Below are 57,671 nucleotides of genomic sequence, written 5' to 3'. Positions count from 1 at the left end.
CATCATATCCAGATAGTGGTGCGATGTCATTGTTATGATCATTAAAAACTTCCCACTTTCCAGAATTGTTCTTTGCAGCCCATAATCCACTTGCAATGCTATGCTTTAATGAAGAATATCCTGTTCTGACTGTTGTCCCGCTATTGTTGATGAATGACCATGTGCTGCCATTAACAGGTGCAACTTCGCCGATAAAATCTCCATGAGTCCAGAATTTGATGTCATCGAACTTTGTGTCGAATTTGGCTGCTTCAAATCCTTTACCAGTGCTTAGATTGTGATAACCGCATATTGTTTGTTTCTTTGTAACATTATAGTATCTTACCATACCACTCTGTGGTTGCATAACAAAGTAGTACAAACCTGGTTTTAAGATTTCTTTTCCTTTACTATCAATGATGCCGGCATTATAAATCCCAAGGTTATTCCCGCTGAATCCCAAATAAGTACAATCAGTAACTAAGGTGTCTGCTGTGCAATGGTAGCTGAACAAAAGACGTTTCCCCTCGTAGTATTTTACTTCATTTGCTCCATCATATGCAAATTCATATAGTCCTTTGTATTTTGGTTCTACTAATATGTCTCCATTTGCATTGATAATACCATACTTTGCTTTTGCCATGTATGTCTTTTTGTCGGAGGGTGTAGCTTTACCACCTAATGCAATTATTGCTTTACCATAGCAATTTGGACGCGAAATGAATGAGTACTTAGCTGGTAGCATTTCTTTGCCTTCATGGTTCGCAAGTCCCATTAATTTTCCTGATTTGATAAGGTAAAGGTTCTTGTTCCATGGGAATATCTGAGTGTATTTCAATGGAAGCAAAACAGTTCCTTTAGTGTCGATTATGCCTGACTTTCCACCCTTCGTAACAATTGCAATACCGTCATTAAAAGGTTGGGCAGATTCATATTGACATTTGATGACTTCATTACCATCTTGGTCAACATAACCAATTTTACCTTTCTTGTCAACATGAATCTTTAATTGTTGAGCTTGCACATTCATAGGTTGAGCTTGCACATTCATAGATAGTACAAGACCTGCTAAACATAGAAGTTGTTTTAGGTTCATAATTTTTGTCTACCAGTCTATAGTCCCAGATTCGACTGCTTTAAAATCGTTACTATTGACTATTTTCGACATAAAAAGAAAGCGTGGGAACTCTGCATGTCGCTCGTCCCACGTGTAGAGGCCTTCGCATTGCCCGGAATTGTTGAACGAGCAACGCTGAAGCCCACGCCGATATGAATATAATCCTCCCCTTCTCAATCACCTCAATTTACTTGAGACGAAAGAAAATAGGGGATTCCTATATACAATCCCGAGGACATCTGCTGTTGCTGTGTTCTGACAATTCCAGAAAGTTGCGAAGTTTCTACACGTCAAAACAAAGCGCTTTGCAAACGCCTTTTTTAATATGTCGTGACTATCTCGTACCACACCTGCTACGTTCCATTTGGGGATGCAGGCCTCTCTTGGCTTGGTGTGGTTTGTCTTTTGCGATGTGATTTGCTGAATACGTTCGGCTATATCATTTGGCGTCAGACAACAAGTAGTCAACTGCAAATATACGTAATTTTCTCATAATATCAATTTATTTCTTGGAAAACTACTAATTTTTTGGATTATTTAATAACTAATGTTAAAATGAATGGCGTATAATTGATTTGGCTTAAGTCTGACAAACAGTTTTTCTTCTGTATTATTCCCAGGTTGGGAATGTTTCGTTCCCAACCTGGGAAGCAAATGTTCCCAACTTGGGAACATTTTTCGCACCCTTGTTGGTTGACTTTTCCTGATTTCACTAGACATTTTTTCTCTTTATTAACTGAAAAAGTAGACGATAATTCTGTTGTCGTACTGAATCGATAGACACAAGCGAAAAAACTCTCATCTCTCAATAATTTTATGTAAGTGCTTTATACATAGTCGTTTACCGGACTGAGAGATTCTCCGCATCCCTCCCTTATCTCTCCCTAATCTCTCATGTGGTCTCCACTTCACAATGATTCAGATGGTACTAATTGGAGGGATGAAGGGAGGGATAAAGAGAATCTCTCAAAGCTAGTATCGATCTCTCTAAGTGGGAGGGACATCGTAATCGTGCTATCATTGAGGTGCTCTTTTCGTGTGGACTTCGTGTTAGTGAACTTGTAAACTTGAAGTTGTCCGATTTATATCTCGACGAGGAGTATGTCCGTGTATTGGGTAAAGGCTCTAAGGAACGTTTAGTACCCATCTCGCCAAAGGCCATTCAAGAACTGGGTTACTGGTTTGATGATCGCCAACTGATGAATATCAAACCAGGCGAGGAGGATTATGTGTTTCTGAATCGCCGTGGGGCTCATCTTACGCGTACTATGATTCTGATTATGATTAAAGCTCAGGCTAAGGAGGCTGGCATACAGAAGACTATCTCGCCTCACACACTTCGCCACTCTTTTGCTACTGCTCTGCTTGAGGGTGGTGCCGACTTGCGTTTTATTCAAGCCCTTTTAGGACATGAGAATATTGGCACCACAGAAATCTATACCCATATAGATACCTCAACCCTGCGCCAAGAAATCTTGGAGCACCACCCTAGAAACATGAAGCATCAGCAAGACTGAGGTTTAGTTGAAAACCACTTTCTTCGTTTCTCCGTTTTTGTATTTGATGATATATAGGCCCGACTTTACTTCGCTAGCGTTGATTCGTCGGCCATATAGATCGTAGATAGCTTCTGGTTTGTCTGATTGTGGCGTCGTGGTACTGATGCCCGTTGGTGTGCTGTCCATGAAATGGAAACTTGCCAGTCCGTTCACTACACGCATCTTGGTAATAGGTTTCGACATCAGTAGTGAGTTGTCGGTGTTTGGATGGATTAGTTCTGCTGCGGGCACCGACAGGTTTGTTAGCGAGTCGTTGGCTACATAAGGGTACGCCCATCCACTTTGTCCTGATACATTACTATTGTTGTTGGCTGGGATAATCGTGTAGCGCAGATAATTTGCATTTATGTTTGCTAAATTATCCCAGAGTGTCTTATCATAATCGATGTGGAATATGACGAGGCCGCTTCCTGGCAGATTTGCATCCCAACCTTTCTTTTGGCGGTTTTCTATGATATAGAATTCATTAGAGTAACCGTCATTGCGCACGAGATAGGCCTTGGGTTCATCAGACAAGGCTGGTATGTTATTGATCTCTTCAGCGGTCGTCAGCTCTTGAATATCTATCCATCCCATAAGCATTCGTTCGAAAGCAGAGTAGTTGCATGGCTTGAATCCGTCGGCATTATAGTTGCCAGCATCCATCAGGTCCCAATATTCTATGATGCTCTTGCCTGCATATATATCTGGCAAATTGAAACAGTGGCTGTATTCATGACATATTGTGCCAAAGGAACCGTAGCTATTCGTGTTTTTTCTTTCCTGAATACAGCAGTATCTGTTTATTATGTAGTCTTTCCCACCGCTGGTTACGTTTTTTGTGTGACCTCCAGTGTGCCAAGTCAGGAAACTATGGTGCGGCCAGATGGTATTCGTGCCACCACCATCATTCTGTCCTTTGCCAGCATAGATGATGATAATCTGGTCGATATTTCCATCATCATCCCAGTCGTATGTTGACCAGTCTATATTCCCTCTGTTGGTTAGAGAATCCACAATGTCGTAAACAAGATATTGTGAATTATCATCGTTTTTAGCTGTACTGGCATATTTCGCACACTTGCTGTTTAACCTCACATATTGCAGGTCGAACTGTAAATTTAACTTTCCGTAGCTCTGATCGTAGAAATAATCGTGTACAGAACCTATAAATTGGTCCTCAGCAAATCCCTCTTCATTAAAGATCCTGCCCCAAAGCTGTAGTGGATTCGGGTCTACAAAACTTACGTCAGCAAAAGCTGCCAGAACTACCAGTTGTCTTTTATGGCCAATATATGAGACGCTTCTGTTTTGCTTTACACTACGTGTTAAGGCGCGTTGTGTGTTATTGCGGATGTTGCAACTGCGCAATCTGATACTGTCATCAGCAGCAGCGCTGACAACCAGTAGCAGTAAGAGTATGGTTTGGATAACTCGTTTCATCTTCGTCTATCCTAGTGTGATGTTCTCTACCTCTACGGGCTCGTGGAGGAATATCTGGGCTTGTTCCTGGAACTTCTGTGGGTTCTCTGTTGTCAGGTAATGAACGCTTGCATGCTTTGAGCAATGCTGCTCCATGTTGGGGTGGCGTTCGAGATAGTTTTTCAGACTCTCAGCCACATATTCACCCTGCGGAACAACCCGTACGCCTGCTGGCAGATACTTCAGTATCTTAGGCATGAGTAGGGGATAGTGGGTGCAGCCCAGGATAATGGTGTCGATGGCTGGGTCCTTGCGCATGATTTCATCGATGCGTTTTTTTACGAAGTAGTCGGCACCAGGCGAATCGGCCTCGTTGTACTCTACCAGCGGTACCCAGAACGGACAGGCCACACCCGATACCTGAATGTCAGGACTGAGCTTGCGTATCTCCAGGTCGTAGCTCTCGCTCTTGATAGTACCTTCGGTGGCTAATACGCCCACATGGCGTGAGGTGGTGAGCGAACCGATAATTTCGGCAGTAGGACGGATGACGCCCAGCACACGGCGCTCAGGGTCTATCTGTGGCAGGTCGTTCTGCTGTATGGTGCGCAATGCTTTGGCTGAGGCTGTATTACAGCCCAGAATGACGAGGTGGCAACCCATCTCGAAGAGTTTGACTACAGCCTGTCGTGTAAACTCATAGACCACATCAAACGAACGTGGTCCATAAGGTGCACGGGCATTGTCGCCCAAATAAAGATAATCGTATTCGGGTAGCAGCTGACGGATTCCATGTAGGATGGTGAGTCCGCCGTAACCACTGTCGAAGATTCCAATTGGTCCGGGATTACTTGAGAGCATCCTTTACGATATCATTGATGTCTTCGCCCATGTCGGGGTTGATAAAAGGTAAGGCCTTTACATCGGTGTCGAGAATGAATGCATAGCCCCTATCTTGTCCGATTGCAGCAAGTACGGCATTAAGCTTGGCATAGAGTGGTGAAAAAGCCTCTGTTTCGGCTTCGGCCAGCTGTTGGCGACTGCTGTTCTTAAAGTTGATGTTCTTCTCCATCAGTTCCTGCAGTTCACTCTGACGTTTCTGCAGAATACTCTTTGGGAAGTCGCGCTGTCCATCAAGAAACTCCTCGTACTTCCTGTTGAATTCGTCTTCTACGCGCTTGGCTTCAGCCTGATACTGATTCTTCAAGTCGGTCAGTCTTTGCTGTACCAAGTTGTAATCAGCCATCGACTGGATGGCAGCCTGATAGCTAAGGTAGCCAAACTTAACAGATGGTGTGGCATCGTCCTGTGCAAAAGCGTGGAGCGATACGAATGCCACAAGAAGTACGAGGAATCGTTTCATGGTGGTGTGATTTTGTTATTATACTATTCGTTTGATTACTTCAGACCGAGTTTGGTCTTAACCTGAGCAGTTACATCAGTAGAGAGGGTAGTGCTGATGTAAGGCAGCGAGTTGTTCTCCATAATGTAAACATACTGACCAGTCTGACCTACAGCCTTGATGGCATCGAGAATCTTGGTCTGGATGGCCTGCATCTTCTCAGCTGAAGCTTTCTGCAGTGCCTGCTGGTTGTCCTGATAGCTCTGCTGAATCTTCTGATACATGTCCTGGAGCTCCTGCTGGCGGCGCTGCTTGATGTTCTCGGGCAGAGAAGCCTGCTCTTTCTCGAAAGCCTCACCCTTTTTCTGCAGCTCGTCCTGCATGCTCTTCAGGTCGGCCTCATACTGGTCCTGCAGGGCTTTGATCTCGTTCTGGGCTTTGGTGAACTCAGGCATGGCCTGCATGATCTCCTGGGTGTTCACATGGCCGAACTTGCCCTGTGCATTAGCGGTGCTGATACCGCAAAGTGCGCAAATTGCGCAGATGATAAATTTCTTCATATTATTATAAGTTTTTAAATTATCAATTGTCAATTATCAATTATCAATTTGTGTATCCCAGTTTGCGGAGCACCTCAGATGAGATGTCGATCTTGGGTGAGCTGAAGATGATGCCAGCCTCACTGGTACGATCGAGTACAAGCTGATAACCACGCAGATCGGCAATGTCTTTTACGGCATTGTAAACCTCTTCCTGGATAGGGGTCATCAAGGCTGTGCGCTTCTTGAAGAGTTCACCTTCTGGACCGAAGTAGTGCTTCTTCAGTTCGGCAGCCTGCTTCTCCTTGTTGACGATAGCATCCTGCTTAGTCTTCTTCTGCTCTTTTGAGAGGAATACCACTTCGTTCTGATAGTTCTTGTAGAGGGTTTGAGCCTCGGCATTCAAGGCGTCCACCTCTGCCTGCCACTGCTTAGATACCTGACCTAACTGTTCGTTAGCACGCTCGTAGGCTGGTATATTCTTCAGGATATACTCCATGTCGATCACAGCCACCTTCTGGGCGCTGATGCTTGTGAAACCGCAGATGGCACAAAGTGCACAAATAATCAATTTCTTCATAACTATCTACACTTTTAATTACACTTAGAATTCCTGTCCGAGAATGAAGTGGAAGTTGCTTCCGCCTCGCTTCTGAGCGCCATACTGGCTGGTATATACATTGTCGAAACCGTATGCCCAGTCGATACCCATCAAACCTACCATTGGCAGGAAGATACGTACACCGATACCTGCAGAACGCTTCATCTTGAATGGGTTGAAGTCTTTAGCGCTGGCCCATGCATTACCACCCTCCAGGAATCCAAGACCATAGATGGTGGTGTTACCCAGCATGAAGGGGTAGCGCAGTTCCAGGGTGAATCGGTCGTAGGCGTATGAGTTGTAAGATGAGATGGTGCCGCCCTTCATCATGGTCTCGTAGGCCGAAGAGTAAGAGAGCGAACCATTTTCGTAACCACGCAGACCGATGGTCTCCTCAGAATAGCCGTATGAATAGCCACTCATACCATCACCACCCACATAGAAGGTCTCGAATGGTGAGCGCTTATCCTTGTTGTAGCTGCCCAGCAGTCCCATCTCTACACGAGTCATCAGCACGAAGCACTTCTGACCGTTTGTGAGGGCTGTAAAGGTGCGGCTCTTGAACTTCCATTTGTGATACTCAATCCAGCGGTAAACATCCTGCAACTCGTCCTCGTAGGTAGATGAGTTAGAGTTCTTGGCCAGATTCTTATAGTCCTTATTGTCGAACAGCGACCAAGGTGGTGTAACGGTTACCGATGCCATGAACTCTGAACCACGGCGTGGGAAGAGCTGGTTGTCGGTAGAAGTACGGCTCAGAGTGAGACCGATGTTGATGTTGTTACAGTTACCGTTGTGGATATAGAAGTAGCTCCAATCGCGCAGCATATAGCGTGAGAAACCGAGCTGTGCCGACAACTGGAAGTAGTCATCTGGCCAGCGCAGACGCTTACCCCAACCAAGTGATGCTCCGAACACGGTCATGGTCTTGTCATCATCAAGCATTGACTCATAGTTCATGTAGTAGGGGTTGTAGCTTCCCATACCATAGGTGTACATCGAATAGTTGTTGTAGAACGCGTTGTTACGATAATAACTAGAGATATCGCTCTGCTTAGAGTAGAACACACCTACATTGAGGCTGTTAGGACGCTTTCCGCCAAACCAGTTGGTACCATAGTTTGCACTCAGCGAGCTGTAGTACGAACCGTTGGTCTGGAAACTGAAGCCGAGCTGCTCGCCATCACCATAAGGCAGGATACCACGGTGCAGCTTGTTCTTACCAAACAGGTTGCGGATAGAGAAGTTGTTGAACTTGATACCAATCTTACCGATGATACCTGTCTGTCCCCATCCGAGTGAGAACTCCAGCTGGTCGTTGCTCTTCTGCTCCAGGCGCCAATTCACGTCAACCGAACCATCCTCAACGTTTGGCTTGATATCGGGTACCACCTTCTCAGGATCGAAGAATCCCATAGAGGCGATATCACGAACCGAACGTGTCAGAGCTTCCTTATTGAACAGGTCGCCTGGCTTGGTGCGCAGCTCACGGCGTACAACCTCTTCGTAAAGACGGTCGTTACCGTAGATGCGAACGTGGTTGAGGTGAGCCTGAGGACCCTCGGTAACGCGCATCTCAATGTCGATAGAGTCGCCGTCGATGTTCACTTCGACGGGGTCGATATTCGAGAATACATAACCATTGTTGTAGTAATAGTTGCCTGCGGCATCCTCATCCTCCTTCAAACGTTTGTCGATATGCTTCTGGTTATATACATCACCCTTCTTCATACCAAGAACGGCATTCAGATAGTCGGTAGTAACCACGGTGTTTCCTACCCATGTGATATTGCGTACAAAGTATTTTTCTCCTTCGTCAATCTTCACAAACACGTTCACGTGCTTGTCGTCGAATGCGTAAACCGAATCTTCGATGATGGTAGCGTCGCGGAAACCTAACTCGTTATATTTCTCGATAAGAGCCTGTTTGGCCTCCTTGTAACGTTCGTCGGTAAACTTCTTGGCTTTGAAGAAGTTGGTGAGCTTGCCTGCTTCATGAATCTTACCGAAAGCACCCTTGCCAAACAGCGAGCCTTTAATCTTGCTCGTCTTCAACTTATCGTTGCCTTCGAAAATCAGGTTGCGCACCTTCATCTTGTCCTTTTTGTCGATATTTACATCCAGTGTTACCTGTCCTGAGGCATCCTCATGCTGCACAATATCGATCTCAGCATTCTTGTATCCCTTGTCGTCGAAGTATTTCTTAGCCAGAATCTTAGCACGGTCGATGATATTACGAGTGAGACTCATGCCTTTTACCATACCCAGCTTAGCCTCCATATCCTCGCGCTCGGCCTTCTTGATTCCGTTGTATTTGATGTCCTTGATACGTGGACGCAAGCCCAGGTGGATGCACAGATACACCTTGCTTCCTACGATAGAGTCGGCTGTAATCTGAACCTTTGAGAACAATCCATTACGCCAGTAGCGCTTTACGGCTTCGGTTATCTGTGAGCCTGGCAACTCAATCTCCTGACCTACCGTCAGTCCCGAGAGACCTGCCAATACATAGTCCTCATATCCTTCTACACCCTCTACTGCGATACCACCGATTTCACAGGTACGTGGCGTACCGGCATACGAGATATCTGGGTTTACAATCTTATCCTGAGCAGAAGCCATTAAGGGGAAAAAGATAAGAAGGTAAAAAGATAACACTCCCCTTACCATTCTTTTCACCTTATTAATAATATATATACAAGCCACTTCCTTCTTCTATTTTTTTTACTTTCTATTTTCTTATCTTTTTACTCTTTCTCTTCGGCCTCTACCTGTGCCTCGGTCTTACCAAATCTGCGCTGACGGTTCTGATAGCTGTAGATGGCTTTATGCAGGTCGTCCTCCATAAAGTCGGGCCAGTATGTGTCGCAGAAGTAAAGTTCCGAGTAAGCAATCTGCCACAGCAGATAGTTAGATATACGAACCTCGCCACCAGTGCGTATCAATAGGTCGGGATCGGGCATGAAGTTGGTCCACAAACGCTCGGTGATTGTGTCCTCGGTGATGCTGTTCACATCCAGTTTACCTTCTTTCACCTCCTGAGCAATCTGCTTGGCAGCAGTGGTCATCTCTAATTTCGATGAGTAGCTCAAAGCCACAACCATGGTCATGCTGTCATTCTTGGCTGTATGCTCCTCTGTCTCGGCCAGCTTCTTGTTTACTGCTTCTGGGATGCGTGAGCGATCACCAATCACACGGAAACGTACGTTGTTCTTCATGAAAATCTCATCCTCAAGCGATGTGAGTACCAGTCCCATCAGGGCTGCCACTTCATCAGCTGGACGATTCCAGTTCTCAGTAGAGAAGGTGTATAGTGTTAAGAACTTCACTCCCAGTCGGGTACACTCAGAGGTGATGCGGCGTACAGCGTCAACACCAGCCTGATGACCAAAACTACGGTCTTTACCACGCTCCATAGCCCAACGTCCATTGCCATCCATGATAATAGCAATATGCTGGGGAATCCTGTTCATGTCTAAAAGCTCCTTCATATTCTTAATATCTATCGTTGTTACACGTTTTGCATTTCTCCCAGAGGTCGTAGGTTAGTGCTATTTGTAGCACGCTGTAGCCATCGGTGTTCTTAAACAGGCCGCTGCTCTTAATGCCTAAGGGATCTTTTCTGCCGTCCAGCTTGTCGCTCAGCGTAAAGCGCATAGCCCATTCTGCTGTCAGGTTCAGACGATTACCTATTTTGTATTTAATGCCTGCGCCTATTGGCAGGTTCATTGTAGCGCCATCTTCTGGTCCGCCATAGAGGGTGGTTCCCAAGCCCAGAGTGATGAAAGGCGTAAAGCGCTGTGCGCCGCGATATTCCAGTCCAGTGCCGTATGGCCAAAAGTTGTACTCTAACCGTACATCAGCTTCTGTCATCTGGTGACTGAACTGATATTCTTCATTGGCTGCTTCCCCCTTCAGTTTAGCTGTACCTAAGTCGAATGCTAAAGCCACACGTGGATCAAGGCGGTATTTGGCCACAAGTGCCAACCAGGGTTGCATGCCTTTTAGTGGGTTGCTGTTGTAGTCACCTACATAGCTTGCCAATCCAGCTCCTGCACCTATCTCCATCTTGTACTCAGGCTCAGCCTGAGCATTGGCGACCATCGTTATGGTCATGGCGAAGATGACTGTCAGAAGCTTTCTCACTGTTACTCAATGATAAGGCCTCGCCAAACTTCACCGGTATCTTTGCCTATCAGCCAGAGATAACCGTTTTCGTCGGTTGTGGCGCTGAGATTATTGGTGCCCAATGCTTCGGGTAATGTATATTTCGTAGTCGTTTTCCAGGTGATACCCTGATCGCGACTTACGTAAATCTTCTTGTCGTTGCCGATGGCCATCACCTGGTTGTTGAAACGCACCAGATTCAGATTCTCCATCTTGGGCAGGTAGTAACCTTGTTGTGACTCAAAAGGAATAAGTATCCACTTCGATGGCAAACTGTTCTTGGCGTATTCTGCAATCTTGCGCCATACAACACAAGCTTTGTCGCTCTTGTCGTTGGTGCCAATCAGCAGTTGATAGTCGGTAGAGTCGTTGGCAGTAAATGGCCATGAGGCAAATGCGATATTGTCTGCGGGCAGCCATGAGGCATCCTCGTCGATATCGTCGGCAGCCCATGTTTCTCCATTGTCTTTGCTTGTCATCAGCATGCCGTCGGTAGCAAGGGCATAGCCTTCAGCCGAGCCATAGCCTATCCACTGCTTCATGCCTGCAGATGCAGCTTTTTCTTCCCAAAGCGCTCTCTTGGCATCGGTAGGCACATCGGCTATCGTCTTCTGCTCCCAGATCATCTTACCGGTTTCTGCCTGGTGTACGTTGATCTTTACGTCATAGCTACGATAGGAAGCACCCGACTGTGCGTACACACGCAAGTCTCTCATTTTGGTGAAGTCTATCGAGTCGCTGCTATTATAGTAGAGCAATGAGTCGTTGCCATTCTTATCAGGGTAGTTAACCACTATAGTACCAGCATTAATACTGCTGATAGTGGCCAAGATACGTGTCAGGTCGCAATCAGAGGGCAGCGAGTCGGTATTATAAATCTTGTGCTGCGCCTGGTCGATTGTGAACACTACAGGGTCTGTTAATGCCTTCTTATAAACAGAGTCTGCACCTTTGGATGTTGTGGTATGTACATAACGATTTACACACGACAACTTGAATGCAGTAATAGCCGTGTTCTCGTAATACTGGGTGGTGTCTTCTTCTTTATCCTTCAAGCATGAAGTCATCAGCAAAGCGCCCGCCAGCATCATACAGAGCGTAGAAATATATCTTTTCATTGAGTCAATAATCTCTATTTAATCCAATTTGGCTGCAAATTTACGCACATTTCTGCAAAAATGAGCACATTTCGGCTTAAATTAATGAAAAAATGCTATAATTTGACCGATTTTAAGTTAGTTTAGGTTTTTGATACCAAAAAGAGCGCGGTATGAATCACTCACCCCGCACTCATTTCAACGAATGTTGGTATGCATGAGCGTATAGATGCTCAGGCCGGCAGACAATGCAACCGTTACCAACATAACAGTTGTTTGAAAATCTAATAACATAATCTTTATACCTTAAAATAATACCTAATGAAAAAGAAGTAATCTCGCGATTACAACTGCAAAGGTACTAATATTAATCGATAATCAAAAATGGGTGGTTGATAATTTGGGGGGCTTTTTATTGCTTATTGATTTAAATCAAAAAAAATTGGCCACGCCTTTCGGCGCAGCCAATTCGCTATATCTAATTGTCAATTATCAATTGTCAATTGTCAATTTCTTAAAGCTTTGGTCCAGCAGCTACAAGTGCCTTACCAGCCTCGTTGCCCTCGTACTTCTTGAAGTTCTTGATGAAGCGGGCAGCCAGATCCTTAGCCTTCTCCTCCCACTCAGCAGCAGTAGCGTAAGTGTCGCGAGGATCAAGGATAGCAGGATTTACGTTAGGCAGCTCTGTTGGAACCTCGAAGTCGAAGAAAGGAACCTTCTTTGTAGGAGCCTTCAGGATGCTTCCGTCCAGGATAGCGTCGATGATACCACGTGTATCGGGGATAGAGATACGCTTGCCGGTACCGTTCCAACCAGTGTTAACGAGGTAAGCCTTAGCACCGCTCTTCTCCATCTTTTTAACCAGCTCCTCAGCATACTTTGTTGGGTGCAGCTCGAGGAATGCCTGACCGAAGCAAGCAGAGAAAGTAGGAGTAGGCTCAGTGATACCACGCTCTGTACCAGCCAGCTTAGCTGTGAAACCAGACAGGAAGTAGTACTTGGTCTGCTCAGGAGTCAGGATAGATACTGGAGGCAGTACGCCGAAAGCATCAGCTGACAGGAAGATTACGTTCTTAGCGTCAGGACCTGCGCTCTTACCGTTAACCTTCTGAGCGATCTTCTCGATGTGGTCGATAGGATAAGATACACGAGTGTTCTCTGTAACAGTCTTATCAGCGAAGTCGATCTTACCATCCTCGGCAACAGTTACGTTCTCCAGAAGAGCGTTACGCTTGATAGCGCCGTAGATGTCAGGCTCGTTCTCCTTGCTCAGGTTGATAACCTTAGCGTAGCAACCGCCCTCGAGGTTGAATACACCCTCATCGTCCCATCCGTGCTCGTCGTCACCAATCAGCAGACGCTTTGGATCGGTTGACAGAGTGGTCTTACCTGTACCAGACAGACCGAAGAAGATAGCGGTGTTCTTACCCTCCATGTCGGTGTTAGCAGAGCAGTGCATTGAAGCGATACCCTGCAGAGGCAGATAGTAGTTCTGCATTGAGAACATACCCTTCTTCATCTCACCACCGTACCATGTGTTAATGATAACCTGCTCGCGGCTTGTTGTGTTGAAGGCAACACAAGTCTCTGAGTTCAGACCCAGCTCCTTGTAGTTCTCAACCTTGGCCTTAGAAGCGTTGTAGATGACGAAGTTAGGCTCGAACTTCTCCAGCTCCTCAGCTGTTGGCTGAATGAACATGTTTGTAACGAAGTGTGCCTGCCAAGCTACCTCAACGATGAAGCGAACAGCAAGACGAGTAGCCTCGTTAGCACCGCAGAATGCGTCAACAACATAGAGGTTCTTGTTGCAAAGCTCCTTAACGGCGATATCCTTTACGTTAGCCCAAACCTCCTCAGACATGGGGTGGTTGTCGTTCTTGTACTCCTCTGTAGTCCACCATACCTTATCCTTGCTCTGCTCGTCGCATACGATGTACTTGTCCTTAGGTGAACGACCAGTGTAGATACCAGTCATAACGTTTACTGCGTTGAGCTCTGTGTTCTGACCCTTGTCGAAACCTGTCAGACCAGCCTTTGTCTCCTCGGCGAAGAGAGTCTCATACGATGGATTGTGAGCAATCACGGTAGAACCGGTGATGCCATACTGAGTCAAATCTAACTTTGCCATATTTCTAATCTTATTTTAAGTTGTGAATATTATCCTTTGTTATAAATCGCCTGCAAAGTTACAAATTATTATTGAATTGCAAGTGTCATTTTGCATTATTTTGTGCGCACACAATTCTTTTTAGGTTAAAGAAATTAAAAAAAAATGCCGGAGCAGTGCTTTTGCCACTCCGACATATCATTTTCTTCAACCTCTTTTTACTTCTTCAGTTCTTCAGGAATTACGGGCATAGCTCCGTTCTGGGTGCATACAAAGGCACTTACTCTGACAGCGATTTTATGGGCTTCCTGAACAGGCAGACCGTTGATGATCGAGGCGCAGAACGAACCTGTAAACGAGTCGCCGGCACCTACAGTGTCGGCTACCTCTACCTTAGGTGTTTCTTGGAATGAGCACAGACCGTCGTCGGTGAAGACGTATGAGCCATTGGTGCCACACGTCAGTACCAGCATCTTCAGGTGATAGTCTTGCACAATCTTTTGGCAGGTGTCGCGCATATCTAAGCTGTCATAGCCAAACATCCGGTTGACAACTATCAGTTCTTCGTCGTTAATCTTCAGGATGTTACAGATGCAGAACGAGTCCTCGAGAATCTCTTTCGAGTAGAACTGCTGACGCAGGTTGATGTCGCAGATTTTTAAACAGTCTTCTGGCGTGGCGTCCAGGAATTTACGGATGTTCTCTCGGCTTACTACGTTGCGTTGTGCCAGTGATCCGAAACAAACGGCACGGGCATTCTTGGCTATCTCCTGCATCTCATTGGTAAAGGGGATATTGTCCCATGCTACGTTTTCCTTAATGTCATAGGTGGGTATGCCGTCGCCCGTTAGCGTCACTTGTACCGTACCGGTAGGATAGGGTACCTGGGGCATCAGGTAGTTGAGGTTGTGCTCTTTCAGCGCCTCAATGGTCTCCTCGGCCAGCGCGTCGTCGCCAAGTGCGCTGATGGCAATAGTGTCCAATCCGAACTGTGCTGTATGATAGGCGAAATTTGCTGGTGCACCACCCAGTTTCTTGCCTTCTGGCAGAACATCCCATAAAGCCTCGCCGAGGCCAACGATATATCTCTTCATAATACTTATGATTTTAAATTCTTACCTTTTTACTTTTTTACCTTTTTATTTTTTTACCTTTCCAACGTAGGTAAACAGATAAATCACGCCGATAGCCATGACTGCTACTGCTCCAGCCTGTCCGATGGCATCGCTGGCAAATCCCATCATCAGTGGGAAAATCGTGCCTCCGAACAAGCCCATAATCATCAAACCCGACACCTCGTTCTGCTTCTGTGGCATGGCTGTGAGTGCCTGTGCAAAACAGATAGAGAAGATATTTGAGTTGCCGTAGCCCACCAGGGCGATAGCTGTATAGAGTATCCACTTCTCGGTGCCAATAAACAGACCACACATCGACAGGGCCATCATGATAACGCTGATAACAAAGAACGTGCGATTGGGTAGTACTCGCAGGAAGAAAGAACCTGTCAGACAACCAATTGTACGGAATATGAAGTAGAGACTGGTAGCAAAGGCTGCGTCGTTCAAGGTCAGACCTAATCGCTCCATCAGAATCTTTGGTGCAGTGGTGTTGGTACCCACATCAATACCCACATGGCACATGATACCGAAGAATGACAGCAGTACGATAGGGGTACCCAGTAGTTTCAGGCACTCGGTGAATGTCGAAGCCTTACCTTCGCTCTTCTCCTCTTCCTCAATTGGGGTTACTGCCAACAGCGCTGCTGCCATAATACCTACGATGAAGTAGATGGCAAAGAGTACGCGCCAGTCATATCCGAATGAGGGTAGAACTTGTGTGGCACCCCACATGGCCAAATATGGTGCCAGGAACGAGGCGATGGCTTTGATGAACTGCCCAAAGGTGAGTGTCGATGCCAGGTTGCCACCTCTCATCACGGTTGATACCAGCGGGTTCAGCGATGTTTGCATCAATGCATTACCGATGCCTAACAGCGAGAAGGCACAGAGCATGATAGCGAAAGTCTCGCCAAATAGGGGTAGCAGTAGTGATATGATCGTTACTGCAAGTGATAGCAGTACGGTGTTTTTTCTGCCTATTTTGTTCATCAGCATTCCTGTGGGCACGCTGAAGATCAGAAACCAGAAAAAGACGAGTGATGGAAACACATTGGCTACAGAGTCACTCAGTTGGAGGTCTTCTTTTACATAGTTCGATGCGATGCCAACCAGGTCAACAAAGCCCATGGCAAAGAAGCAGAACATCACAGGGATAAGCGCAAATTTCTTCATATGTCTTTACTTTATTTCGTAGATTGTTACTTTGCCACCTTTTACCTTAATATTATTATAAGGCTCGGATGGGAATACTAAATTGGTCATAGCCATTTTGCCCTCGGCATCGAAAGCTTCAATGCTGCAGCGGTCGATAAACAGGCGCAACTGCTTGATGGTGCCGTATGTCGGGGCTGTGGTCACGCAAGGGAATGCTTCGCTAAAGTTAACGATACCGCTCTTGGTACGGTCCATCTTGAACGACTGCTTGGGAGTGTCGTAGGTCATCACTACCTGCTCACCTTTAGCGTTCGACAGTATGATTTCTGCCTGGTTCTTGAGGTCGATCACTATTTCACAGGCATCTGTCGGTTTCTTTATCTTTGCGCCACGAACGGCCAGCATCTCTTTTGATGGCGTCACACTGACGTAGGTTTCTTCGCCGCAGGTAAAGAGACCTAAGTCGCGGGGAATAGAGTTGGCTGAGCGATATTGCTTGGTGGGTACTTGATTGGCATACTGCCAGTTGCTCATCCATGCCAGCACTACATGCCGCTTCTCTGGGGCATTATAGAACGATACCGTGGCATAGTGGTCTTTACCATAGTCGAGCCATTTAGTAACCTTTGGCATCGACTCGCAAGTGAACTTATGACCATCAAACTGTCCGACAAAATACTGTGTGGCGCTGCCGCCGAAGGGGCCTCCGGGGTTGATGTTGCAGATAAGCACCCACTTGTCGCCAATCTGAATCAGGTCGGGACACTCCCAAACGCCACCGTGATTGCCATACTCCTGACCGAAAGCTGACTCGTATTTCCAGTCTTTCAGGTTCTCTGACGAGTAGAGCTGCATCTCCTGACCTACTGCCAGAATCATGATCCAACGTTTGGTGCCCTCAAACCAGAATACATTGGGGTCGCGGAAGTCGGGCTTGTCACTGGTCAGTATAGGGTTTCCTTCATATTTCTTAAACGTCATTCCACCGTCGTTAGAGATAGCCATCGACTGTGTCTGGTGGTGACCGGCTGAGGTGTAGAAGGCTACGACATCATCTCCGTTGGTGATACATGAGCCACTGAAGATGCTGCCTAACCAGTCGGGCTCGAAAGTCAGTGGCTGTGCTTCCCAATGCACCAGGTCTTTCGACGTAGAGTGCCCCCAGTGCATGTTCTCCCACTGTGAACCGTAGGGGTTGTACTGATAATACAGGTGCCATACGCCATCCTTATAGAACATACCATTGGGGTCGTTCATCCAACCATATGCGGGGGTGTGGTGATATACCGGACGGAAATGCTCACGGTTTGTGGTGTCATATGTATCGGAGTATTTGATTTCCTTCCAACAGGCAAACTCAGCAACAGCACCTTTGAGTCGGCGATCGCCATGAAACTCGATGTCAAGCAGCTTGGCATCTCGCAACTCGTAGGGCACATAATAGTCAACACGGTCAACTGCCAGTTTCACATTGATGCGTTGCATCATCTCGTTCTTCCCGTTCAGTACGGCAATCGCTGCAATGTCTTCTGTCTCCTGTACAGGCAGCAGCAAGTATTTGCTTGGTTGTTCCACTCGTATCATCGTATGCTTTTCGCCAAGCACCATAGGTGTTACCTGTGCCATTGCCGATACATAAGTCAGTACTGTGGCAACTGTCATGAGTACTGTTTTTCTCATTTTGCTATTCATTATTTGTTGTACGATTTTAGATTTTTGCTGCAAATGTACTATAAATCATATTTATACCCTATAATTTATGTTACATTTCCTACGAAAAATCGTTCATTGCAACATTTTTCTGTGCAATGAACGATTATTTTTACCAAATTCTTGTCAGGTTACGCAACTGAGCAGAAGCGTTACCATTGATAAACAGATGGTCGTAGATAGACTTCGGAAACACCAGATTTGTCATCGACATAGCACCGTCTTTGGTGAGAATCTCTATTGATGATTGGTCAACAAACAGGTCTATGATGACATCCTTGCCTTCAACATTGAGCGGAGCCTGCATAGATGGTATAGAGAATGTTCCAAAGGTTTTTCCTGTAGCACCCGATCTCTTGGCTGCCAGCGTGCGTGTTGCTGCGTAGATGTCGATTACAAATTTCTCTTCGCTACTGTTGCTCAGCGTGATGGTGGTGTTTTTGTCCGTGTTCACGGTGAGGCGTAGCTGATAGGCCGATTTCTGCGTATCAAGAGGTAGCGCCTCTGTGCTGACTTCCTGCCACTGACTGGCTATCTTATCTATCTCGCTAACTACCGGACAACAGAGTAATGGCTTGCCTGCAAATTCTGTGAGTTTTAACTCGCGAGGCAGTGTCATGGCCGAACGCCAAGGCGAGCAAGGTACATCGCCGGCATAGCTCCAGTTGTTCATCCAACCTATCAGTAACTTTCTGTTACCAGTGTTGCTCCAGGTCACACCAGCATAGTTGTCCATACCATAGTCCAGCCACAGCGGATAGTCAAGGGCGTCAGCTTTGAACTCCTTGCCGTCGAACTGGCCGACGAAGTACATGGTTCCAGAGCCCAATATCGGTCCACCTGGGTTTACACTGACTATGAGCACCCACTTGTTGCCAAACTGTATCAAATCAGGACATTCCCATTGTATTTCTGGACGACCGGGCAGTTCAACAACAAACGTGCTTAACTTGTTCCATGTCTTCATGTCGGTAGAGCCGAAGAATTCTATGCCTTTGCTCCAGCCCTTGGCTAGCGACATAATCCATTGTTTGGAGTCAGCATGCCAGAATACCTTTGGGTCGCGCTGCCTGTCGTCATTATTCTTGATAATGGGGTTGGCAGTGTAGCGTGTGAAGTTCTTTCCACCATCAGTAGAGTAGGCCATGCTTTGCTGTTGTCCGGCTTCGCTGGCCGAGGTGTAGAATGCTACCATGGCATCTGCGCCGAAACCAGCGGTGTTGTCATGATCAATGACTGCTGAGCCAGAAAAAATGTCACCCAATGCATCGCGGGTCAGTGCAACTGCTTGCTCTGTCCAGTGAATCATGTCGGTACTGGTGGCATGCCCCCACGACATGTTTCCCCAGCTGTTACCTTGTGGGTTATACTGATAAAACAGGTGATAGACGCCATCTGCATATACCATCCCATTCGGGTCGTTCATCCAGTTTCTGGCTGGCGTGAAGTGTATCTGCGGACGATATAATTCGTTATAACTGTCGGCAGTAGGTGCTGGAGGCGTAACAGGTTCCTCGGGGGTTGGTGGTGGTGTCGGAGGCGCCGGTGTCTGCTTCGGATCGTCGCTCGAACAACCAATGAAGGTAACCGCCATCAGGGCGGTTACCAACATCATTGATAAGTTCTTTAGCATTCGCATCGTTTTGTCGTTGAGAGTAAAACGGTGTTATCTTGTCTTCAAATATTCCAGAGAGTTCTTAGCCAGTGTGAGTACATTCTCCTGATAGATGTTGTTCTTAGGATGTGCACTCTTGTCTGGTGTGCCATCGGCGTTCTTCATCGAGAACTCGCAGCCGCCGTTGCCGATACAGAGCAGTGTGCCCTTGAACTCGGTGTTACCCTGCTGGGCCTCCCATACGTTCATCTGACTAACCCACCATATCTGGCTGTCCCATGTGCCGAGAGGATAGATACCAAAGGTCTGTGTGCACTGTGTGTAGCAGGCCTCTTCCTGGTTGCCGATGCCAGTCCACAGACTAGGCAGGTTGAATACCAGACAGTTGTGGTCCTCAGTCCAACCTGGACCCTTGAAGGCTATCAGCTTCGTGTCAGGTGTGGTCTCTACCTCAAGTCCCTTGTAGATAGGATGAGATGAGTGGTCTTTCTTGAACTTGTGGTCAGGATTCAGCTCAACAGCCATCTTCCAGACATCGTTGTTGATGCCGCCGAAACCGGTGCCGATGGTGCGATCGTTACTCTTCCACTCATCCAGATTAATACGTCCCAGATGTCCGGCATATACCGTAGCGTGGCTCCACAGCAGCATGCTTCCACCATCCTTATACCACTGCTGGATGAATGGCGTGGCAGCCTCTACCACCTCTGGCATGGCAAATACTTCGCTTTCGCCAACACCTTCCAGGTCGCGCATCCAGAACAGTACGCGGAATGGATCGATAACATCTATTGAAGTGATGTCCTTGAAAGGTACGAACTGAGCTGTTGGGTATGTCTCGTGCAACCAGAGCCATGCTGAAGCCTCATCATCGTCGCCATTCTCAACCAACTCCTCTGGTGTGTTGTAGATGCTCAGGAATCCGATGGCAGTCTTACCGATGCGGAGCGACGCCTTGGTAGAGAGTGATGCGCCCTTCTCATTCTGGGCCACCAGTGTTACCTCCCATTCCTCACCAGTCTCTACGTCCTTGATGAGATATGATGTGGCTGAGCCGGCGAGAGTCTCGTTGATGGTTCTTACACCGTTGGTGGCTGTCAGCAGGATGCTTGTGGCATCAGCAGCCTTGTTCCACTCCACCTTTGCATCATAGCCGCCATCCTTGTCAAGCTGACTCATCTGCAAACCGCTGATGCTGGTAGCACCTTCACGGATGTAGTTCTTGACAACACCTGTTGATGTGTTGGTGCCGTCGGTGAGCTTAAACACATACTCGAAAGCCACATTGGTGGGCACTCCATGATGTGTAAAGGTATTACCGCTAACGGTCTCTGAAGATGAGATAGTACCGTTGCGATAGATAGAAACACGCATCTGGGCATTTTGGGCAGGCCATGACCAGATATAGTCGTCGCCCGACAGCTGTCCAGTAATCTGTGATGCATCAGGAGCGCTGAGCTTCATAGCCTCGCGGTCGATGTCCTTGTCCTGACAAGCGGTCAGGACTAAGGCAAACATCGCCATTATAATGAATGATAGCTTTTTCATAACGTTATAATTATAGTTCTTAATTATCAATTATCCATTGTCAATTCTTTAATTGTATCCCTTGTTCTGAGTGTAAAGACCAGGTACGTAGTACAGCTGGATGTAAGGCAGTGGGAAGTACTCGTTCTTACCAGGTGTGAAGTGCGCATCCTTATAGTACTGTGCGTATGTCTGTTTACCGTAAACCACGTCCTTCTCAGTCTCAAAGAATGCATTCAGTGTCTTCGAGGCGATACCCCAGCGGCGCAGGTCGAAGAAGCGGTTGCTCTCCATGGCCATCTCCAAGCGGCGCTCCCACTGCAGACACTTACGGGCAGTCTCCTTATCTTGGAAATACGAGGTGGGATAGAGGGCAATCTCGCACTGGTCGGCAGCGTAGGCAATGTGCTTGGCTACAGAATTCTTAGCACGCTGACGGATATTGTTTATGATGGTACGAGCCTCTTCCAGTGAGCCTGTTTCAATCAGTGCCTCTGCACGCATCAGCATCACGTCGGTATAGCGCAGTACATAGTCGTTCATGGCGAATGCTTGCCATGGGTTGTCGAATGTCTCTCCCTTAGAACGCTGTGGCACTTCCTTCAGAGAGGCATAGTAGCCATAGGTGTTTGGTGTACGAGAGTTGTCGGTAGTCATGGTGTACTGAGCCTCGTATTTGTATGGGAATGTAGGCATACCTACTGTGTGGAACAAACGTGGATCCCACTTCTGGGCTGTTGGCACACCGTTGATAGGATAGTCGATCTGATCGTTATAATTATCAAACATGGGCAGACCGTCCTTGGTCTTGAATGCGTTCACCAGGTTCTGTGTGGGCTTGTGGAAGTCCCAACCGCACGACCAGATACCCCAGCAGCCATTCAGCATGTTACTCCAGTTGGCGCGTCCATACAGGGTGTTGTCGTCCTGATAGTCAGAATGCTGGACAGCGAAGATGCTCTCTTTTGAATTCTTGTACTCAGGCAGGAAGATATCGCCGAAGTCCTCCAGATAGCCATACTGTGAGTTGGCAACCTCCTGTGTATATTTCAGCACTTCCTGCATATACTGACTGTTGATATGGCTTGTGCCTGTATTGGCCTCGTAACCATCGCCCCATGCCATCGTCAGGTAACATTTGGCCAGGTAGGCAGCAGCAGCAATCTTGTTGGCGCGTCCTCCTTGTGCCTGTTGTACTGGCAGTACATCATAGGCAGCTTTGAAGTCGGCTACAATCTTCTGCATCAATTCCTCGTGCGAGAACTCATCGTTACGTGTCTGCTCCTCAGAGTGAACCTTGTAAACCTCTTCGTCAATCCAGGGCACCTGATTCCAAAGCTGCACCAGTTTGAAATAGAAGTGGGCACGGAGGAAACGAACCTCGCCTTCGCGGATGGCCTTTGTTTGTTCGTCCATAGTCGTACTGTTGGCCAGTGATACCAATGCACGGTTACAACGGCTGATGGAGCAGTAGAAGTGATACCACAATTCGTCCATATGATCGGGCGTAGAAGCTGTCAGGGTTGACCATACCTCTACTGGGTGGTAGTTTGTATCTGTAGTACCCGAACCGCCTTTCATGGCATCGTCTGATGATACGTCGCCATAAGGCCAGAGGTTAAACGGATAGGTGTACCAGTCGTCGCCCAATTTGGCGTAAGCAGCAGTCACCATCTCTTCGGGCTGACTCATGGCAATGTCTTCATTGATAACACCCTTTGGAGTTACGTCGATGAAATCGTTGCACGATGTGAGCGTACCGCAAACGATCAGACCTGCGCAGATTGCTTGATATATTGTCTTCATAATTGTATTGCTATTAAAAACTTTAATCCTTCAATTCTTTAATCCTTCAATTCTTTAATCCTTCAGTTCTTCAATCCTTAGAAGCTTGCCTGGAGTCCAAGTGAGATGCTGGTACTGTTAGGATACATCCAGCGTGGGTTCTCTGGATCTGAACAGGTCAGTGAGCTGCTCTTGATAGTCAGCAGGTTATGACCTGAAACATATACACGAGCGCTCGACATGTTCAGCTTGTTGATAAAACTCTTTGGCAGATTGTAACCCAACTGTACCTGACGTAATTTGGCGTAAGAACCATTCTCTACAAAGTAGGTCGAGGTGCGGTTCTCATTACCAGTGTTGTTGGTTGTCAAGGCTGGGATGGTGCTGCTGGTGTTAGCAGTAGTCCATGCTTTCAGCATACGGTTACCCTTGTTTGAGCCAGCGTCTGTCAGACTGTAGAAGTCGGTCTGGAATTTCTGGTCGTTATAAACATCCTGACCAGCAACGCCCTGCCAGAACATATTGAAGTCAAAGTTCTTATAGCTCAGGTCAACATTCAAACCCCAAGAGTAGTTGGGTACTGGATTGAAGATCCATGTCTGGTCCTGTTCGTTGATAACACCGTTACCATCCAGGTCGGCATACTTCAAACCACCTACACGGGCATTGTCCTGACCGCTTGCGATAACCTCTTCACGGTTCTGGAATAATCCGTCAACAACGTAACCTACGATAGAGCCGTAAGGCTTCTTTGATTCTACCAGGTTCTGCTTGGCTGTGTGAACATATGAACCGGTAGTGGTCTCAGGCAGATAGGTCACCTTTGAACGGTAGAAATCGATGTTTCCATTGATATTGTACTGCAAACCGTATTGTGTCGTATGACGGTAGCCGAGTGCCAACTCCATACCCCAGTTCTGCAGACTTGGTCCGTTCAGCCAGCTGGCTCCACCTTCACCCATCGAACCCAGATAGGCAGGGTTGATCAGCATATCTTTCACCTTTTTAATATAGGTATCGAATGTACCATAGAGTGAGCTGCCGAAGAAACGGAAGTCGAGACCAGCGTTCCACTGCTCGGTAGTCTCCCATTTCAGGTTGTTGTTCTGGGCCTGTGTGGCACGGAATCCTGAAGGGAAGATGCCGCTGCCGGCCAGATTCAGGTCGTAGGCAGTCGATTCGTTACGTCCACCACCGTAGGTAGCAGCATAAAGACCGTAGCGTGCATAGTTCGAGATAGCCTGGTTACCAGTCTGTCCCCATGATGCACGAATCTTCAGATCGTCAATCCAACTCTGTTTCAAGTGCTGTGAGATACGATAACCGAGTGTGGCAGCAGGGAAGGTACCGTAGCGGTTGTTCTCACCAAAGCGGCTTGAACCGTCATGACGGATAGTGAACGAAGCCAGTACCAGATCCTTGAAGTTATAATCGAGCTTGCCGAAGAATGATACCAGATTGTAGCCCTCCTGCATACCAGTTGCACGCTGTGTACCGGTGGCTGCGTCGGGATACATATAGTCGTAGTTCTCAATGGCAAACATCTGTGCGTAGGCATTCGACCAGTCATTGATATCTCTGTGGAGCTCCATACCACCCAGTACGATGAACGAATGGTCGGTACCAAGTGTGAAGTTATAGTTGGCAGTGTTCGACCAGGTCCACTTAACCGATGTCTTAGCACCCATGTTGGCTGATGGGGTAGAGTTGTTTACCACGTCAGAGTGCCAGGTGTATGTTACGCTGTGGATATTCTCCGACCAGAGGTCGAGACCGAAGTTAGAACGTAACAGCAGTCCCTTGATAGGCTCCACGTTGACGTAGGCGTTGCCAAAGATACGCCACATCTTCAGGCGGTTGTCGCGGTTGTGATACAACTCACGAAGTGGGTTCTGACGGTCGCTCATACCACCTACTGGTCCCGAGAATGTTACACCGTCCTCTTCATAAACAGGCAGTGTTGGCGACATCTTCAAGGCATTCTCCAGAGGCTGACAGTCAACCTGGTTAGAATATGTGACCGTAGCATTCTCACCGATGGTCACCAATTTGTTGAGCTTGAAGCTGGTGTTGATACGGGCTGAGAAACTCTCAAAATCAGTGTATTTCAAAATACCCATGTTTTTCTTGTATCCGAATGAGAACAGTGCCGACGACTTCTCGGTAGCGTTCGAGATAGAAAGGTCGTAGTTCTGTGAGAAACCGGTGCGCGAAATCTCCTTCAACCAGTCGGTATTGCTGAAACGCATGGTTCTCTTAGCGTTCATAAATCCGTCGTACAAACCGTTCACGGTGAAACTCTCCATCTGTCCTGTGGCGGGGTTGTAAGCCGAGATTGGTGTGCCGCTACCGGCATGCAGTGTCAGACCGTAGTTGTTGGCATAAGCCTCAGGATTCAGTCCGTCGTTCATGGCTGCCTGAGCCATAGCAGTAGCATATTCGGCAGTATTCGACAGTTTCATCATGCTCTGCTTATTGTAGAACTGTGCTGTCAGGTTGGCCGAGAAGTCAACTTTTACTTTGTCGCCCTTCTTACCGCTACGGGTTGTGATGATGATCACACCATTGGCAGCGCGGCTACCATAGATAGAGGCCGAGGCAGCATCCTTCAAGACCTGCATCGACTCGATGTCGTTCATGTTCAGGGTGTTCAGATTGGTCGTTGTGGGCACACCGTCGATAACGAAGAGTGGGTCCTGTGATGAGTTGAACGAACCAATACCACGGATACGTACGGTACCTGCACCTACAGGTGAACCATTGCTGGTGATGGTCATACCTGGCACCTTACCCTGCAGTGCTCGCATGGGGTCGGTGTCCGACGAGGTCTTGAGGTCCTTGGTCTCTACTACTGATACCGAACCAGTCAGATCGGCCTTACGCTGGGTCTGGTAACCGGTTACTACCACCTCTGCCAGTTCCTTGGCATTGTCTTTCAGTGTAACCTTCATGCCATTCTTGGCGGGATGCTCCTGTGTCTCAAAACCAATGTACGAGAATACGAGGGGGGCACCCTCAATCACCTTTACACTAAAGTTACCATCAAAATCGGTAATCGTACCATTCGAAGTCCCTTTCTCCATCACTGTGGCACCAATGATTGGTTCGCCTGTAGCGTCAACCACCGTACCACGAATCTCACTTTGCGCGTACATAAGTGTACTCGTAAAGATGAAAACTAAACTCAGAAACATTTTCTTTAGTTGTTCCATTGTTGATCGTTTAAATTTGGTTAGTACTCTGTGAATTAAAATATTTGTCGCAAAAGTACTAACAAAAGCGGCTTGAACCTTTAAAAAAACGTTCAAACCGCCATAAAAAATGTTGCATGTATCAATATTGCGATGCTTTTTATAATATTTGTTATCGTTGCGTTTTCAAGTGTATTTTAGGCTATTCTCTTAATTCCATCGGCAATTTGCCGAACTGCTTCTTGAAACAATTCGAGAAGTAGCTCGACGAACTGAAACCTACCTCGTATGCTATTTCAGCTACTGTCTTGGTTGTGGTGTTCAGTAGTATCTTGCCTTTCTGTAGTCGCATCTGTCGTAGCAGTTCTACTGGTGAGAGGCCTGTCAGTGTCTTCACCTTGCGGTACAGCTGCACACGACTGATGCCCAACTGCTCGCCCAGCTCGTCCATCTTTAGGTTGGGATTGGCCATGCTCTGGTTGATGGCTTCCTTCAGTTGGTTCATAAACAGTTTGTCCTGTGTTGTCAGCTTTACATCTGCTGGCGCTTTCTCTAGTTTGTCGTCAAACAGGTTGCGCAGTTTTCTTCTCGATGACAGCAGATTGTAGATGCGGCTCACCAGCAACTCGGCGCTGAAGGGCTTGGTGAGGTAGGCATCAGCACCACTCTCATAGCCTTCCATCTGTTGGTGCTCTTCGCTGCGGGCCGTCAGCAGGATTACTGGTATGTGGCTGGTGATTAAATCTTCTTTCAGCTGTTTACAGAGTTGCAGACCGTCCATCACTGGCATCATCACGTCGCTTACTATTAGGTCGGGCACGCTCTCACGGGCCAGTTTGAGTCCGCTCAGTCCGTCGCTGGCCTCCAACACGTAGAATCTCTCGGCTAGCAGCGTGCGCAGATAGCGGCGCATGTCATCGTTGTCCTCCACAATCAGTATATTGGGCAGTTCTTCGGCATCTGTCTGATTCAGCATGTTGAGATGCGATTCGTGGACAATGTCTTTCGATCCCGCCAGGCTCTTTTCGTCGGGCACACTATTATCGCTGACGGTGTTTTGAACTTCACGTCGGAAGTTTAGTACATCCGACACCAGCGACTCCAGTTGCGAAACATTGCGGTCAACTATCTCCAGCAGTTCTTTATCGCTGTCTTTGAGCGTGTTTCGCTTCAACAACTGTTTCAGTGGCCCTGTGATGAGCGTCAATGGTGTCTTCAGCTGGTGGCTGGCATTGGTATAGAATTGTGTCTGTTCCTTGTTGAGCGCTTTCTGTTTGCGATGTGCCTTACGTATCTGCTTTACTGCAAGCCATGTAATCGCGATGGCCACCACCAGCAGCACGATGGCAAACACGCTGGCCCAGATAATCTTGCTCTGCACATGGTAGAGCCCGAAGTAGTTGTCTAGTTTCTCTTGTATCACCACCAGGTCTTCGTTCTGGTGCATCAACTCTGTGGCATAGCGGGATATCATGTCCACATTTTGGGGCGTGATTATCAGACTGTTCAGGTAGTTGATACGTTCGTAAGGTTTCCTGTTCAGGATGTCGAGAGCTAGCCGCACGATTTCTTCACCGTGGGTGGGGTAGACGCAGGTGCCGGCCAGCCAGCCTTTCTGCACATATTTTATGCCTTCGATGGGCAGTCCGTCAACGCCTATCACCTTAATCTTGTTTTCAAGTCGTGCCTCAACGGTAGCGCGGTGGGCACCCAGAGCCATGAAATCGCTGTGGCAGAATACTACATCGGGTATACGGCCTGCTTCTATTTCTTTCTTCAGAATGTCATGAGTGTCGTTGTCGTCCCAGTTGCCTATGACGTAGTGATAGTTCGCGTCTTGGTGCTGCTTCATTACACGCTCAAAACCTTGGTGGCGCTCGCGTGCTGGCGATGTGTTTTGCAGGGCGGCAATCTCCAGTACGTTGTGCCCCTCCGATTCAGCCGCCAGCTGTACAGCATAGTTTGCTGCCATCTCGCCTATGGCCACATTGCTGCCGCCAATAAAGGCTGTGTAGTCGTTGCTCTCCACCATGCGATCGAAGAGCACTATGGGGATGCCCTTGTCCTTAGCACGCTTCAGAGCTGGGGCTATCTTATAGTCGTTGGGGGCTACTACCAGCAGGTCAATACCGCTGGTCACCAGACTATCTATCTGTCGTATCTGGTCGTCCGACTGGTCGTAGCAGTCTACGATTTCCACTTTCACGTCCTGGTCGAAGAGGTGCTGTGCAGCCAGCATCTCATTGTTCACCTTTGAGCGCCAGTAGCCTATTGAACATTGCGATACACCTATTTTGTAGACATGGTCTGGCTTAGAGCATGCTGTCAGCAAGACCATGAGCATCAAAAAAGCCGTTATCTTTTTCATCTTTTACACATTTAATTCTGCAAATATAGCACTTTTTTTGTGAAAGATGAAAAAGATAACAGCTTTTTTTAGGATACTATTGATTATTGCTGTGTAACCTTTACATCACTGACGGTGATTGACCCGCCGTAGTTGTTGATACTCCAGCAGTTCTTTTGGATACCATAGATGCGCTGGGTATAGCATACTGTGTCGTTGATATACATGACAATCACGCTATTGTCGGTGTAGATATCAATATTGTAAGTGTTGTCGGCAGGACGATAGAATCCATAGCCGTCGGCAGCCTCGATGAATCCTTTACCTTCTTCGCCTTCCTGCTCAAAGTTCACCTTGCGCTCATTCTCGCCTTCAGGATTAACAACCATGGTGTAGTATTTCTTCGAGTCGGTGCCGCGTACAAACGAGATTCCAAACTTATCCCAGTTGTTCGACGTTTTCACGGTAAACGAGATGTGGTTGCACTCACCCAGACGGTTAAAGAGAACGAATGCATCATCACCAGTCAAGGCACCATCACTATAGCCATTTGAGTCCATAACTCTTATATCTGCAGTCTTGTTGTATTTAGCAGCCATTGCTGGCACAGCACCTAGCGACAGTGTGCCGTCGTCATGCTGAATCAGCTTGTGGCATACCAGTGCTCCACTCCAGTTAGGCTCGTTGCCATCGCCGGCACCTACGTTGGTGTTCTTCTCATGGATGTCAGCACCAGAACGGAAGGGGCACCATCCCCATATGTAGCGGTCTGTTCCGTTAGAGGCAGTCTTGGCAGCATAGAAGGCACGTGTGCTGAGCTTGCCCTCGCGCCACAGTGGACCGTCTGCAGGCCACTTAGGACCATCGTTGAAACAGTTCTTTAACTCGTCGTAGCTCTTGGCCATCATATATTTAACTACGCGGCTCCATGAAGCACGGAAACTCTCGCTGTAAACCAGATACCAGTAATTACCTATCTTGAAGATATCAGGGCACTCCAGCATACGGTCCCATATCATCTTGAAGCGTCCTACATGCTCCCAGTTCTTCAGGTCGCTCGACTTGAACTCTGCAAAACAGGGATCGCCTCCCCATTCTGGATAGGTCGCAATCACCATGTGATAGAGATTGTCGTCAGCAATGAATATCTGTGGGTCGCGGAAGTCATTGGCCGAGTAGCCATAGTCAGTTCCTTTCAGTGTCCAGAGCTCATCCTTGGTCCAGCTCTTGAAATCTGTTGATGTAGCACGCATTACTACCTCGCGATTCTTGCAGTTACCATTGTGACCTGTGTAATAGATGTAGTAGGTGCCGTCTTTCTCGTAGGCGCAACCTGTACCCAGTGCCGCATCCTGCTGGTAGTCGTTGGCTCCGAATGGAATCAGCTCGCCCATCGACTCGTAGTTGGCGCCATCCTTGGTAGATACTGCCCAGATGGGGTGGAAGCGGTAAGCCATATTGTTAGTGAACTCCTGTAGGTAGAGCACCTTGAAGTCGCCAGCCTTCTGATCGTAGAATGGCATAGGGTCGCCAACGCGTCCCACGGCCGGTGTGTAGTAGGTGCCAAAGCCCTGTGCATCTGTCGAAGCGAAGAATGCGGTAGTGCCGCTCCAGTCCTTAGCGGGGTCGCCGCTGAACTCGTCATCGCTGCACGCCGTCAGCGCAGAGGCTGACAGCATGAGTGCGAATACTGAATATATCATTGTCTTCATAACTTTCTGTTTTTATTTTGTTAGATAATCAAATGCGTTGAGCATAATCTTGCCCATGTTTTCGTGATAGATCGACTCGTATGGAGTAGGAGAGTTCCAGTCGTAGAGGCCTGAGCCCAGACAGATGATACCACCCTTGCCAAATTCGCCGTTAGCACTCTTCAACTCCCAGGCGTTCACGCTGTTGTCGCCAGTCAGTGCGCGTCCACCAGTCTTGGCCTCGAATGCATCCTTACCATCCTGATAGGTATCCCAGAATCCGTACTGTGATGTGGTGTTACAGATGGTGTAGCCATTGTCGAGTGTGTAGATGGCGTTTTCAGGTGCTCCTGGATAGGTGGTGAGTCCTTTCCATAGTGGGTGAGCAGCGTCGTAGGCCCATGTGTGCCAAGGATCGTCGCCCATCAGGTCGGAGCCTTCGCCGCCTCCGCCGCCCCAAACATTGTTTGGATAAGCGTCCTCAGGCATAGCGCCCAGAGCAATGGCATAGTTCACAGCCGAACGTCCCAATACGAATCCTACGCCGCGCTGCCAGAGTTCCTTCATCTTAGAGAGGGCTGTCATGGCACCCTGCTCGGCCTCTGCAAATCCGTTGTAGTTGCCGTATGAAGAGCAATGACGGTGGAAGAATATCAGCTTACACTTCTCGAGCGAGATGTTACCGCTGGCCACGTCGCTCCACGATGCGTAGGCAGCGCTTGCGATGTTACCAGTGAGCCACTTGGCAGCGGCCTTCTCCTCATCGTTCAGCAGTTCGATGTTCTCAGCATCACCAACGAACAGTGCGATAGGATCCTCAATCAGTGTTACGTAAACCGTATAAACTGTGGTAGCAGTATTATCGTTGAGTGTAATCTGGAATGGCTCAGTGAAGTTGCCCTTAGTGCCGCTTGCTGGACTACATGTGGCATCCTCGCTGCATTCAACCTCGAATGTTGCATTGCTCAGGTCGATACCGCTGTTAGCCATCACGCTTACTGTGATAGTCTTGTCTTGCTGGTTGATGGCACCTTTCACACCCTCAAGGATAAAGAGCGACATCAGAGCCTCGTCGTTTCTTACGCTTACCTGATAGTCCATCACCAAGTCGCCATTGCTGATGTGAAGATTGCGATCGGCATCAAAGTTGATGTGGTCACCTACCTTCATATTGGTCTGTGCACCAGCTGATACGGTCAGACTGGTTATCTCCATATCACCCTTCTGGGCGAAATCTACGGGCACCTTTACTTTCACCAGGCGCTTCTCAGTATTAATGGTACCTTCATATTGTCCGTTCAGGACAAACTTCTCCACGAGGCATGAACCGCTCACGTCGATGCTGCCTGTATGATCATCGTTGCAAGCAGTAAACCCGCATACGATGCATATTGCGCAGATAATGCTATATATCGTTTTCATATAATTATCAATTTTCAATTATCAATTCGTTTCTTACCACTGTCCACAGTTCTGGGTGTAGTGTCCGTTAGATGCAGCCATCTGTTCGAATGGTACGGGTAGGTACTCATTCTTGTTGGCAGTAAACTGCGATCCGCTCAGGAAGTTCATCTTCTCACTCTCTGTAGAGTAGTACTTGTTAAGTACTGTAGCCGCATCGCCCCAGCGTACCAGGTCGAAGAAACGCTCACTCTCCATAGCCAACTCCAGTCGGCGTTCCATCTTAATGATCTTCATGGCCTCGTCCTTAGTGTAGGTTCCGTTGTACTTGCCTACAGAGTAGTGTACGCCATACTTGGTCTGGTAGTTTGATACCACACTGCTTGTAATCATGCCTGCAGCACGCTCACGAACCTGATTAACCAGTGCAATAGCCTCAGATGTCTGCCCTAACTGTGCCTGAGCCTCAGCGCGCATCAATAGTACGTCGGCATAGCGAAGAACGATGCGGTTCATCGAACTTGCCCACTGCGAGTCGCACAGATATAGATAGCTGTCTGTCAGCGCAGGATCAACATTCTGCTTCAGCGATACAAAGTATCCGAATGTGCCACCTGAGCGGCTCCAAGCATTGCTCTCTGCAATCATAAAGCTTGTATTGAACATATAAGGGGTACCTGGTACGCCTACTGTTACAAACAATCTTGGATCTACAGTCTGTGCTGAACCTACGGTGTATTCTGCATCAGCAAATGTGTCGAGCATGGGCAGACCGTCGCTGTTGGTGCGATAGGCGCTTACCAGATTGTGAGAGGGCTTGTAGAAATCGCAACCAGAGTCGTGTACCTTTGGAATACATGGTACAATCAGACGGTATGAGAAGTTCAGGTTACCATATACGGTACCATCGTTTCTTGAGTACTGGATGGCCCAGATACTCTCCTTGCCGTTCTCATACTGCTCCTCAGGGCGGAAATTGTTGTGCAGGTCGGGCTCCAGACCATAGCCGGCAGCAGTGTAGATGGATGGATTGGTGTATTCTACCACCTTCTGTAGGTCGGCATCGCTGATAGATGTCACCTGATTGCTGTTGGCATCGTCCTGATGATAAGCCTTATAGAGATAAACCTTAGCCAGGAATGCGGCACATGCAGCCTTTGTGGGGCGTCCCTTGTCGGCCTGGGTAACAGGCAGTACGGCGTAGGCATCCTCCAGATCGTTGATAATCTGCTGCCAGCCCTCGTCGTTGGTGTATTCCGTGTTCGAAAGGTTGTTGTAGTCCTCTTCCGTCATGTTGGGCTTGTTCACGAATGGAATCTTCTTGAACAGGCGCTTCAGCTGGAAGTGTCCGTAAGCACGCAGGAACTTCATCTCGGCAGTACGCTGCTTGATGGTGGCGTTCTCCTGATCGGCGCTGGCCAGAATGTCGAGCGACAGACTTACGCGGCTCAGATAATTGTAGAAACGTGTCCAAATCGAGCTGAAAGGCCAGTCGGTAGTCATCACGCCAGTGCTCTTTTCCAAGCGGTGGAATGGTTCACCATCCGAGAAGTCGGAACCGCCTACGTATGCATCGTCCGAGCGTGTATCATAGTTCCAGAGCGAGAACGAAGCGTTCATGTCTTCGATCGAAACCAGTCCGGCGTATGCTGATATCAGCACATTGTCTATATATTCTGGGTTCTTCACCTCGTCCTGTGTCAGTGTGGCCTGTGGTACCTGCTCTTCCAGGAAGTTGGAGCAGCTCATGAAACCACAGATGACGCAGATTGCGCAGATTGATCTATATATTGTTTTCATAATCATCAATTTTCAATTATCAATTTTCATTTATCAATTCAATTAGAATCCTACGTTCACACCAAATGTAAGGTTGAGAGGTATAGGATAGTTGAATCCAGGGTTCTCAGGATCGGCACCAGTAAACTTGCCGCTCTTGATGGTAATGAGGTTCTGAGCCGAGGCATATACACGGATGCGGTCCATGTGTAGTTTCTCTGTAACCTTCTTGGGCAGGTTGTAGCCCAGCTGTATGGTGCGCAGCTTGGCATACGAACCGTTCTCAATGTAGTAAGATGATACACGACCCTCGTTGTTGGTATCTGATGTGGTGAGGGCAGGGATATTGCTGCCAGGATTAGCTGGACTCCAAGCGTCGAGTGCACGCTTACCCTTGTTCAGATAAGGAACGTTGATGGCAGAGTTTGCCCAGAAGTCGGTCTGCGACTTGTAGCCGCGACAATCTACATCTACACCCTGTACGCCCTGCCAGAACATGGTCATATCCCAGTCCTTGTACTGCAGGTAGATGTTCAGACCCCAAGTGAAGTCGGGTGTTGGGTCATATATCCAGTCCTGATCGGCCTCTGTGATGATGCCATCGCCGTTAAGATCCTTATAACGGATGCGGCCCAGTCCTGCACCTTCCTGTGTGGCATGATTGTCAATCTCCTCCTGACTCTTGAAGATGCCGTCGTAGATGTAGCCAACCTGTGAAAACATAGGATGACCTACAACACTCTTCACGCCGTTACCACCATACTTACCGTTAGCAGCCACTGTCTCTGGCAACTTGGTAATCTCGTTCACATACTTACTGATGTTTCCGTTGATATCCCACGAAAAACCGTTCTCCAACTGGTGGCGATAGCCAATGCTCAGTTCCCAACCGTTGTTCTTAACCTCGCCGGCATTGATCCACTGACCAGATCCTTCACCCATAGCAGCGATACCTTCCATGAAGAGCAGAATGTCGGTGGTCTTCTTGTTGAACCAGTCGAAACTACCGTAGATTTCGCTTCGCAGGATAGCGAAATCAATACCTATATTATGCTGTGTGGTGGTTTCCCACTTGATGTCGTCGTTACCGCGCTGATTGCGTACATAACCGTTAGCCAGGTCGTAACCACCGTTCTTACCACTGATGTCGTATGAAGAACCTGCCTGTCCGCTGCCCCATAGTCCAGTAGATACTACCGACTTGTAAAGGGTGTATCGTGAAGTGTTTGAGATTTCTTGGTTACCAGTCTGTCCCCAAGAGTAGCGCAACTTCAGATTGTCGAGCCAGCTCTTGGTTTTAGCCATAAACTTCTCTTCTGAGAGGCGCCAACCGGCTGATACAGATGGGAATGTACCATATTGTTTGTTGGTACCAAATCGGCTTGAACCATCTCGACGGATAGTTACGCTGGCCAGATACTTATCATTATAAGTGTAGTTAACCTTACCGAAGAAAGACAACAGACTGAAGCCTTCGCCAGAACCTTCGGCCAACTGTTTGCCTGCACCTGCACTTGGCCACATATAGTCGGTGTTCAGAATTGCCAGTTCGTAGCGCTTGGCGCTGTTCCATTTATAGTCCTGACGGTTCAGCTCTACACCAACCATAGCATCTCCACGATGCTTGCCAATTTCGAGATTATAGGTAGCGATGGCGTTCCACATCCAGCGCATCCAGTGTTCCTGCTTGCTTTCAACAGCGCTATCGGTACGCTTAACCTTACCATTTTCGATAGGGTAGGTAAAGAAACGCTGCTCCTTCTGTGTGTAGTCCATACCAAGAGTAGTGCGAACCATGAAGTTCTTGAATGGCGTGATGCTCAGGTGTACATCGCCGAATGAGCGCCATTGTGTATATTCGTTGTCCTTTGCATTGTCGATCATGCTCAGTGGATTCTCGCGCTCTGAGTAAGCTCCCAGTGCCTGAGCATATTTACCGTTCTCTGCCCATATAGGGAAGTTAGGGTTAAACTCAAGTGCGTGCTCCAGCACTCCGCCAGGAGCGTCATTGCCCTTGGTACGGTTCATGGTGAAGTTCTCACCAATCACTACCTTGCCATCGAACAGCTTATAGTCTGCATTAGCACGAGCCGACAGACGGTTGAAGTTACTCTTCTTAATGGTACCCTGGTTGTCGTAGTAGCCAATGCTGAAGAATGAACTGCCCTTCTCCGAGCCGTTGCTTACCGAGAGGTTGTACTGCTGTACCACGCCTGTGCGCGTAATCTCATCGAACCAGTCGGTATCGCCTGTACGAACGGTGGCGTTCTCGTCCAGATACATATTCATAGTCATACGGTTCAGTACGGGGTTGCCCTTGGCATCGTAGCTCCAGTCGTAGTTATAACCCAGATTATTGTTGCTTGGGTTCACACCATCGTTCACACAAGCCTGCCAGTAAGCGCGACCCCACTCGCTGGCGTTCATGGTTTCAATTTTGTTGGTGTAGAATGAGGTGGCAACACTACCGTCGAAGTTTACCTTCACCTTGCCATCCTTACCCTTCTTAGTGGTGATGATAATCACACCGTTGGCAGCGCGGCTACCATAGATACTGGCAGAGGCTGCATCCTTCAGCACCTGGATGCTCTCGATATCGTTACCGTTCAACTCATGCATACCAGCCTTTGTGGGCACACCGTCGATGATGTAAAGTGGATCGTTGTCGTTCAGGGTTCCTACACCACGGATACGGACCGTTGCAGCACCCGAAGGATTACCATCGGCTGTGATATTCATGCCTGGTACACGACCCTGCAGTGCCTTCATTGGGTTGTTCTCGTTCTGCTTGGCAATCTCGTCTACGCTTACGGTCGAGATGGCACCCGTCAGATCGGCCTTGCGCTGGGTGGTATAACCTGTTACCACAACCTCCTTCAGAAGTTCGCTGTCGTCTTTCATAGTTACCTTCATACCTTGTTTCGCAGGTACCTCTTGTGTCTGGTAGCCGATGTACGAGATAACCAGAGTGGCATTCTCGTTCACTTTGATGGTGAAGGCTCCATCGAAATCGGTTACTGTACCGTTCGTGGTCCCCTTCTCCTTTACTGTAGCACCGATGACAGCTTCGCCTGTAGCATCTATCACCGTACCACTGATCACAGTTTGTGCGTACATCATAGTACTCACAAGCATGAGTGCAAAACTCAGAAACTGTTTTCTTAGTTTTTCCATTGTTGACTTTAAAATTTGGTTAGTACTTCCGTGAATTATTTTTTCGCAAAAGTACGGTCAGATGCATCATGTGGCATAAAAATATCGTTCATCCCGTACCAAATTTGTTTCAATGAAACATTTTTGCTATCAAATGAACGATTATTATTAGTAGTTATACTCAATTACACAAAAAAAGCTAAAAAATGTGCATTATTAAAAAAATCTTCTTAACTTTGCAAAAGTAAAACCGACTAAGATGATGAAAAGACTACTGTTTTATCTATTACCACTCATAATCGCGGTACTTTTAAGTTCATGTGTCAAAGAGCATCCTAAATATATAATAGGTGTGGCTCAATGCTCTGAGGATATCTGGCGTAATTGGCAGAATTCTGAGATGGAGATGGAGGCCAACTTCCATGAAGGTGTGGAGTTGCGTTTTGCTGCTGCTAATGATAATTCTCAGCGGCAGATTCATCAGATTGATAGTTTGGTGGATAGTGGTATTAATTTATTGATTGTTGCCCCCAACCAGTTCTCGTCTGTTACACCTGCTATCGATCGCGCTTTTGATAAAGGTATTCCCGTTATTGTGTTTGAGCGTAAGACCGATTCCCAGAAATATACCGCCTTTGTAAGTGCCGATAATTATGAGATGGGTCGTGTCATAGGCGAGTATGTGGCAGCGCGCCTTCATGGTGAAGGTCGGGTGATGGAGGTGCTTGGACTGAAAGGTTCGTCGCCTGCCGATGAGCGCAGTCGTGGTTTTGATGATGCTATTGCGGCTTATCCCGGTATCAAAGTTGTGGCAAAGTTGCAGGGCGACTGGAGTGGGCCTTCCGCCTATCAGGCAGTAAAGAAATGGAAAGGTGATCTGAACACCATTGATTTAGTGTTTGGTCATAATGATCGCTCGGCCATTGCTGCCCGTAAGGTTTTTGAGGAGCGTGGCGCTAAGCTGCCTATGTTCTGTGGTATTGATGGCCTGCCAGGTAAAGATGGTGGCATTCAGCAGGTGCGTGATTCGTTGCTCGATGCCACATATATCTATCCTACGCGTGGTGATCAGTTATTGCAGTTGGCACTCGACATCTTAGATGGCAAGCCCTTCTCTAAGGAGACGATGCTTACTTCGGCTCTTGTTACTCATGAAAACGCGATGGTTCTGATGCTTGAGAGTACTGAGGTAGCACGTCAGGCTGATAATCTCGGTAAGTTGCAGGAAAAAGCTCACAGCTATCTGGAGCAGTTGGCCACTCAGCGTGTCATCACATTGCTGGCGCTTATACTCCTGGCCTTGCTGATGCTTACATTAGTATTGTATATCCTGTACCATAGAGGTAAGATATCGGCTCAGCGCGAGCGTGTTGTCAACAACCTGTGGAATATGGATGTGCCTGCCATGGAACATACCGAGGAGGCAGTCAGTCAGCAACAAGTAGAAGAACCACATTCGCCCGAAGAAGATGTGGCTGCAAAGGAATCTCTTTTTATCATTCGGTTTAAGGATGTGGTTGAGGCTCGCTTGTCTGATAGTGATCTGACTGTCGATGATCTGGCTGCAGCCATGAATTTGAGCCGTGTACAGTTGTATCGCAAGGTCAAGGCTGTCTCTGGTTCTTCGCCTGTAGAGCTGTTGCGTTCTGCGCGCCTCAATCGTGGCTACCAGCTGTTGGTGAAAGGCGATAAGAATATCTCTGAGGTGGCCTACGAGGTGGGCTTTACGGCACCAAGCTATTTTACCAAGTGCTTTAAGGATGAGTTTGGTATCAGTCCTTCCGATCTGGCTTGATGCCTGTTCCTGCTTGATGCAAAAAATAACGGTGCTACTCTCACGAGCTGCACCGTCTTTCTTTTTTGTTGTTTCCTAAAACCAAACCAATTACTACTAACTCTAAATCTTATAACTCTAAAAACCTAACTAAAAACCTGACTAAAACCTAACTAAAACTTAACTAAAAACAATAACAATGTCATTCTCTAAACTTTTCTGCTGCAAAGATAGCTGTATTTTTTCTATATAAATATAACTTATGTTTCAACGACAAATAAAAATCGTTCAATGTAACAATTTTGGTAGTAATGAACGATTATTATATGTATATTTTTCCATGAAAACTTGTATCTGTCATTTTAAATTTGTACTTTTGCCACAAAAATGAGAGCATATGATTGAAGTTGTAGATTTTAGCAAGACAAACTCTGTCATTAACCTGTATATGTCAGAGCTGAGAGACAAGAACTATCAGAAGAACCGCCTGCTGTTCCGCCATAACATCAAGCGTGTGGGCGAGATGATGGCTTACGAACTGTCGAAAACACTGGAATATCGCACAAAGACAGTGACCACTCCTTTAGGAACCCTTGACATGCAGTTGCCTAAGGAAGATCTGCTGATAGCCACTGTGCTCAGAGCAGGACTGCCTTTCCATGAGGGCTTTATCAATGTGTTCGACCATGCTGATAATGCTTTCGTATCGGCTTATCGCATGTACACCAACCGTGAGCACACTGAGGTAGGTGTGCATACAGAGTATCTGGCCACTCCAAGTGCTAAGGGTAAGACGCTGGTGATTGTTGATCCTATGCTGGCTACAGGTGGCTCTATGGCTGCTAGTATCGAGGCACTGGTAAAGACCGGCAAACCCAAGAAGATCCATATCGCTTGCGTGATTGCCGTTCCTGAGGGTCTTGAGGTCATCAAGAGCGTATTGCCTGAGGATAGCACCATCTGGTGTGCTGCTATCGACCCAGGTATGAATGAGCATAAGTATATCGTGCCAGGATTCGGCGACTGTGGCGACCTGTGCTACGGCGAAAAGTTATAAAAGAAAAGCCCGCCAACCGGCGGGCTTTCTCTTTTATATCAAATGGAGTGTTCCCATCAGGTAAACCAGACCGAAGCCTAATACCATTGAAACAATACCCATGATGATACCAATCTTAGCCATGTCGTTCTGCTTTACATAGCCCGTAGCAAATGCCAGTGCGTTTGGTGGGGTAGAGATAGGCAGAATCATAGCGCTTGATGCTGCGATGGCCACGCCGATAAGGATGGTTGGGGTACCACCGATAGGAGCCAGCTTGTCGCCCATAGCGGTACATACAATTGCTAGGATAGGCATCAGCAGAGCGGCTGTAGCCGAGTTAGAGATGAAGTTCGACAGCAGATAGCAGATAGCACCGCCGATAAGCAGGATAAGCAGTGGTGAGAACTCGCCGAATGGGATGCTCTCTACGGCATTGGCTGCCAAACCTGAAGAATTCAGTCCGTAACCCAGTGCGAAACCACCGGCTACCATCCAGATTACACTCCAGTTGATCTGCTCCAAGTCGCGCTTGTTGATCACACCTGTGAGTGCAAAAACACAGAATGGTATCAGAGCTACGGTGTTGGCATTGATGCCAGTAACGCGGTCCGACAGCCAGAGCAGTACGGTGATGATAAAGGTGACGATAACTACAGTGGTCTGGAAACCCTTCTGCATGCCACCATCAATCTTCAGTTCAATCGTCTTCTGACTGAATGGGAAGAGCTTGAGCAGCAGGCGCCAGCTGATAAACAGCAGCAGGATAACCAGTGGGAACATGAACATCATCCACTGTCCGAAACCAAGTTCCATATTCAATCCCTCAGGATCGTTCAGATACTTCAGTGCAATAGAGTTTGGAGGTGTACCGATAGGGGTACCCATACCACCCAGGTTGGCAGCCACAGGGATACTCATGGCCAGCGCCATGCGTCCTTTACCTTCGGGAGGCAACTGGTGGAATACAGGGGTGAGGAATGTGAGCATCATAGCTGCTGTAGCAGTGTTTGATACAAACATAGAGAACAGACCCGTGATGAGCAGGAATCCTAAGAGCACCATCTCACTACGTGTACCGAATGGGCGCAGCAGCACCTTGGCCAACTGGGCGTCGAGACCGGTCTTGGTGGCGGCGATAGCCAGTACGAATCCACCGATAAACAGCATGATGATAGGGTCGGCAAATGATGCCATCACTCCTTTATAAGAGAGCAATTTTCCTACAACTTCGGGGTCTACCATCGGTTTGATTCCGCTGTCGGAGCAGAATAGCAGCATCAATACGATAATTGCAATAGATGTTGCCCACGATGAAACAATCTCGAGGATCCACATCAATGTTGCAAACGCAAAGATAGCGATGACACGCTGCTGAATAACTGTCAGGTTCTGGATGCCAAACCAGTCGGCAGGCATATTCCAAAGTAAGAGAGTGACGAGGGCTACCAGTGCAATCTTGATAGCTCGTTTGGTACCATCGGCAGGATGATACTTGCGGTCGTGACGCATTTTGTGATACGTCTCAACGAGGTTAAATCCTTCGTAAATGTGAAACATATTGTTATAAAGTTATTATTTAATATTTGGTTTTAAGTGAAAAATTTCGAGCGCAAAGGTAATAAGAAATTAAGAATTAAGAATTAATAGTTAAGAGAAAATTGAATGATTGAGTGTATTTTTACACAAAAATCATCCCCACGGCGATTTGCCATGGGGATGATTGATATGTGGAGTTTGCAAATGAAACTTATTTTACCTCCCAGATATCGTTGGTTTCAAGCAACTCTTCAAAATTATGATACTTCTTCTGTGCAGAAACCTCTGCCAACTGTGCGTGAACGGCATCATTGTAGGTTGGAGCCTCAACGTCGCGAATCACACCGAGTGCGATGGGGAATCCATCCTCAGGTGTCATCATGGCGAGTTTCAGCTGCAGGGTGTTGTCCTCGCAGTGAGCATCGTGCACCAGTACATCGTCGATGGTATAGCCATCCTTACCAATCTCTACCACCTTCAGTCCGAAGCCCTGCTGTACGAGTCCGAACTCGTTGTTCTCACCGAACACGAGTTTCTCACCGTGCTTCACGTAGATAGCGTTCTTCTTACGTCCCTCGTTGTTGTAAACCACGTCGTGGCAGTGGTCGTTGAAGATGACGCAGTTCTGCAGAACCTCAGTTACGCTGGCGCCCTTGTGCTCATAAGCAGCCTTCAGAACCTCTACTGTACCCTTGGCGTCGGTAGCCACGCAACGGGCAAAGAAATGTCCGCGGGCACCGAAGCAAAGCTCGGCAGGACGGAAGGGATCTTCAACGGTTCCATAAGGGCTCGACTTAGACACGAAACCGCGTGGTGAGGTAGGAGAGTACTGTCCCTTGGTCAGACCATAGATGCGGTTGTTCAAGAGAATCATGTTCAGGTCGATGTTACGACGGTTGGCATGGATAAAGTGGTTACCACCGATAGCCAGTCCGTCACCATCGCCTGATACCTGCCATACTGTCAGGTTGGGATTGGCAACCTTTGCACCAGTTGCAATAGCAGCGGCACGACCGTGGATGGTGTTCATACCATAGGTAGCCATATAGTGTGGCAGACGGCTTGAACAACCGATACCAGAGATGACCGCTACGTTTTCGGGAGCTACGCCAATCTCGGCCATAGCCTTATGGAGTGAGGCCAGGAAGAAGTGGTCGCCACAACCAGGGCACCAACGAGGCTGACCTTTCTTAAAATCTTGTGCTGTATAACTCATAATGCTTTACTTCTTTTAGTCGCTACGCTTTGTAAAAGCGCTAAAGCGGTTACTTAATAATTTCCTCGAATGCGTTTACTAACTCCTCTACAACGAAGGGTTGGCCCTTGACCTGATTGAACTGGTAAGGTACAAAGCCATCCACCTTCATACGGAGGTAAGCGGCCAACTGTCCCATGTTCTGCTCGGCTACCACCACCTTCTTGTACTTCTTCAGTACCTCGGCAGTATTCTTTGGCAGTGGGTTCAGATACTTGAACTGAGCCTGAGCTACCTTATAGCCCTTAGCCTTCAGCTCATCCATGGCAGAGTGCAGGTGACCATAGGTTGAACCGAAACCAACAATCAGCAGGTCGGCATCGGCGTCGCCCTCAACTTCAAGGTCGGGCACCTGGATATTGTCAATCTTCTGCTGGCGCAGACGAGTCATCAGATCGTGGTTCTCAGGGTTGGTAGAGATAGCACCTGTGTTAGAGTCTTTCTCCAGTCCACCCAGGATATGAGCGAATCCCTCACGACCAGGAACAGCCCAGTAGCGGGTGCCATTCTCGGCACGCATGTAAGGTGTCCACTTACCCTTCAGCTCCTCAGGAACATAAGGAGGATTAATGGCATCGAGCTTGGCCATCTCTGGCAGTTTGAAAGCACCAGAACCATTAGCGATATAAGCATCGGTGAGCAGCACCACAGGTGTCATGTGCTCAAGGGCCATCTTAGCAGCCTGGTAAGCAGCGTCGAAACAGTCGGCAGGACTGGTGGCAGCCAGCACTGGCATGGGGCTCTCGCCGTTACGGCCGAAGAGGGCCTGCAGCAGGTCGGTCTGCTCGCTCTTGGTTGGCAGACCGGTAGCAGGACCACCACGCTGTACGTCGAGCACCACGAGTGGCAGCTCCATAATCACAGCCAGGTTCATAGCCTCGCTCTTCAAGCAGACGCCAGGACCAGAGGTTGAGGTAACGCCCAGTGCACCAGCGAACGAAGCACCGAGGGCAGAGGCACAGCCAGAGATCTCGTCTTCGCACTGAACGGTGATAACACCGCACGACTTGTGCTTACTGAGCTCATGCAGCACGTCGGTTGCAGGGGTGATAGGATATGAACCTAGGTAAAGGCGCAGACCAGCCTTCTCGGCAGCAGCGATGAAGCCGTAAGCAGTGGCCTTGTTACCAGTGATATCCATATAGCGTCCAGGAGTCTTCTCCTTGGTTTCTACGCGATAAACATTGATAGCGCTTGAGTGGGTGTTGTGACCGTAGTCCCAACCAGCCTGAATCACCTTGATGTTAGCCTCGGCGATAGCGGGCTTTTTGGCAAACTTTTCACGCAGGAAGTTGGCTACGAGGTTCAGGTCGCGGTCGAACAACCAGCAAACCAGTCCCAGTGCAAACATGTTACGGCACTTCAGCATCGCCTTGTTGTCCATGCCGCTGTCGGCCAGACAATCTTTCACCATGGTGGTGAGTGGGCACTGAATCACGCGGTCGGGGTCGATACCCATCTCGCCGAGGTAATCCTCGGTAGTAAACTGGGCTTTCTCCAGATCCTTAGGACCGAATGAGTCGGTGTCGATGATAATCGTTGCACCTGGCTTGGCGTAACGATACTGTGTCTTCAATGCGGCTGCGTTCATGGCTACGAGCACGTCGCACTTATCACCAGGGGTGTAAACCTTACCAGCACCGATGTGTACCTGGAAACCTGATACACCAGTGAGCGAACCTTGCGGGGCGCGGATGTCGGCTGGATAGTCGGGGAATGTTGAAATGCCGTTACCAACGGTGGCACTGACCGTAGAGAAGATGTTTCCAGCAAGCTGCATACCGTCGCCGGAGTCACCTGAGAAGCGTACAACCACTTGGTCAAGCTCCTTCACTTCCAATGTTTCTGCCATAATAATCAGTTTTGTTTCTAACGTTTCTAACTTACGGGGTGCAAATTTATTCAATTTTGGCGTAATAACCAAACAAAAACGCAAAAAAATGCAGTTCTGAATGAAATTATATACATAAAGCAGAAAAAAGGTGCCTGTTTTTACACAGTCACCTCTCTTGCTCTAGGTCGGGATGAGGCGACTCGAACGCCCGACCCCTACGTCCCGAACGTAGTGCGCTACCAACTGCGCTACATCCCGATTCTAAAAATCGCCTGCAAAGGTAGTTCATTTTTTTTAATTATAAGCATAAAAAGGGATAATTTTTACTAAATCCCCGTTTTATGCTTAGTGTAGTATTTGCGGAACTGTTGGTACTCATCGCACTTGCTGATGTAGGTTGGTTTACTGGCAGATGGGGCGGTGAGAGTGTACACACTTTGGTAGGCACGGAACTGAGCCGACTCACTGTAGTACTTACGTACATAGTCGGCTTGCTGGTCGTCCCATTCGTCGGCGCGCCATAACTTGGCGCCGGGGGTGGCATTGTAGAGTTCCTGCCAGCCCATGGCAAACAGGGCCTTCAGTTTCAGGTCCTTATTCGCCGACGAGGCTGTGCGCTGTAATAGCTCTACGGCCTTGGCACCGAAATCGGCCTCGTTGACACGTACCGAATCGTAAGCACTTTTGGCATCTCGCAACAACCACCAGCAGTCGCCCTTGATGCTGGCCTGGGCATATCTCACGGCCAACTCATAGCAGCGCTGTTCGTAGGCCTGCCCCTGCAGCAGGTTCAGAGCACTCTCTAACGACTGCATCTCTTGGCAGAAGTCGAGCTTGATATTCTTTTTCCAAGTGTAGGTATGCTCGTAGGCCTTGTTGGTGTCCAGCCACTGACGGGTTATCCAGGGCTCTATATCGTATCGGCGCATGAGCGAATAGTAGCGGTATTCGTTGCTGTGCTGCTGATTGAAGTAGCTGACAGGCAGGGGACTGAGCCATTCGATGGCTTTGTCCCATTGGGCCAGTCGCATATATTTGGTACCAATAAGCTCAACCAGCGATGTGTCGTTGAGATGTAGCTGGCGCAGCAGGAACTGGTCGAATGCTTTTTTGCCTGCAGCCTTGGTGTAGTGATAGAATTTCTCCAGGTGGGCCACTGGCATGGTGTCGATGCGCTCAAGGTAATCGTTATTACCCGTGATGATCATCAGCGCTAATTGCTGTTCGGGCTTGTGCTGATAGTGAGGCACGATGGCCTGATGTGAGAGTCGGCGCATCGCATGGTCGAAGAAACCATCGGCAGTCTGCTGTTTCGACAGGAGCCATGCCAGTTCTTCGGCAAAGTAGGCATCAAAGCTGTCGCTGGGTTTGGTGGTGGCGGTGGTGATAAACAACTTCAGCACGCGGGCATTGTCTTTCATACGGTCGGTGCCATCCAACTTCATGGCAGCATTGATATCCTTCAGCGCGGCTTGCTGCTGACCAGCCAGATATTCGAGCCAGGCTTTGGCGCTCTGCCACATGATGGGACTTTCGGTCTTGCCCTCGCGCACCACCTGTTCGCAGAACTGTTGCATCTGCTGCGACTCCTGCTGGTTGATATCGCGGATAAAGAGTTTGCCGCCGATGTTGCCTTCGTTCTTGGCATCTTCGGCTTCCTGGGCGTTGTTCACAAAGTCCTGTAGCAGGAATGGCAGAACCTTGGCATTAGGATGCTGCTGGTACTGCTGTCTGATAGCCTGGAACGAGCGTTTCTGGTAGTAGATGGTCATCAGACTCTCGTAGTCGTCCATCTCGGCAAACAGTTCGCCAGCTTCGGCTGTGCGACCAGTCTTATAGAGAGCGCCGGCATAGATGTTCTTCATCATCTCCTTATATACGGTCTCGATATATTTGCTGGCAGTCTGCTGCCAGAAGTTGATATTGTCCTGATGGCGACCCAGCATCATGTTACAACGCATATACAGCAAGGCATGCTGTGAGCGTAGCTTACTCTTGGTTTTGCCTAAGGCATAGGTGCGGACGGCTTGCAGGTTACGCTGCTGCGTGGTGATGGCTTGCTTGGTGGGATAGTCCCACTCGTACTGCTTGCGCTGTTCGATGTCCACACAGTTCAGGTATTTCTTCAGGTTCTGCAGGTAGCTCACCATCAGCACATCGCCCTTTTTGCGGGCAGCTTTGATGGCATCGTCGGCATTAAACCAGAAGTACTCTTCGGTAGAACCCAGATAGGCTTTCCAATTGTCGTTGCAGATGCGTTCTACACGGTTCTTGAAATCGTTTTGCTGATACATGCTGAACAGGTAGGGGTTGGTGGGATCGCTCCAGGCACAAGCGAGGATGGGCAGCGAAAGCACTGTCAGCAGGCTAATGATGATAAATCTCTTCATAGGTCTCGGTTTTATATCTGTTAATGTTATCTTTTTCTAAATGATAGGTGATGAGCGCACGACTCAAGCCAGGGCGCTCTTTTTCCAATGCCTTCTTTACTTTCAGAATCTCGGCAGCCTCGACGGTATGTTCCACCCTGACGTTCTGAATGTTGCGTATCCACTGGTAAACAGGATAGGCAGTAGCAAGCGGTAACGGATACTGCGGGAGTTTGTCGAGGTAGGGATGCACATCACGATAGTCGAGAATGGGGTTGCGCTCCTGCCACTTGCGCGGGTCGCCGGTGTTATAAACCATCAGCACACCGTAATCCACTGGTGGTGCCGGCATCGAGAGCTGGTGCAGTCGGATGGTAGTGGAGAGTGTATAGTGGAAAGTGGACAGTTGTGATTTGATGGCTTTCAGAAAATTGTAATAGGTCTGACGGCTTCGCGATGTGTAGTCGCAGTCTATCTGTATCTCGTGAATGCCTTTGATGCCGTTGGTCTCGTTCATCTGTAGGATGCGGCCCACTATCTTCTCGGCCAGGTCGGGGTGCGATTGGTGCATACAGTCCTCGGTGATGTAGATGGTAGGGATGAGCTCGATGCCGGAGGGCAATGTGTCGGTAAAAGTGATGGTGGCATTGGGGATAGGCTCAGAGCCATCATCGCTCATCACGACATCAAAATAGCGACAATACACCTTATTTATATGGTGCTGCTGTAAAAAGGTGCGTTCGGTAGAATCCAGCCGCAGGTCGGTGCGCCAGTAGTACACACCATTACTCTGTTCAAGGCTCTCGTCTTGAGATTGCTGCCGACTACAACCTATCAATAATGTAGTCAGCAGCATGATGAGTATAAACCTCTCAGTTCTCACCTCTCAGTTCTCAGTTCACAAAAGTTCTGGCAGTTGATAGAGTTTGGTACTGTTCGAACCTTTGATAAGAATATAGTGCCCGGCAGGCTGTTCAGCTGCGATGGCAGCTTTTACCTCTTCCACGTCCTTGAACTTACGGAAGTCGCACTGGGTGGCCTCGAACTCTTCGCCTACCAGCCATACGGTCTTGATGTCTGATGTCTTCAGATAGTCAACCACATGCTGGTGCTCCTCGGCCGATACCTCGCCCAGTTCGCGCATGGCACCGAGGATGACCATCTTGTTGTCGGCCTGCATAATCTTGAAGTTCTCCAGGGCGGCCTGCATCGACGAGGGGTTAGCATTATAGGCATCCACAATCAGGTGGTTCTTTTCGGTGACGGTCATCTGACTGCGGTTGTTGGATGGCTCATAGGCTTCGAGGGCAGCGCAGATTTTTTTGCGATCGACACCGAAGTTGATACCTACGGCAATGGCAGCCAGCAGGTTGTCGATATTATATGCGCCAATCAGCTTGGTCTGTACCTTGTGCCACTTGGTGCTGCGTCCCTCTTCTTCGAGTACCATTAATGGCTCGCGCCAACGGAACTTCAGGAAGGGGCTGCACTCTAACACCTCGCCGCTGATGCACGAGTACTGGTTGTCGGGATCGGTAGAGTAGGGCGAAAGCCATAGCTCTTCGTCGTCGCCAATCTGATCTATCAGATGCTCATTGTCGGCGTTGATGAAAATCAGACTGTCTTCGCGACTGCGCAGGAAATCGTAAAGCTCGCACTTGGTTTTGATCACACCCTCGAACGAACCGAAGCCCTGCAGGTGGGCACGCCCCACATTGGTGATCAGTCCGCAGGTAGGCTCGGCAGTCTCGGCCAGGGTTTTGATGTCGCCAGGATGACTGGCACCCATCTCAATCACAGCGATCTCGTGCTCCTTGTTCAGTCGGAACAGCGTCTTAGGCACACCCACATCATTATTAAAATTGCCCTGGGTGTAGAGCACATTGTATTTCTGTGAGAGCACGGCGGCAATGAGCTCCTTGGTAGTGGTCTTGCCGTTGGTGCCCGTGATGCCGATCACAGGGATGTCGAACTGGCGGCGATGCTCGCGAGCCAGATCCTTGAAAGTCTGCAAAGCATCATCAACTTTGATGATGCGCTGGGCCAGTTCCTCTGGCCCGGCTAGGTCTTCGTCTACGATGGCGTAGCTGCAGCCTTTTTCAAGGGCTTGCAGGGCGAACTTATTGCCATTAAACGACTCACCTTTCAGTGCCAGAAAGATGCTTCCTTCGGGGCAGTCACGACTGTCAGTTGTGATGCACGGATGCTGTTCATACAGCTTGTATAGTTCCTTAATATCCATAAACTTCGTTATTTTTGGTGCAAAGATAAGGAAAAGTTAAGAGTTAAGAGTTAAGAATTAAGAAAAAATGTATGATAGAGTATGTTTTTCTTAACTCTTAACTCTTAATTCATAATTAATTTGTATCTTTGTGGGCGATATGAGCGAAACGATTCAAATTCGAGGCAAATTAGTGGATCTCAGCACTCCTCAGGTGATGGGCATTCTGAACGTGACGCCCGACTCTTTTTATGCAGGGAGCCGAGTGCAGACTGAGGCTGAAATTGTGCAGCGTTGTCACCAGATTATCGACCAAGGCGGTAGCATGATTGATGTGGGTGGCTATTCTACCCGACCTGGTGGCACTGAGGTGTCGGAGGCCGAGGAGATGGAGCGCCTGCGCTTTGGCTTGAAGATTATCCGTCGCGAACTGCCCGAAGCGATTGTCTCGGTAGATACGTTCCGCCCGGATGTGGCCCGAATGACAGTCGAGGAGTTTGGTGCCGATATCATCAATGATGTGAGTGAGGGCAACGAGACGATGTATCGTTTGGTGTCTCGTTTGCGCGTACCTTATATATTAATGTCGCAGCAGCCCACGCTGAAAACCATGATGATGTCGTTTGCCCGTCAGGTGCAGCAGTTGCGTGATTGTGGTGCCTGCGATATCATTCTTGATCCTGGTTTCGGCTTTGGTAAGACGTTAGAGCAGAACTACGAGATTATGAACCAGATGGAGTGCCTGCATGTAATGGAGCTGCCGCTATTGGTAGGCATCTCGCGCAAGTCGATGATTTTTAAACTCCTGGGCACCACGCCTATGGAGTCTCTCAACGGTACTACTGTTCTTAACACCATCTCACTGATGAAAGGCGCTCATATCCTGCGCGTTCACGATGTGAAGCAAGCTGTAGAGTGCGTAAAAATAGTTAGACAATGTTCTTCGAGTTCGGAATAAAAGACTTCATCGATATCCTGCTTGTAGCTTTGATACTCTATTACATCTACAGGCTGATGCGCGAATCACGTTCGCTCAACGTGTTTATGGGCATTCTGGTGTTTGTAATCACGTGGCTGTTCGTGTCGCAGGTGGTCGAGATGAAGTTGCTGGGCTCGATACTCGATAAGTTGGTGAGCGTGGGTGTGATAGCACTCATTGTGCTTTTCCAGGACGAGATTCGTAAGTTCCTCTATAACGTGGGCGCTCATCGCCGTATGCGTGCTTTTGCCAAGTTGTTTGTGTCGAATACCAACGACGAGGAGAGCAAGAAAGAACTGAAGGAGGTCATCATGCCTATCGTGATGGCATCAATGAATATGAGTCGTGGTAAGGTGGGCGCACTGATTGTCATAGAGCGTACCATGCCGCTCGATGAGATTGCTGTGACGGGCGATCAGATCGACTCGAACATCAATCAGCGTCTGATAGAGAATATCTTCTTTAAGAACTCACCATTGCACGATGGTGCGATGATCATATCCAAGAAGCGCATCAAGGCAGCAGGCTGTATCTTGCCCGTGAGTCACGATATGGATATCCCCAAGGATTTGGGTTTGCGACACCGTGCCGCCATGGGCGTGTCGCAAGAGAGCGATGCGCTGGCAGTAGTAGTGTCGGAAGAGACGGGTGGCATCTCTATAGCTGTGCGGGGAGAGTTCCGTCTTCGCCTGTCGGCCGAGGAACTGGAGAGTATCCTCACCAAGGAGTTAGAACAATAAAAAAATATATAAATAACATTTTTAAAACAAATCAAAGTTATGGATCTATTAAGTTCGATTGTAGCGCGTGCTAAGAGTAACAAGCAGCGCATTGTGCTCCCCGAGGCAGAAGAGGAGCGTACACTGTGTGCAGCCGATAAGGCTTTGGCCGACGACCTCGCAGAGATTGTCCTGATTGGTAACCCTGCTAAGGTTGAGGCTCTGGCCAAGGAGAAAGGCTTGACAAACATTGGTAAGGCAACCTTGATCGACCCTGAAAACTACGACAAGAGCGAAGAGTTGGCTGAGAAGTTGGCCGAGATTCGCAAGAGCAAGGGTATGACTATCGAGGAGGCTCGTAAGCTCATCAAGAACCCGCTCTATCTGGGTTGTATGATTATCAAGACCGAGGGTGCCGATGGTCAGATTTCGGGTGCTCTCTCTACAACAGGCGATACACTGCGCCCAGCTCTGCAGATTATCAAGTGCCAGCCTGGTATCACCTGCGTCAGCGGTGGACTGCTGCTCATCTCTAAGCAGAAGCAGTATGGCGAGGATGGCGTGCTTGTAGTTGGCGACGTGGCTGTTACACCTATGCCCGATGCTGCTCAGCTGTCTCAGATTGCTGTCTGCACCGCTCAGACTGCTAAGAGTGTGGCTGGTTTCGCAGAGCCTCGCGTAGCTATGCTCAGCTTCTCTACCAAGGGTTCAGCTAAGCACGAGGTAGTAGATAAGGTGGTTGAGGCTACTCGTCTGGCTAAGGAGCTCGATCCAGCTCTGAAGATCGACGGTGAGCTGCAGGCCGATGCTGCTCTGGTACCATCAGTAGGTGCTAAGAAAGCTCCTGGTTCTGATATCGCTGGTAAGGCCAACGTACTGGTATTCCCTAACCTCGAGGTAGGTAACATCGGTTATAAGATGGTTCAGCGCCTGGGTGATGCTATCGCCATCGGTCCTATCCTGCAGGGTATCGCACGTCCTGTCAACGATCTGTCGCGTGGCTGCTCTGTTGATGATATCTACTATATGATTGCCATCACCGCTTGTCAGGCTATGGATGCAAAGAAGTAATACATTAAACATTAAAGATTAAACATTAAATATGAAGATTCTTGTATTGAATTGTGGCTCTTCGTCAATCAAGTACGCCCTGTACAATATGGACGATAAGAGCGTGATGACCAGCGGTGGTGCCGAGCGTGTAGGCTTGGACAATGCCTTCGTCAAGGTGAAGCTGGCCAATGGCGAGAAGAAGCAGATTATGCACGATATCCCCGAGCATACCGAGGGTGTGAAGTTTATCTTCTCTCTGCTCACCGATCCCGAGATTGGTGTGATTAAGAGTCTCGACGAGATCGACGCTGTAGGTCACCGTATGGTGCACGGCGGCGAGAAGTTCAATAAGTCAGTAGTGCTCACCGACGAGGTTCTGAAGGCCTTCGAGGAGTGCTCTGATTTGGCTCCCCTGCACAACCCTGCTAACCTGAAGGGTGTTAACGCTGTTAAGGAGCTGATGCCAGGTCTGCCTCAGGTAGGTGTGTTCGACACCGCCTTCCATCAGACCATGCCTGCTAAGGCTTATATGTACGCTATCCCTTACGATCTGTACGAGAAGTACGGTGTGCGTCGCTATGGTTTCCACGGCACCTCTCACCGTTACGTATCAGCTCGTGCTTGCGAGTTCCTGGGTATCAAGGCCGAGGGTACCAAGATGATTACCTGTCACATCGGTAATGGTGGTTCTATCGCTGCTGTTCTGGATGGCAAGTGTATTGATACCTCAATGGGTCTCACTCCACTTGAGGGTCTGGTCATGGGTACTCGTGCTGGAGATATCGACGGTGGTGCTGTCACCTTCTTGGAGAAGAAGCTGGGTCTCGATGCCGATGGCATGAGCAACCTGCTCAACAAGAAGAGTGGTGTAGCCGGTATTACTGGTGGCTCGAGCGATATGCGCGACGTAGAGAATGCTGCCAAGGCTGGTGAGCCTAAGGCTGTACTGGCACAGCAGATGTATTTCTATCGTATCAAGAAGTATATCGGTGCTTATGCAGCTGCCATGGGTGGTGTAGATGTGATTGTGTTCACCGCCGGTGTGGGCGAGAACCAGATTTCTATGCGTTCTGAGGTTTGCAAGGGCTTGGAGTTCCTGGGCGTGAAGTTCGACGACGAGAAGAACAACGTTCGTGGCGAAGAGGCCATTATCTCAGCCGACGACTCAAAGGTGAAGGTGGTTGTCATCCCAACCGACGAGGAGCTGATGATTGCTACCGACACAATGAATCTGCTGAAGTAAGCATTTTGTCTATTAAATAAGAAAGGACAAAACTCATATGGGTTTTGTCCTTTCATTTTGTTGGGCTTAGGTCGAACCTGAGGCCCAGCTGTAGGTTGAAGCTTGTTGGTTTATCCTTGAAATAATTATTGATAGTGCTACCATTATCTATATAATGTCTGACTCCTGGCTCGGCATACAGGCTCAGCTGTGGGATGATATGGTAGGCCAATCCCAGACTGCTGCCTACCGACCACTGCATGCGGTCCTTATCCATCACCTGATTGATGCCATCGGTGTTGGATTCGGCCTTGACATTCCAGTCGGCCTGAGCACCTGCAGAAAGATAGAGACTGAAACCATGCCATTGCAGCAGATGGGCCTGCAGGTTGAGGGGCACGCCGATATAATGGAGTTTCTGATGGCGCTGTATCTGATGGTTGGGCATCAGGGTGGTAAAGGTGGAACTCAGCTTGGTATAAACCAAACCAGAACTGAGCGACAGCCACGAGTTGATCGGATAGCCAACGGTAAGACCGAACGAGATGGGATGGTTGTGACTCTCACGCTCTTCGTAGTCTATCAGAAAAGCACGTGTGGCCGCTGCACGTTGCATCATCTGCGGGTTCATCATCACCGCATTCCTGTTGTTCATCTCGTTGGTGTTGCCTTGGGCATACAGTCCCATGGTGAGACGCAACGGTTTTTGCTGGTGATGCTCTGCTTGGGGATATGCCTTGGGCTCGGTTGGCTGGGGACGGTGAACCTGAGGACTGGGTGTGTCCTTCTTGGGCTTGACGGCCGTCTCGTCGGGCTGTGCTGTCGTCTCTTCGGGCAGTGTTGCCGTCTCTGTGGGTTCTGGAACAATCACTTCAGGGGCAACCACCTTAGTTGTGCTAACCTCAGGTGCTGCTGCAGGAGCCTCAGCTGTTAATTTCTCTGGGTTAGGGGAGGCTGCAGCTTGTGGCGTGGCATCTGCCTGTGCCAGCTGTGGCTGTTCGGGGGCGTTGTGCCACATCAGACAGGCACCGCCAAAGAGCACACCGATGATAGCGGCAGCCATCAACCAACGTCGCAGGGCAACATGGCGCACCTGACCTTGAACCTGCTTGTCGAGCGAAGCCTCGATGCCCTCCCACAAGTCGCGCGATGGCTCCTGGTGGTAGTCCTTTAGATGGTTGTTAAGCCTTTCGGCCCATGCTTCTTGCTTCATATCTCGTGTTGTTTGATGTAATCTGTTATCATGTGGGTGAGTAGCTGTCGCGCTCTCGATAGTTGTGAGGAGGATGAACTCTCTTTGATGCCCAACTTCTGGGCAATCTCGCGATGGGAGCAATGCTCGAACACATATAGGTTCAGCACCATCCTGTAGCCCGAAGGCAGTTGGGCTATCATCGCCGTCAGCACGTTGGGCGGTATCCGTTCTATCTCCGGTTCTTCGTCCTGTGTATCCGGGATGGCGGTGGTGAACGTGATGCGCTCATGCTGTTTCACGAAATCCAGCGCCTTATTAGCAACAATCCTGCCTATCCACCCTTTCAGTGACCCCTCGCCCCGGTAGCAGAACTTGCCGATAGAGGTCAGGATGGTGACAAAGCTATCCTGCACCACGTCCTCCACATCGCTCACTTCGGGTATATACCTTAGTCCGATGGACATGGCATAACCCTTGTAGCGTTCGTAGAGTTGCTTCATGGCAGCACGATCGCCTTGGTTGATGGCTGAAAGCAGTTGCTGTTCGTTCTCCACTTCTTGTTACTTGACTCTTTCGATACTGGTGAAGTTGAGTTGCATGGTGGGATTCAGCGTCCTGGTTTCCGACTGGCCATCGACGATGGTCTCTATCTGTGTCACCGTTAGTCGGCTTGAGAATGATGCGCCTGTTCTGTCCAGCAGGGCGGTAGATTGGGTAGGGGCTACTGTCAGCACCACTGCCATCAGCTTGCCGTCGTCCTTGGTTACGATAAACGGCAGGTAGAGTGTGCCATAGGTCACGTTGGGCATCATCTCCAGATAGATCGACTGCTCTGAGAGGCCGATGCAGCGATAAGGCACACCCAGGTTTGCCTCCAAACAGCGGTCGCTGCCGTGGTCCATCAGCGTCTGTATCCAGAGCTCTTCTTCGGGCGTCGGTGTCGAGCTGCTAGGTGCACTATCGCTAATCTTGGCCACCTTTACATCAGGGAGCAGTTGCTCCATAATAGCAGCGAAGGGGAATGTCGCGCAGGCTACGTAGTTACTGCCCTTAAAGTCGATGAGGGTGCGAGCATAGGTCTCGATGCCCTTGATGTCGTCAACAGTCCATACTCCTTTGAAGGTGTAGTCGAGCGCCGGTTGGTTACTTGGCTCCAGCTGTGGGTCACCTGTTATCAGCTCATCGCCACTGATACTGCATGATATCAGCGTGACCAATACGATAAAAAATGGTAATATTCGCTTCATCATTGTACACGTTTCGTTGCTTCTTTATCCATAAAACGATGAAGAAGACCAAATACTGCATGAAGAAATGTTAAATATTCACTTCCAGAATCTCTTCTTCGGTCGAGAGGTTGAAATCGCCTGGGATGGTGTTCTTGAGGGCCGCGGCAGCCAATGAGTAATTCAACTGCTTCTGCATGTCGTCGGGAAACAGGCTGATGGCGTGCAGCCAACCACCCATAAAGGCATCGCCCACACCTACAGGCTCCACCACATCAGGGATATCCATGATAGGTGCCTGCAACAGTTTATTGTCGGTATAAAGCAGGGCTGTCAGGGTGTGATGGTTCGAGCTTACGATATTACGCATACCCATCATCCAGTGTTTTACACGGGGGTAGGCAGCATGCAGCTCTTCGAACCATTCGCCATATTCTTTCATCTGCATGGTGAAGTGAGAGTCGGTGGCCGTGAATGGTGGCTGTGGATGCTGCGACAGCCAGTCGAACTCGATGGCATCGCCAAACATCATGTCGCATCGCGACAGCATGCGGCTCAGGGTTTTACGTGGTTCAGCACCTTCGTACTTCCACAGGTTCTTACGGTAGTTGATGTCGAAGCAGACAGTAATACCTAACTCGTCGGCCACGTCGAGGGCCTCGAAGGTGGCGTCGGCAGCCTGTTGCGAGATGGCAGCTGTGATGCCCGACACATGGAAGTAGTTACAATCCTTCAGTATCTCGAGCCAGGGAATCATGCCGGGTTTCAGGTCGGAATAAGCCGAGCCGTTACGGTCGTAGATCACCTTGGCAGCACGCATGCCGGCAGCAGGCTCAAAGTAGTAGGTACCTATGCGCTGTCCGCCATAAAGCACGCGACTGGTATCTACACCCAGCTCGGCCAGACTCATGGCACCTGCGTGGCCCACTGGCGTGTCGGGCAGTCGGGTGATATAGGTTACATCTTCGCCTTGGGTAGCTAATGATACGGCCACGTTAGCCTCGCTACCACCATATTTACTGGTAAACAGGTCGCCCTGAGTCAGTCGCAACTGCCCGGGTTTCGAAAACCTGAGCAACAACTCGCCGAAAGTTACAATTTTCTTTCTATTCATGTTGGTCATTATCTGTAAACTTCGCTGCAAAGATACATATTTTAATTCAAAAAAACTTAATGTTACATTAATTTTTATATCTGTAAGATAATATAATATTCCATTTTGGAAAGATATGCAGGAAAGTATTACATTTGCACCCGTATTGAAAAGACTAAATGATGAAACTGTATCTAAGCATAGTGCTCATACTGTGGTGCTCTGGGGTGTTAGCACAGCGCAAACTGGTGGTGGCCAGCTTGGGCACAAAGGTGCCGCAACGCGATATCAAGGTCCGTGTGGATAATGGTGACGAGTTTGTGACCCCATGGAGTGGCGAGATAGAGGTGCCCGACAGTTTTAAGCGCATCACCCTCAGCCATCCCAGGTTCCAGCATCGCTATGTGCTGGCCAACGAGCTGCATAGCGATACCATCTATCTCATCCCCGCGTTGCATGCCATTGACGAGGTGGTGGTGTATGGCCAGGATCGCCGTAAGTCGATGATGGCTGGCATCATGAGGCCTGTCACGCCCAAAGAAGTGCCGTTGCCACAAGTCGTACCCGCCGGTCCCAACGTGTTGGCCATGATGGTCTGGCTGTTCGACAAGACCATAGCCCCAACACTTGAGGCCAAACAGCGCCGAAAGAAAGCCCTCAAGGAAGTCCGCCAAAAAGAGCAGGAATACGAAGCCAAATGGGATGCCCTAAAGGCACCCCAAAAGTAACTGAAACTCAATTCTGAAATTCTTTTTTAAAGTTATCTACCACTCTACCATCAATCAGCTGAAAAGTCTTATTTTATGCGGGTTTCCGAGGTGGTAGATAGGTGATAGATAGGTGGTAGATGGTGGTAGAGATACCACTATTTTCGCTTTGAGATACCGTCTTTTTTGTTGGAAGGTCGCAGTGCTTTTGTCCAGAGAAAACACTGTTTTCTCAGTGCGAAAACATCATTTTCTGCCGTAGAAAACAGCATTTTTGCATATTAAAAATACCTTGTCTATTTGCTACCACTCTACCACCTATCTACCACCACCCCGCAAACCCGTATAAACAGGGCGTTTTAGCCCCTTGGTGGTAGAGTGGTAGATAATTTTAGAAATTTTTATTTTAAGGGCGACTCTCGCCTTCGATGTATTGGGAGAGGAGTAGGTGCTCGCCGTCGAAGACGACATAGGTGAAGTGGGTTATCCAGTCGCCGAGGATGATCATGCGGGCTTTCTTGGTGAGCTGCAGATCTACTTCGATGTGACGATGACCGTAGATGAAATAATCTACGTTAGAGTGGTACTGGATGTACTTTTTGGTGAACAGTACCAGATGCTCGCGGTTCTCGCCCATATAGGCAGGCTCTTCGCCGTTAGGACGCTTCATGCGGCTGTGCTTGGCCCAGTTCAATCCAAACCACATGCCCCAACGGGGATGTAATGACGAGAAGGCCCACTGGCAGAGCTTGTTGTGGAAGATGCTCTTGATAAGCTTGAACTTCTTGTCGGGGTCGCCCAGTCCGTCGCCATGCGCCAGGAAGAACATCTTTCCGTATATCTCAGTAGTCTCAGGCTTCTTGTGCAGAATCACGCCGCACTCCTTTTCCAGATACTCGTAGGCCCAGATGTCGTGGTTGCCGGTGAAATAGTGCACCTCGACACCCATGTCGGTGAGTTCCGACAGTTTGCCTAAAAAACGGGTGTAGCCCTTGGGCACCACATATTTGTATTCGTACCAGAAGTCGAACATGTCGCCCAACAGATAGATGGCGGCAGCCTTCTCCT

General features: G+C 48.6%; 41 protein-coding genes, 1 tRNA gene and 1 pseudogene (2 of these 43 cut by a window edge). 8 read left to right on the top strand and 35 right to left on the bottom strand.

What is annotated here, in order from left to right; translation table 11 throughout:
- Positions 1 to 1,075: the 5' portion of a WG repeat-containing protein gene (locus tag T360_RS0106510; RefSeq protein WP_081772722.1), read on the bottom strand. 689 nt of this gene lie to the left of the window's left edge; the window shows 1,075 of its 1,764 coding nt (coding positions 1–1,075); its start codon is at positions 1,073 to 1,075; its stop codon lies off the left edge, out of view.
- A gap of 986 nt (positions 1,076 to 2,061) precedes the next feature.
- Between T360_RS0106510 and T360_RS14795 the strand changes: the two are divergent.
- Positions 2,062 to 2,613: pseudogene (locus tag T360_RS14795) on the top strand (tyrosine-type recombinase/integrase); the annotation flags it as partial.
- Between the two features lie 3 nt (positions 2,614 to 2,616).
- On the opposite strand, the gene T360_RS0106500 reads toward T360_RS14795, so the two are convergent.
- The 22 genes from T360_RS0106500 to T360_RS0106395 all read right to left on the bottom strand — a co-directional run bounded on the left by T360_RS0106500 (position 2,617) and on the right by T360_RS0106395 (position 36,402).
- Positions 2,617 to 4,077, bottom strand: a complete 1,461-nt coding sequence (locus tag T360_RS0106500) for a M6 family metalloprotease domain-containing protein (protein ID WP_036929050.1) — start codon at positions 4,075 to 4,077, stop codon at positions 2,617 to 2,619.
- 6 nt (positions 4,078 to 4,083) lie between these two features.
- Entirely contained in the window at positions 4,084 to 4,917 is an 834-nt protein-coding gene (gene murI, locus T360_RS0106495; protein ID WP_028912063.1) for a glutamate racemase, read from the bottom strand.
- On the bottom strand, positions 4,904 to 5,419 hold the full coding sequence (locus T360_RS0106490; protein WP_028912062.1) for an OmpH family outer membrane protein: 516 nt from the start codon (positions 5,417 to 5,419) through the stop codon (positions 4,904 to 4,906). The genes murI and T360_RS0106490 overlap by 14 nt, the downstream gene beginning before the upstream one ends.
- A 35-nt stretch (positions 5,420 to 5,454) precedes the next feature.
- Complete coding sequence (locus T360_RS0106485; protein ID WP_028912061.1) at positions 5,455 to 5,958, bottom strand: OmpH family outer membrane protein; 504 nt, start codon at positions 5,956 to 5,958, stop codon at positions 5,455 to 5,457.
- 43 nt (positions 5,959 to 6,001) lie between these two features.
- Positions 6,002 to 6,517, bottom strand: a complete 516-nt coding sequence (locus T360_RS0106480; RefSeq protein ID WP_028912060.1) for an OmpH family outer membrane protein — start codon at positions 6,515 to 6,517, stop codon at positions 6,002 to 6,004.
- A gap of 24 nt (positions 6,518 to 6,541) precedes the next feature.
- On the bottom strand, positions 6,542 to 9,208 hold the full coding sequence (locus T360_RS0106475; RefSeq protein WP_081772721.1) for an outer membrane protein assembly factor: 2,667 nt from the start codon (positions 9,206 to 9,208) through the stop codon (positions 6,542 to 6,544).
- Between the two features lie 77 nt (positions 9,209 to 9,285).
- Positions 9,286 to 10,029, bottom strand: coding sequence for an isoprenyl transferase (locus T360_RS0106470; RefSeq protein ID WP_028912058.1), 744 nt, complete (start codon positions 10,027 to 10,029; stop codon positions 9,286 to 9,288).
- A 4-nt stretch (positions 10,030 to 10,033) separates the two neighbouring features.
- Positions 10,034 to 10,684 (bottom strand): DUF6089 family protein, encoded by a 651-nt coding sequence (locus T360_RS0106465; RefSeq protein WP_028912057.1) that lies wholly within the window; start codon positions 10,682 to 10,684, stop codon positions 10,034 to 10,036.
- Between the two features lie 2 nt (positions 10,685 to 10,686).
- Positions 10,687 to 11,823, bottom strand: a complete 1,137-nt coding sequence (locus T360_RS0106460; protein WP_028912056.1) for a DUF6242 domain-containing protein — start codon at positions 11,821 to 11,823, stop codon at positions 10,687 to 10,689.
- Positions 11,824 to 12,316: 493 nt separating this feature from the next.
- Positions 12,317 to 13,930 (bottom strand): phosphoenolpyruvate carboxykinase (ATP), encoded by a 1,614-nt coding sequence (pckA, locus tag T360_RS0106455; RefSeq protein WP_028912055.1) that lies wholly within the window; start codon positions 13,928 to 13,930, stop codon positions 12,317 to 12,319.
- Positions 13,931 to 14,127: 197 nt separating this feature from the next.
- Positions 14,128 to 15,003 (bottom strand): carbohydrate kinase, encoded by an 876-nt coding sequence (locus T360_RS0106450; RefSeq protein ID WP_036929048.1) that lies wholly within the window; start codon positions 15,001 to 15,003, stop codon positions 14,128 to 14,130.
- A 45-nt stretch (positions 15,004 to 15,048) separates the two neighbouring features.
- Positions 15,049 to 16,200: an MFS transporter gene (locus tag T360_RS0106445; protein WP_028912053.1), complete on the bottom strand. Its 1,152-nt coding sequence runs from the start codon at positions 16,198 to 16,200 to the stop codon at positions 15,049 to 15,051.
- A gap of 6 nt (positions 16,201 to 16,206) precedes the next feature.
- Complete coding sequence (locus T360_RS0106440; protein ID WP_028912052.1) at positions 16,207 to 17,862, bottom strand: DUF4980 domain-containing protein; 1,656 nt, start codon at positions 17,860 to 17,862, stop codon at positions 16,207 to 16,209.
- Between the two features lie 142 nt (positions 17,863 to 18,004).
- A complete protein-coding gene (locus T360_RS14790; RefSeq protein WP_051523441.1) occupies positions 18,005 to 19,507 on the bottom strand; it encodes a glycoside hydrolase family 32 protein in 1,503 nt (500 codons plus the stop codon).
- Positions 19,508 to 19,558: 51 nt separating this feature from the next.
- A complete protein-coding gene (locus tag T360_RS0106430; protein WP_028912051.1) occupies positions 19,559 to 21,055 on the bottom strand; it encodes a DUF4960 domain-containing protein in 1,497 nt (498 codons plus the stop codon).
- Between the two features lie 48 nt (positions 21,056 to 21,103).
- Positions 21,104 to 22,840: a RagB/SusD family nutrient uptake outer membrane protein gene (locus T360_RS0106425; protein WP_028912050.1), complete on the bottom strand. Its 1,737-nt coding sequence runs from the start codon at positions 22,838 to 22,840 to the stop codon at positions 21,104 to 21,106.
- A gap of 77 nt (positions 22,841 to 22,917) precedes the next feature.
- Positions 22,918 to 26,031 (bottom strand): TonB-dependent receptor, encoded by a 3,114-nt coding sequence (locus T360_RS0106420; protein ID WP_028912049.1) that lies wholly within the window; start codon positions 26,029 to 26,031, stop codon positions 22,918 to 22,920.
- Positions 26,032 to 26,212: 181 nt separating this feature from the next.
- A complete protein-coding gene (locus T360_RS0106415; protein ID WP_028912048.1) occupies positions 26,213 to 28,378 on the bottom strand; it encodes a substrate-binding domain-containing protein in 2,166 nt (721 codons plus the stop codon).
- Positions 28,379 to 28,461: 83 nt separating this feature from the next.
- Positions 28,462 to 30,069 (bottom strand): glycoside hydrolase family 32 protein, encoded by a 1,608-nt coding sequence (locus tag T360_RS0106410; protein ID WP_028912047.1) that lies wholly within the window; start codon positions 30,067 to 30,069, stop codon positions 28,462 to 28,464.
- A 12-nt stretch (positions 30,070 to 30,081) separates the two neighbouring features.
- Entirely contained in the window at positions 30,082 to 31,470 is a 1,389-nt protein-coding gene (locus T360_RS0106405) for a DUF4960 domain-containing protein (protein WP_028912046.1), read from the bottom strand.
- Between the two features lie 33 nt (positions 31,471 to 31,503).
- Entirely contained in the window at positions 31,504 to 33,255 is a 1,752-nt protein-coding gene (locus T360_RS0106400) for a RagB/SusD family nutrient uptake outer membrane protein (protein ID WP_036929041.1), read from the bottom strand.
- 36 nt (positions 33,256 to 33,291) lie between these two features.
- Positions 33,292 to 36,402, bottom strand: coding sequence for a TonB-dependent receptor (locus T360_RS0106395; protein WP_028912044.1), 3,111 nt, complete (start codon positions 36,400 to 36,402; stop codon positions 33,292 to 33,294).
- 238 nt (positions 36,403 to 36,640) lie between these two features.
- Here T360_RS0106395 and T360_RS0106390 point away from each other — a divergent pair, with 238 nt between their 5' ends.
- Both T360_RS0106390 and upp read left to right on the top strand, forming a co-directional pair.
- Positions 36,641 to 38,176, top strand: a complete 1,536-nt coding sequence (locus T360_RS0106390) for a substrate-binding domain-containing protein (RefSeq protein ID WP_081772719.1) — start codon at positions 36,641 to 36,643, stop codon at positions 38,174 to 38,176.
- A gap of 379 nt (positions 38,177 to 38,555) precedes the next feature.
- Complete coding sequence (gene upp / locus T360_RS0106385) at positions 38,556 to 39,212, top strand: uracil phosphoribosyltransferase (protein ID WP_028912042.1); 657 nt, start codon at positions 38,556 to 38,558, stop codon at positions 39,210 to 39,212.
- 33 nt (positions 39,213 to 39,245) lie between these two features.
- Here the strand turns inward: upp and T360_RS0106380 are convergent, their stop codons facing one another.
- From T360_RS0106380 to murF, 7 genes are all read right to left on the bottom strand, one after another.
- Entirely contained in the window at positions 39,246 to 40,751 is a 1,506-nt protein-coding gene (locus T360_RS0106380; protein ID WP_197019279.1) for a DASS family sodium-coupled anion symporter, read from the bottom strand.
- Between the two features lie 190 nt (positions 40,752 to 40,941).
- Positions 40,942 to 41,949 (bottom strand): 2-oxoacid:ferredoxin oxidoreductase subunit beta, encoded by a 1,008-nt coding sequence (locus T360_RS0106375; protein WP_028912040.1) that lies wholly within the window; start codon positions 41,947 to 41,949, stop codon positions 40,942 to 40,944.
- A 46-nt stretch (positions 41,950 to 41,995) separates the two neighbouring features.
- Positions 41,996 to 43,837, bottom strand: coding sequence for a 2-oxoacid:acceptor oxidoreductase subunit alpha (locus T360_RS0106370; protein WP_028912039.1), 1,842 nt, complete (start codon positions 43,835 to 43,837; stop codon positions 41,996 to 41,998).
- 167 nt (positions 43,838 to 44,004) lie between these two features.
- Positions 44,005 to 44,077, bottom strand: a tRNA-Pro gene (locus T360_RS0106365).
- A 68-nt stretch (positions 44,078 to 44,145) separates the two neighbouring features.
- Complete coding sequence (locus T360_RS0106360; RefSeq protein WP_028912038.1) at positions 44,146 to 46,209, bottom strand: hypothetical protein; 2,064 nt, start codon at positions 46,207 to 46,209, stop codon at positions 44,146 to 44,148.
- On the bottom strand, positions 46,187 to 47,071 hold the full coding sequence (locus tag T360_RS0106355) for a hypothetical protein (RefSeq protein ID WP_028912037.1): 885 nt from the start codon (positions 47,069 to 47,071) through the stop codon (positions 46,187 to 46,189). The genes T360_RS0106360 and T360_RS0106355 overlap by 23 nt, the downstream gene beginning before the upstream one ends.
- A gap of 15 nt (positions 47,072 to 47,086) precedes the next feature.
- Positions 47,087 to 48,430: a UDP-N-acetylmuramoyl-tripeptide--D-alanyl-D-alanine ligase gene (gene murF, locus T360_RS0106350; protein ID WP_028912036.1), complete on the bottom strand. Its 1,344-nt coding sequence runs from the start codon at positions 48,428 to 48,430 to the stop codon at positions 47,087 to 47,089.
- 139 nt (positions 48,431 to 48,569) lie between these two features.
- Here murF and folP point away from each other — a divergent pair, with 139 nt between their 5' ends.
- The 4 genes from folP to T360_RS0106330 are packed head-to-tail and all read left to right on the top strand — an operon-like array spanning position 48,570 to position 52,403.
- On the top strand, positions 48,570 to 49,367 hold the full coding sequence (gene folP / locus T360_RS0106345; RefSeq protein WP_028912035.1) for a dihydropteroate synthase: 798 nt from the start codon (positions 48,570 to 48,572) through the stop codon (positions 49,365 to 49,367).
- Positions 49,346 to 50,128: a diadenylate cyclase CdaA gene (gene cdaA, locus T360_RS0106340; protein WP_028912034.1), complete on the top strand. Its 783-nt coding sequence runs from the start codon at positions 49,346 to 49,348 to the stop codon at positions 50,126 to 50,128. Before folP ends, cdaA begins: the two co-directional genes overlap by 22 nt.
- A 39-nt stretch (positions 50,129 to 50,167) precedes the next feature.
- On the top strand, positions 50,168 to 51,178 hold the full coding sequence (pta, locus tag T360_RS0106335; RefSeq protein ID WP_028912033.1) for a phosphate acetyltransferase: 1,011 nt from the start codon (positions 50,168 to 50,170) through the stop codon (positions 51,176 to 51,178).
- Between the two features lie 31 nt (positions 51,179 to 51,209).
- Positions 51,210 to 52,403 carry an acetate kinase gene (locus T360_RS0106330; RefSeq protein ID WP_028912032.1) on the top strand — a complete coding sequence of 398 codons (1,194 nt, stop codon included), beginning with the start codon at positions 51,210 to 51,212 and terminating at the stop codon, positions 52,401 to 52,403.
- Positions 52,404 to 52,455: 52 nt separating this feature from the next.
- Here T360_RS0106330 and T360_RS0106325 read toward each other — a convergent pair whose 3' ends face one another.
- From T360_RS0106325 to T360_RS0106310, 4 genes are all read right to left on the bottom strand, one after another.
- Positions 52,456 to 53,595: an outer membrane beta-barrel protein gene (locus T360_RS0106325; RefSeq protein ID WP_028912031.1), complete on the bottom strand. Its 1,140-nt coding sequence runs from the start codon at positions 53,593 to 53,595 to the stop codon at positions 52,456 to 52,458.
- Complete coding sequence (locus T360_RS0106320) at positions 53,592 to 54,131, bottom strand: RNA polymerase sigma factor (protein ID WP_028912030.1); 540 nt, start codon at positions 54,129 to 54,131, stop codon at positions 53,592 to 53,594. The genes T360_RS0106325 and T360_RS0106320 overlap by 4 nt, the downstream gene beginning before the upstream one ends.
- A 6-nt stretch (positions 54,132 to 54,137) precedes the next feature.
- Complete coding sequence (locus T360_RS0106315) at positions 54,138 to 54,827, bottom strand: hypothetical protein (RefSeq protein WP_155949400.1); 690 nt, start codon at positions 54,825 to 54,827, stop codon at positions 54,138 to 54,140.
- A gap of 67 nt (positions 54,828 to 54,894) precedes the next feature.
- Positions 54,895 to 55,917, bottom strand: a complete 1,023-nt coding sequence (locus T360_RS0106310) for a sugar kinase (protein WP_028912028.1) — start codon at positions 55,915 to 55,917, stop codon at positions 54,895 to 54,897.
- 158 nt (positions 55,918 to 56,075) lie between these two features.
- Between T360_RS0106310 and T360_RS0106305 the strand changes: the two genes are divergently transcribed.
- Positions 56,076 to 56,624, top strand: coding sequence for a hypothetical protein (locus T360_RS0106305; protein WP_028912027.1), 549 nt, complete (start codon positions 56,076 to 56,078; stop codon positions 56,622 to 56,624).
- Between the two features lie 385 nt (positions 56,625 to 57,009).
- Here the strand turns inward: T360_RS0106305 and T360_RS0106300 are convergent, their stop codons facing one another.
- On the bottom strand, positions 57,010 to 57,671 hold the 3' portion of the coding sequence (locus T360_RS0106300; protein WP_028912026.1) for a UDP-2,3-diacylglucosamine diphosphatase. 103 nt of this gene lie beyond the right edge of the window; the window shows 662 of its 765 coding nt (coding positions 104–765); its start codon lies beyond the right edge, outside the window; it ends in the stop codon at positions 57,010 to 57,012.

Source organism: Prevotella sp. MA2016, assembly GCF_000619825.1.
Taxonomy (GTDB): domain Bacteria; phylum Bacteroidota; class Bacteroidia; order Bacteroidales; family Bacteroidaceae; genus Prevotella.
This window is presented reverse-complemented; position numbering and strand designations above follow the sequence as displayed.

Excerpts from the sequence above, each read along its gene's own strand:
- T360_RS0106400 (WP_036929041.1), bottom strand. The coding sequence starts at position 33,255 with ATGATTATGAAAACAATATATAGATCAATCTGCGCAATCTGCGTCATC.
- T360_RS0106450 (WP_036929048.1), bottom strand. The coding sequence starts at position 15,003 with ATGAAGAGATATATCGTTGGCCTCGGCGAGGCTTTATGGGATGTTCTG.
- T360_RS0106390 (WP_081772719.1), top strand. The coding sequence starts at position 36,641 with ATGATGAAAAGACTACTGTTTTATCTATTACCACTCATAATCGCGGTA.
- folP (WP_028912035.1), top strand. The coding sequence starts at position 48,570 with ATGAGCGAAACGATTCAAATTCGAGGCAAATTAGTGGATCTCAGCACT.
- cdaA (WP_028912034.1), top strand. The coding sequence starts at position 49,346 with ATGTTCTTCGAGTTCGGAATAAAAGACTTCATCGATATCCTGCTTGTA.
- T360_RS0106330 (WP_028912032.1), top strand. The coding sequence starts at position 51,210 with ATGAAGATTCTTGTATTGAATTGTGGCTCTTCGTCAATCAAGTACGCC.
- T360_RS0106315 (WP_155949400.1), bottom strand. The coding sequence starts at position 54,827 with ATGATGAAGCGAATATTACCATTTTTTATCGTATTGGTCACGCTGATA.
- murI (WP_028912063.1), bottom strand. The coding sequence starts at position 4,917 with ATGCTCTCAAGTAATCCCGGACCAATTGGAATCTTCGACAGTGGTTAC.
- T360_RS0106485 (WP_028912061.1), bottom strand. The coding sequence starts at position 5,958 with ATGAAGAAATTTATCATCTGCGCAATTTGCGCACTTTGCGGTATCAGC.
- T360_RS0106380 (WP_197019279.1), bottom strand. The coding sequence starts at position 40,751 with ATGTTTCACATTTACGAAGGATTTAACCTCGTTGAGACGTATCACAAA.
- T360_RS14790 (WP_051523441.1), bottom strand. The coding sequence starts at position 19,507 with ATGATGTTGGTAACCGCCCTGATGGCGGTTACCTTCATTGGTTGTTCG.
- T360_RS0106425 (WP_028912050.1), bottom strand. The coding sequence starts at position 22,840 with ATGAAGACAATATATCAAGCAATCTGCGCAGGTCTGATCGTTTGCGGT.
- T360_RS0106445 (WP_028912053.1), bottom strand. The coding sequence starts at position 16,200 with ATGAAGAAATTTGCGCTTATCCCTGTGATGTTCTGCTTCTTTGCCATG.
- murF (WP_028912036.1), bottom strand. The coding sequence starts at position 48,430 with ATGGATATTAAGGAACTATACAAGCTGTATGAACAGCATCCGTGCATC.
- T360_RS0106325 (WP_028912031.1), bottom strand. The coding sequence starts at position 53,595 with ATGAAGCAAGAAGCATGGGCCGAAAGGCTTAACAACCATCTAAAGGAC.
- T360_RS0106415 (WP_028912048.1), bottom strand. The coding sequence starts at position 28,378 with ATGAAAAAGATAACGGCTTTTTTGATGCTCATGGTCTTGCTGACAGCA.
- T360_RS0106420 (WP_028912049.1), bottom strand. The coding sequence starts at position 26,031 with ATGGAACAACTAAAGAAAATGTTTCTGAGTTTAGTTTTCATCTTTACG.
- T360_RS0106490 (WP_028912062.1), bottom strand. The coding sequence starts at position 5,419 with ATGAAACGATTCCTCGTACTTCTTGTGGCATTCGTATCGCTCCACGCT.
- T360_RS0106370 (WP_028912039.1), bottom strand. The coding sequence starts at position 43,837 with ATGGCAGAAACATTGGAAGTGAAGGAGCTTGACCAAGTGGTTGTACGC.
- T360_RS0106310 (WP_028912028.1), bottom strand. The coding sequence starts at position 55,917 with ATGAATAGAAAGAAAATTGTAACTTTCGGCGAGTTGTTGCTCAGGTTT.
- pta (WP_028912033.1), top strand. The coding sequence starts at position 50,168 with ATGGATCTATTAAGTTCGATTGTAGCGCGTGCTAAGAGTAACAAGCAG.
- T360_RS0106500 (WP_036929050.1), bottom strand. The coding sequence starts at position 4,077 with ATGAAACGAGTTATCCAAACCATACTCTTACTGCTACTGGTTGTCAGC.
- T360_RS0106410 (WP_028912047.1), bottom strand. The coding sequence starts at position 30,069 with ATGAAGACAATGATATATTCAGTATTCGCACTCATGCTGTCAGCCTCT.
- T360_RS0106480 (WP_028912060.1), bottom strand. The coding sequence starts at position 6,517 with ATGAAGAAATTGATTATTTGTGCACTTTGTGCCATCTGCGGTTTCACA.
- T360_RS0106360 (WP_028912038.1), bottom strand. The coding sequence starts at position 46,209 with ATGAAGAGATTTATCATCATTAGCCTGCTGACAGTGCTTTCGCTGCCC.
- T360_RS0106395 (WP_028912044.1), bottom strand. The coding sequence starts at position 36,402 with ATGGAAAAACTAAGAAAACAGTTTCTGAGTTTTGCACTCATGCTTGTG.
- T360_RS0106440 (WP_028912052.1), bottom strand. The coding sequence starts at position 17,862 with ATGAGAAAAACAGTACTCATGACAGTTGCCACAGTACTGACTTATGTA.
- T360_RS0106305 (WP_028912027.1), top strand. The coding sequence starts at position 56,076 with ATGATGAAACTGTATCTAAGCATAGTGCTCATACTGTGGTGCTCTGGG.
- T360_RS0106405 (WP_028912046.1), bottom strand. The coding sequence starts at position 31,470 with ATGAAAACGATATATAGCATTATCTGCGCAATATGCATCGTATGCGGG.
- T360_RS0106460 (WP_028912056.1), bottom strand. The coding sequence starts at position 11,823 with ATGAAAAGATATATTTCTACGCTCTGTATGATGCTGGCGGGCGCTTTG.
- pckA (WP_028912055.1), bottom strand. The coding sequence starts at position 13,930 with ATGGCAAAGTTAGATTTGACTCAGTATGGCATCACCGGTTCTACCGTG.
- T360_RS0106470 (WP_028912058.1), bottom strand. The coding sequence starts at position 10,029 with ATGAAGGAGCTTTTAGACATGAACAGGATTCCCCAGCATATTGCTATT.
- T360_RS0106430 (WP_028912051.1), bottom strand. The coding sequence starts at position 21,055 with ATGAAAAAGCTATCATTCATTATAATGGCGATGTTTGCCTTAGTCCTG.
- T360_RS0106475 (WP_081772721.1), bottom strand. The coding sequence starts at position 9,208 with ATGGTAAGGGGAGTGTTATCTTTTTACCTTCTTATCTTTTTCCCCTTA.